The following is a 57,671-nucleotide window of genomic DNA, read 5'->3' on the forward strand; positions in this document are numbered from 1 at the left end:
GAATTATCAGAGTGTTTGCTGTACCAAGGTCAATTGCTATATCCTCAGTCATGAAATCAAAAAATCCCATAAGTTTTTTAAGGGTTTAAATGTTTATAAATTTTTAACGGACAAAGTTAAACAAATTAATGTTTAAAATGACGTGTTCCTGTAAATACCATTGCAACTTTATTTTCATTGCAAAAAGTAATGCTCAATTCATCTTTTATCGAACCACCGGGTTGAATAACCGCCGTGATTCCTGCGTTGTGGGCAATCTCAACACAATCCGGAAAAGGGAAAAACGCATCACTCGCCATCACCGCTCCGTTCAAATCAAATCCAAAAGTAGTGGCTTTTTCAATAGCTTGTTTCAAAGCATCTACTCGTGAAGTCTGACCCGTTCCCGATGCCACTAATGTACTGTTTTTTGCAAATACAATGGTGTTTGATTTAGTATTTTTACAAATTTTTGAAGCAAATAATAAATCGTCTATTTCTTGTGCCGTTGGCGCGGTGTTGGTCACCACTTTTAAGTCTTCTTTCGCGTCCGTAATAGTGTTTCTGTCCTGAACTAAAAGTCCGTTTAAGCAGGTTCTCACCTGACGGTTTGGCAATTCCACATCGTGTTGTACCAATATAATTCTGTTTTTCTTTTCGGATAAAACGGCAATGGCTTCGTCATCATAACTTGGTGCAATGACTACTTCACAGAATAAGCTGTTGATTTCATTGGCTGTAGCCAAATCTATGTTGCCATTGGCAATCAAAACCCCGCCAAACGCCGAAGTTGGGTCACCAGCCAGCGCCGCTAAATAAGCTTCCTTCATGTTGCTTCTTGTCGCCAATCCGCAGGCATTGTTGTGTTTTAAAATAGCAAATGTCGGTTCGTTTTCTTTGAATTCTAATATCAAATTCACAGCGGCATCAACGTCTAGCAAGTTGTTATACGACAATTCTTTGCCGTGTAATTTGGTAAACATCTTTTCAAATTCGCCAAAGAAAAAACCTTTTTGGTGTGGGTTTTCTCCATATCTTAAAATCTGTCCGTTGTCGATGCTGGTTTTGAAATACGTTTCTTCGGTATTAAAATAATTGAAAATAGCCGTGTCGTAATGCGAGGAAACGTGAAATGCTTTGGTAGCCAACAATTTTCTTTGTTCCAAAGTGGTCGCTCCGTTTTGAGTCGAAATCAAATCGAGTAACAACGAATACTCATTTACTGAAGCCACGATTACGGTGTCTTTGAAATTTTTGGCAGCAGCTCGGATTAGCGAAATCCCACCAATGTCAATTTTTTCAATAATATCAGCTTCGCTTGCTCCGGAAGCCACGGTTTTTTCAAACGGATATAAATCGACTATCACCAAATCCAGTTGCGGAATTTCAAATTCCTTCATTTGCTCGATGTCGGTGACATTGTCCTGACGGTTTAGTATGCCGCCGAAAATTTTCGGGTGTAATGTTTTTACTCTTCCGCCAAGGATAGAAGGATACGAAGTCACTTCTTCGACAGGAACTACAGGAATCCCTAAATTGTTGATGAATTCTTCGGTTCCGCCAGTAGAATAAAGAGTTACGTTTTGTTCGTGTAGTTGACGAACTATCGGCTCCAGACCGTCTTTGGAAAAGACCGAAATCAAGGCCGATTTGATGGTTTTTGTAGTGTTCATTGTGTAGTTGTGTTTAAGCCAACAAAAGTAGTTTTTTTAGTGGCAAAATTCAAGTCGGAATTGTAACAATATTTTATTTTTTGACACCAATAAGACATTGAATAAAATTGTAGTGATTTCCATTATTTTTATAGAAATTTACAATTCCGTAAACCAACCATAAATGCTACTGTACTTCCGACTGCTTAAAGAAAGTTTTGCTTTTGCCATGAACGCTTTGCGCAATAATAAATTGCGAACCATGCTTTCCTTGCTGGGAGTAACCATTGGGATTTTTTCCATCATAGCGGTTTTAGCTGCGGTAGATTCTTTAGACCGAAAAATCAAAGCCGATTTGAGTACCTTAGATAAGAATACTATTTATTTAACCAGTCAGTCTTTTGGTCCAACCGAAGTGCCACGTTGGAAAAGAGAGCAATTTCCCAATGTAAATTACGAGGAATACCAATATTTAAAAGGCTCTTTGAACAATGTAGAGAATACGTGTTTCCAATATTTTACTTCCAACCAAAGCATCAAACAGGAATCGAAAACGGTTTCGGATGTTAATATGGTGCCGGTAACTGCTGAATTTGTGGATATACAACGAATGGAGTTTTCGGAAGGGCGATTTTTTAACGAATCCGAATCTTATGCCGGGAAACAAGTAGTGGTTTTGGGCTACGATATTGCCAAAAGTCTGTTTGACGATTTTGATCCGATTGGCAAAACCGTTCGCATGTACGGACAGCAATTTACGGTTATTGGTGTGACCAAAAAGAAAGGTGAATCCGGAATTGAAATGGGGGGTGGCGATGATACCTCGGCTTTTTTCCCGTCCACTTTTTTGAGAAGAATTTATGGAGATAACAATCCGAAAGTTCTACCGGTTATTATCATCAAGCCCGAAAAAGGAATTGATATTGAAGCGTTGAAAGGCGAGATTGCTCAAAAACTCCGCAACTTCAGAGGAGTTAAACAAGGCGATATAGACAATTTCTTTATTAATATTTTGTCCGGTTTTACCGATTTGATTGACGGCATTATCAGTAATTTAAAGATAGGAGGATGGATTATCAGTTTGTTCTCGCTGTTAGTGGGTGGTTTCGGGATTGCCAATATTATGTTTGTTTCGGTAAAAGAAAGAACCAACTTGATCGGAATTCAAAAATCATTGGGTGCCAAAAATAAATTCATTCTTTTCCAATTCTTGTTTGAAGCGATTATTCTTTGTGTAATTGGCGGATTGATTGGATTGCTTTTGGTTTGGATTATCGCCATGATATTAACGCAAGTCTTAGACTTTGAATTCATACTTGGTTTCGGGAACATAATCTTAGGGACTAGTTTAGCGGCTATTATAGGATTGATTTCCGGTATTCTTCCGGCTATTTCCGCTTCGCGCTTAGATCCTGTGGAAGCGATTAGAAGTGGGATGTAATCAAAAGCGAATTGATACAAATAAAAAAACACAAAGCGTAAACTTTGTGTTTTTTCTATAATGAAGTTGAGACTAACTTATCTCACATCCTGATTCAAAATCAAGTCAATGTATAAGTTGATTTTGTCTTTCAGTTCTTTTCTTGGCGCAATAAAATCAAGGAAACCGTGGTCTAATACGAACTCAGCCGTTTGGAAACCTTCCGGCAAATCTTTTCCTGTGGTGTCACGCACTACACGCGGACCGGCAAAACCAATCAAAGCTCCTGGCTCTGAAATGTTGATATCGCCAAGCATAGCGTAAGAAGCGGTAGTTCCACCCGTAGTTGGGTCGGTACATAAAGAGATGTATGGGATTTTGGCTTCAGCCAATTGGGCTAATTTTGCGGACGTTTTAGCCAACTGCATCAAAGAGTAAGCCGCTTCCATCATACGAGCACCACCTGATTTGGAAATCATCACAAAAGGCGTTTTGTGTTTGATAGCATAATCGATACCGCGGGCAATTTTTTCACCTACTACAGCACCCATGGAACCACCAATAAAAGCAAAATCCATACAGCAAACAACCAAGTCATTCCCTTTTGATTTTCCAACACCCGTTCTCACAGCGTCTTTTAATCCTGTTTTATCGATAGCATCTTTCAAACGATCTGAATACTTTTTAGTATCTACAAAGTTCAAAGGATCTTTAGAAGTCATTTTGGCATCCAACTCCTTGAATTCATTGTTGTCAAACAAGATTTCAAAGTATTCTTTACTGCCGATTCTAACGTGAAAATCATCCTCAGGACTTACCCAAAGATTTCTGGCCAATTCATCCTGGTCAATAATTTTTCCGGTTGGTGATTTGTACCAAAGTCCTTTTGGAACGTCTTTCTTGTCTTCGGTTGCGGTGGTAATCCCTTTTTCTGTTCTTTTAAACCAAGCCATAGTTAAGTTTATTTGTTTATGATTTGTTGTTTGCGGTGGGTTTAATTTAAAACGATAAACTACAAACGAACAAACTTAATTTTCAATATTATAAAGTATTAACGTTATTCAAGTCGGCGAAAGCCTGTTCTAATCTTTTGTTGAAAGTAGCTTCTCCTTCGCGGATCCATTTTCTTGGATCGTAGTGTTTTTTGTTAGGCGAATCGGCTCCGTCCGGACTTCCGATTTGTGTTCTTAAGTAGTCGATGTTGTTGACCATATAATCACGGATGCCTTCGGTGAAAGCAAATTGTAAATCGGTATCGATATTCATTTTGATAACACCATAAGAAATGGCTTCTCTGATTTCTTCTAAAGTGGAACCCGAGCCGCCGTGGAAAACAAAGTCAACCGGATTGTGTCCGGTGTTGAATTTATTCTGCACATAATCCTGAGAGTTTTTCAAAATTTTAGGAGTCAGTTTTACATTCCCCGGTTTGTAAACGCCGTGTACGTTTCCGAAAGAAGCAGCGATAGTGAATTTAGGAGAAATTTTTAATAATTCTTCGTAAGCATATGATACTTCAGAAGGTTGGGTGTATAATTTTGAACTATCCACATCTGAATTGTCCACGCCATCTTCTTCACCACCGGTAATTCCTAATTCGATTTCTAAGGTCATGCCCATTTTGCTCATTCGGGCCAAATAGGTTTTGCAAATTTCAATATTTTCTTCGATAGGCTCTTCCGATAAGTCAATCATATGGGAAGAAAATAAAGGTTTGCCAGTTTCGGCAAAATGTTTTTCAGAAGCATCTAATAAACCGTCAATCCAAGGCAATAATTTTTTGGCACAATGGTCAGTATGTAAAATTACGGTAGCACCATAAGCTTCCGCCAAAGTATGGATGTGTTTGGCACCTGCAACGCCACCGGCAATAGCTGCTTTTTCGCCTGCATTTGACAAACCTTTACCGGCATTAAACTGAGCACCACCATTCGAAAACTGAATGATAACCGGAGCCTTTAATTTGGCAGCCGTTTCCAAAACGCCGTTGATAGTACTGGAACCAATTACATTAACTGCAGGAAGCGCAAATCCTTTTTCTTTAGCATAGTTGAAGATTGCCTGAACTTCGTCGCCGGTTGCCACTCCTGGTTTTATATTGTGAGCCATTGTTTTGTGTTGTTTTTGAGTTAAGGGTACAAAAATAATAATTTCTAATTTTAGAAAGGATAATTTATTCCAATATTTAAAACGGATTTGTCAAAGCGCAATTCTTTGAACCATTTATCTTCCAGAAGCGCCGGATTATAGGTTTTGAATCCCATATCCAAACGCACTACGAAGAAATTAAAATCATAGCGAAAACCAAATCCGGTACCGACCGCTAAATTTTCTAACGATTTGATGCCGCTGAAAATGGAAGGCTCGTAAGTCGTATTGTCTAAGACATTCCAAATATTGCCCACATCGGTAAAAAGTGCCCCGTTCAGTTTTTGGAAAATATTAAAACGCAGCTCCGTACTGAAAGCCAGTTTCATATTGGCTTCATTAAAATCCAAAAAGCTACCGCTGGCACCCGGCCCCAAACTATAGGATTGCCAGGCTCTGTTGTCATTGGAACCACCGGCAAAATAACTTCGGGAGAAAGGGACGCTGTTAGAATTTCCGTAAGGAATGGCAATGCCAACAAAAGCTCGGGTGGCCAATACTTTTTTACGTCGCAAATCCCAATGTTTAATGTATTCGAATTCTGATTTGATGTATTGTGAATACTCCACGTCAAAAATGGTGTTGGCGCCGTTTTGATTTTTCAGCTGTTTAGCGGCTCTGGCCAATATGGATAACATGTTTCCTGCCGATTCCAGTTTGGTTTTGATGGCAAAAAAATCGTTGTCAAATAAATCTCTTTGTGAGGTTTTAGAAAAAGAGATGCTGGAAGCAAAAATCAAATTGTTTTCGGTCAATCGCACTCTTCGTTCTACGATGCTCAAAATGGATTTACTGTCAGCAGCCGTTACACCCAAACTCGAATCGGTAAGCGCATCATTGGCAAACCCTAAAACGCCGCTCTCAATTTTTAAATTTCCGTTTTCATCTAAATAATCCGGATTGACTGTATAGTTTTGGGCAATCTCGTTTATGGTATTGTATGACGATTTGTAAATGTTGAAATAATTGGTCGGATTCAGGTTTTTAACAAACTGGATGTTGAACAACTCAAACTTGAAGTTGGTATTTTTTCTCGGTGTCCAATTGTACGTAAGTGAACTGGTAAAGTTTTGTTTGTCTAGTCCAATGTTGGTTTGCTTGGCATAACCGACACTCAGTTTAGTGTACGGAATCATCGTTTTCGGGATGATTTTATCGGTTTTGAATGGTAAAAATAATCTCGGGAAATTTAAGTTGGCATCCACTCCAATCTCGGAAATGTTGAAGAAGTTGTTGTTCGGATTGGCTAAGTCTTTTGAAGAACCAATATTGCCCCGGAAACCAATGTCAAAAGTTTCGGCACCGTTAAATACATTTCGGATGCCTAAAAAGGTATTCCCCGAAATCCCAAAATCCTGAATATTGGAATGCGAAAAATCAGTAGAGAAACCAAAAGTATATTTCTTTCTCGGCGTCAGATAAATGTTGGCAATCAAACCATTTTTCTGTGTTTTATCTTCCACATATTGAATCAGCGGATAGTTGAACACTTTAAGATTACTCAAATATTTAGAAGTAAGCGTGGTTTTATTGTCTGAAAAATAATTGCCTTTGATAACAAAGACGCCGTCTGTAATTGCTTTTGGGCGGTATTTTAATTTGCTGGAACTGTATAAAGTGAAATCTTTAAAAGTGGTGCTGTCGGTTATTTTGGCATTCGGATTTGTCGGACTGTGATCCGTAAAGATGTTTACTTTGCTTATTTTGTAGAGTTCAAAAGGCGCGGTTTTAATGCTGTCTTCTATTCTAATGGATTCGTTTTCGATGACTAAATCCACATTGGCTTTGTGCGTTTTAACCAGCGTATCAATGTCATACGTCACATAATTTTGTTGAAAACGAAAAGCGCCATTATTTCTGAAATCGGCAGTTATGCGACTTCTTTCTTCATCGAAATCACTGGTTTCAAATCGCTTGCCGGTTTTAATCAATGAATTTTTCTTTCGCAATTGATAAATGGAATCCAAAGGATGACTGGAGATATAAGTGTCAATACTGTCAATGATATAGGGAGTTCCCATCGCAATATCATATTTTAGCTTGACTTTTTTAGGCGCTATGCTGTCAATTTTATATTTGGTGGTGACATCAAAATAGCCTTTGTTAAAGTAGTACGATTTCAAACGGCGCAATGATTTTCGGGTGCTGCTGGTATCTAAAATTACCGGAGCTTCCCCGGTTTTTCTAAGGAAATTATGAATGCCCGAGTACCAAAACGATTCGCCCAACCGCTTCACTTGTTTTCTGGAAAGCCATTTGGCTTTTCGGTAGTATTTTTTCGGATTGTTGATAAACTTGGCTTTGTAAATCGAATCGGTTTTGAGCTTGGCCAAATTGTAAATGTTCAATCGAAGACGATAGCCTAAAATGGAAGTATTCTGTTTTTGATACAACTGATTGAAAACATCTTCAATGTTGTTCTTTTTGTTGTCAACATAAATGTCGTTTTTGGTCAGGAGGCTTTTCCCGTTAGGAACTCTTTTTGTAGTGTTGCAACCAAAGATAATTAGTCCAATTAGAATAAATAATGATATTTTTGTGATACTATTTTTCAAGCGTTGCGAAATATTTAATTCAAAAGTACAGTATTTTATGGTTAGTAAAAACCAAATAAAACTAATTACGAGTCTTCAGCATAAAAAATATCGAAATGAGCATCAATTGTTCCTTGCCGAAGGCGTAAAAGTAATACAGGAATTGTTACTATCAAATTTTGTGCTAGATCATTTGTTCGTTACCGAAGCCATTTTCCAGAATGTTTCCGATTCCCAAAAAACAAGCATCAAAGAACAGGATATGAATCGAATTACAGCATTGAATACGCCAAGTTCCTGCTTAGCTATTTTTAAAATGCCCAAGGAAACAAAAATCGAAACCAAAGGATTGATTGTAGCACTTGACGACATTCGCGATCCTGGCAATTTAGGAACCATTATCCGCCTATGCGATTGGTTTGGTGTCAAACAATTGTTGTGTTCTCCGGAAACGGTTGATGTGTATAATCCCAAAGTAATCCAGGCCACGATGGGTTCTATTACCAGAGTAAAGATAAGTTATGTAGATGTGAACGAATTTATTTTGCAAAGCCCGCTTCCCGTTTTTGGTACTTTTATGGATGGGAAAAATGTTTACGAAGAAAAGCTGCCAGCAGAAGGGATTTTGGTTTTGGGCAATGAAGCCAATGGCATTTCAGCGGCTGTTGAAAAAAGCATCAAAAACAGAATTGCTATTCCGAGATTTGGTGACAGGCAACAAACCGAAAGTTTAAATGTAGCCACCGCCACCGCTATTTTTTTAAGCGAATTTAGAAGAAATTCTAGTGGAAAGTAAAATTGATCACCACAGCACGGGTTTTCAAAGATTGGATGTTGCCCGTCCAAGGACTGTTGGGATCATTATCCCGAATTAGTTCATCATTCAACCCAAAAACACCTCTGATGGAAGGGGAGAATTTGAAATATTCAAAATATAAATCAATACCAAATCCCAACACATAATTCTGTGTCCACGGCTTTACTCTGAATTTTTGTTCTAAGTTGTCGTCTTTTGATTTGGAATTGCTCGAAAGATTTAATGTAGTTGATAAACCCCCCAACAAATAGGGACGAACATTTCCGGTTCGTAAGGCAGAAAATTTTAAAAGCAAAGGGAAATCAATGTAAGTCGCTTTTACTTCTCTGATTCGGTCCCGGTCATTGGTAAATCCGGGATAAGTCAACGTTCTGCTGGCGTAATACAAGCCTGGCTCAAAACGCAATTCCACATATTCTTGTAGTTTGAGACTTCCAACAAGGCCAACGTTAAATCCGGTGTGTCCTTTTACATCAATATCGTTTCCGACCGTTTTATAATCCGTCTTAAAATCGAAACTGCTGAATCCTAAAAAATAGCCCCAATATACTCTTTGTTTGTCAAAATTTTCCAAGTTGATAATCGGATCTTTGGTAAACATGCTTTTACCCAGCTGTGCTTGGGACTGAAGGGAAAGTAAAAGGAATAGAACAAATATTTTTTTCATAGCTGCACTGAAAAACTCAGTTTCATTTTTTTGTTGCTGTATAAATTGTGGCAACGCCAAAGGTTTGCGGCATCGCTTTACAATCTATAAACGAAATTTCCCGTAAAATATTGTTTAAGGCTTCGCCAAAAGGAAAATTTGCTGCCGATTCTGATAAGTATCCGTAGGCGCTGTTGTCTTTGGAAAACAGTTTTCCGATAAGCGGAAGCATGTATTTGGTGTAAAAACCATACCCTTGTTTGTATGGGAATTTTGTTGGAACGGAAGTTTCTAAAATAACAAAGAGACCATTTGGTTTTAAAACGCGGTAAATTTCGGCTAATCCTTTTTCTAATGTTTCAAAATTTCGAATACCGAATGAAACTGTGATAGCGTCAAAATGATTGTCAGGGAAAGGAATGTTTTCACTGTCGCCCAGTACCATTTCTATTTTATCGGATAGTTTTTGAGCATTGATTTTTTGCTGTCCAACTTCGAGCATTCCGGCTGAAAGATCAAGCCCAATGATTTTTTTTGCGGATGTTTTGGACATCAAAATGGCCAAGTCTCCGGTTCCGGTAGCGATATCTAAAATGGTTTCGGGATTTTTGGCAGCCACCAAAGCCACTACTTTTTTTCTCCATTTGACATCAATTCCCATCGAAATGACTCGGTTTAATCCATCGTAGTTTCCGGAAATGTTGTCAAACATTTGGGTGACTTGCTCTTTCTTTCCTAACGATGAGTTTTTATATGGAGTTATGGTCTTTGGCATGCTTATTTTTTTGACAAATATAAACCAATATTTTGATTCGTTGAATGTTTTTGAAAAGGACCCGATTTTAAGCAAGATGATTTTTTATAAGAATAATGCTTAATAATTATGATAAAAAATCCCTATTTGTAGGGATTTTTATTTGAAATATATTTTGAAACTTTGCGAAACAAAAACAACAACACAGTTAACGTATGAAATCAAAAGTTATAGTGTCAGAATACAGATGGCTATTTATATCACTTTTTATTGCAGTGATTCTGGTGTTTGTTTTAAAAAATTACGTTAAAGTCGTAGATGATAATTTAATCTCTTTTCAGAGTTTTTTCGGATTAAGTAATTTCCCGGAAATTTTAATTTATTTCACCTTTAGTACTTTTGTGGTATTTGGTATCAAAGGTTTTTTAGAAAGATATTCTCAAAAAACATCTAATCTAATTATTATTGTATCAGGACTCTTATTAATCTTAATGCTTTGTATACTCAGTTATCAAATATTATTTGAAATATAAGTATTGGTTTTTATTTTCTGATATAAGTTTGAAAAGTGAAATCAAAAGTGTGTTTTTCATCTTTTGGATGGAATTCTTCGAAAGCTAATTGCCATTGCCCCAAATCTATTTCTGGAAAAAATGTATCAGCATCAAAACTGTGATGCACTTTGGTGATGTCTATTTTATCAGCCATTTCAATAGATTGTTTATAAATTTCTCCACCACCAATAACGAAAACTTCCTCGTCCATTGGACAAACCGTTATGGCTTCCTGCAATGAATTAACCACAATACAATCAGCCGGAGCATAGTCTTGTTGGCGGGTTATAATCACATGGGTTCTGTTAGGTAGCGGTTTTGGAAAGCTTTCAAAAGTTTTTCTTCCCATTATAATGTAATGTCCGGTAGTTAACTTTTTAAATCGTTTGAAATCTTCAGGCAAATGCCAAAGTAACTGGTTGTCTTTCCCAAGCGCATTGTTCTCTGCCACGGCAGCGATAAGTGTTATCATTGTAGGTCAGATTTAGTATTTTCTAAATCATTTTTCAACTGTTCCTTTTTTTTAACTTGCTGCATCATCAATTTGTCAATTTGAGTTCGCTCCCAGTTTTTATTCATAAAGCTGTCTATGATAAAAACTTTGATGCCGTGGAGTAAAAACAGAAAAATCCAGATGGTAACCGCCCATGTCCACCAAGTTCTGTCAGGATAGAATGACAACCATTTATTGGCAATAAATAAAAACAAGCTGCCTATTATAAGAACCATAAAATGAAAGTACAAGCGTTTTTTTTGCTTGATTCTGTCTCTCGCGTATTCATATAATTCGTGTTGTTCGGTTTCCATAAGGCATATTTTGTGCCTTAAAGGTAAAATTTATTTTTAAATAGCTAAAATTTCATTTTGAGATACTGTAGTAAGAAAACGTTTTCTTAATCACAGATACAAAAATTAAAGCCCATTAAATTGTTAATCTTCTTTAAAATTGGCTTACTTTTTAACAATATCCTAAAAATGACAGTGCGTGTAAAACGTAAAAAAAAATGCCTTTACTTTGTCTCAGTAATCTATAAATGAATTAGTTATGGCTATCAAGAAACAATTTATAAAAACAAAACCGGTTGTTAAAGTAACCTTTTCAATCGAGGCAAAAGAAGCTAATTCAGCTTCAGTGGTTGGTGATTTCAACAATTGGAATCCATCAGAAGGAGAATTATCAAAGTTAAAAACAGGAACGTTCAAAGCTACTTTTGATTTGCCAAAAGACAATTCTTTTGAGTTCAAATATTTAGTGGATGGAGCTTATGTGAACGATCCGGAAGCAGATAGTTATGCTTATAACGAATTTGCCGGTGCAGAAAATAGTGTGTTAGCACTATAGGTTTTAGTTTATTGGTTAGAAATTGAAAATCCGCTGTAAAGCGGATTTTTTTATATGTTTTAGTGTATCTAAATTGCCACAGCTCCTTTAATATGCGGATGCGGATCATAATCGACCAAAGTGAAATCTTCAAACTGAAAATCAAAAATATTTTTCACTTCGGGATTCAAAATCATTTTAGGTAATGGTTTTGGTTCACGCGATAACTGCAATTCTACTTGCTCAAAATGATTGTTGTAAATGTGAGCATCGCCAAAAGTGTGGATGAATTCTCCAACCTGTAACTCGCAAACCTGAGCAATCATCATAGTAAACAACGCATAAGAAGCAATGTTAAACGGTACACCCAAGAAAATATCAGCGCTTCTTTGGTACAACTGACAAGACAATTTTCCATCCGCTACATAAAACTGAAAGAACGCGTGACACGGAGGTAAAGCGGCTTTTCCATTCGCCACATTTTCGGCAAAAGATTTAGAAGTATCCGGCAAAACCGATGGATTCCAGGCAGAAACCAACATGCGTCGGCTGTTTGGATTCTTTTTTAACGTATCGATTAATTCGGTGATTTGGTCAATTTCTTCGCTGTTCCAGTTGCGCCATTGATGGCCGTATACCGGACCCAAATCGCCATTTTCATCCGCCCATTCATCCCAGATTTTAACGCCGTTTTCTTTTAAGTACTCAATATTAGTATCGCCTTTTAAGAACCAAAGCAATTCATAAATAATTGATTTTAAATGCAATTTTTTGGTAGTCACCATTGGGAAACCCTCATTTAAATCAAAGCGCATTTGGTAGCCAAAAACACTTTTGGTTCCCGTTCCGGTTCTGTCTCCTTTTTGGCAACCGTTTTCCAAAACGTGTCGCACTAAATCATGATACTGTTTCATTATGATTCTCTTTTCGAAATTTCGTCTCTAATCTTAGCTGCTTTCTCGTAATCTTCGTCTTGTACGGCTTTTTCCAACGCTTCGTGCAATTCGGATAAACTCATGCTTACATATACATCGCCTGCTTTGCCTTCGTTGTCTAATCCAAAAGTTTCAGGGGTTGATAAAACGCCTTCTTCCTCTATGTTTTGGTTTTCGGTTTCTGTTGGATTATTCAGGTAGATTCCGGCTTTGTCTAAGATGTTTTTATAAGTGAAAATCGGAGCGGCAAAGCGCAAAGCTAAAGCAATCGCATCCGAAGTTCGGGCGTCAATGATTTCTTCGATTTTGTCTCTTTCGCAAATGATGCTCGAGTAAAAAACGCCATCTACCAGTTTGTGAATAATGACTTGTTTGACTACAATATCAAAGCGGTCGGCAAAACTTTTGAATAAATCGTGTGTTAACGGACGTGGGGGTTTGATTTCTTTTTCTAAAGCAATGGCGATGGATTGTGCTTCGAAAGCACCAATGACAATCGGTAGTTTTCTTTCGCCATCTACTTCGTTTAAAATCAAAGCGTACGCACCGTTTTGCGTTTGGCTATAAGAAATTCCTTTTATGGTTAGTTTTACTAAACTCATTATGATTTTTAGCTATCAGATTTCAGACTAATGATGGCTGAAATGCTATGGTTTAAATTTAGCCCTGATGACAGTGGAAATCCTTTTGAAAAAAGATTGTAACATACAGCAGGAAAATGGACTGCAAAGTAACAAAAACTTTTCGCTTCTTAAAATGGAAAGTATAAAAAAAGAGCCGTCATAAAATTAATTTCCTGACAGCTCTTACTATGAAATACCAAAGGGGTTTAGGCGTTTTGCGCTTTGAACTCTTTTAGTTTTTGGGTTAATCTCGGAAGAATTTCCAAAGCATCTCCAACGATTCCGTAGTCAGCCACTTTGAAGAAAGGTGCGTCAGCATCGGTGTTGATTACCACTTTTACTTTGGAAGAGTTGATTCCGGCGATATGTTGAATTGCTCCGGAGATTCCAATGGCGATGTATAAATTGGCGGCTACCGGTTTTCCGGTTTGTCCTACGTGCTCGCTGTGAGGTCTCCATCCTAAATCAGAAACCGGTTTGGAACATGCTGTTGCAGCACCAAGAACGGTAGCTAAATCTTCTAACAAATGCCAGTTTTCCGGACCTTTTAAGCCACGTCCACCCGATACTACGATGTCAGCATCGGCAATAGTTACTTTTCCTGAAGTTTTTTCGACAGCCGCCACTTTTACATTGAAATCGGCTTCGTTCAAACTTGGATTGAAATCTTCTTCCGAAGCAGCCGAAGCATTTTCGAAGACACCATAAGAGTTTTTGGCTAAGCTCAATACTTTAACATCAGTTGCAATTTCGGTGATGTTAAAAGCCTTGTTGGAAAAAGCATTTCTTTTTACTTGGAAAGGCGAAGTGCTTAATGGTAATCCTACTACATTCGAAGCAAATCCGGCATCTAAACCAACGGCTACCAACGGCGCCATGTATAAACTATCGGTAGTGGAGGAAAGTAAAATTACTTTGGCTCCTTCTTTTTGAGCAGCTTGTTTAACGATGTCGGCGTAAGCTTTGGCGTTGAAGTTGGCTAGTTTGTCGTTAGTTACTTTCAATACTTTATCTACTCCGTATTTGGATAAATCGGAAACATTTCCGGCATTAACCGTTACTGCGGTTACCGTTGTTCCTAATGATTCGGCTACTTTTTTGGCATAGGAAGCTAATTCAAAAGCTACTTTTTTAAATTTTCCGTCTGCCGATTCTGCGTATATTAATAATGACATGTTGTGTGTTTTTAAATTAGATAACTTTTGCTTCGTTGTGTAAGGCATTTACTAATCCGTCCAAATCATCTGCAGCAAACAATTTTACGGCTGATTTTGGAGCTGGTTTTTCAAATTTTACTGCTTTGGTATTTACGTTAGCGGCAACCGGTTCAAGCACTGTTAAAACTTTAGTTCGGGCTGTCATGATACCTCTCATGTTTGGGATGCGTAAATCTTTTTCTTCTACCAATCCTTTTTGTCCACCGATTACCAATGGCAAGGATGCTGCAATGGTTTCTTTTCCGCCGTCAATTTCTCTGGCTGCTTTGGCAGTAGTTCCGTCAACAGTTAATTCGATACAAGAATTTACAAAGTTGTAATCTAATAAGGATGCCAACATACCTGGTACCATCCCGCCATTATAATCTAATGATTCTTTCCCGCAGATTACTAAATCGTAACCGCCGGATTTTACCACTTCGGCTAATTGTTTGGCTACAAAAAAGCCATCAGTTGGAGTAGCATTAACGCGAATCGCTTCGTTAGCTCCGATGGCTAATGCTTTTCTAAGGGTTGCTTCAGCATCGGCACCACCTACATTAACAACAGTAACATTGGCGCCTTGTTGTTCTTGAAACCAAATGGCTCTGGTTAAACCAAATTCATCATTAGGATTGATGACAAACTGTACGCCATTGGTGTCAAATTCGGTATCACCATTAACAAAATTGATTTTGGAAGTAGTATCAGGCACGTGACTGATGCAAACTAATATTTTCATAAGTATTAAGTATTTGTTGTGAAATTCGAGGCACAAAATTAGCATATTATTTTGAATAATGTACTATGCGCGCATAATATTTTTTCAAATTTCAATCGATTTCGTAAGCGATGAAAAACGGGCTAGGTTTTATTTCAAATCGCAGTCTTGCCAAAACGCTATTAATTAAGGCCAATAAATGTTTTTTAATCATTTTTAATTTTTATTTTTGCCATTCAAAATTATAGAAAGTAACATAATCATATATGAGAACGATACAATTTAGAGAAGCGATTGCCGAAGCGATGAGTGAAGAAATGCGTCGCGACGAATCTGTCTATTTGATGGGGGAAGAAGTAGCGGAGTACAATGGAGCCTACAAAGCTTCCAAAGGAATGTTGGATGAATTCGGACCGAAAAGAGTTATTGATACTCCGATTGCGGAGCTTGGTTTTGCCGGAATTGCAGTAGGTTCAGCGATGAACGGTTGTCGTCCGATTGTGGAATATATGACGTTCAACTTTTCGCTAGTCGGAATTGACCAAATCATCAATAACGCTGCTAAAATGCGTCAAATGTCGGCGGGACAATTCCCAATGCCGATGGTTTTCCGTGGGCCAACCGCTTCTGCCGGACAATTAGGAGCCACACACTCACAGGCTTTTGAAAACTGGTTTGCTAACACTCCGGGATTGAAAGTAGTCGTTCCGTCAACGGTTTATGATGCTAAAGGGTTATTGAAATCTGCTATTCGCGATAACGATCCGGTGATTTTCATGGAATCTGAACAAATGTATGGCGACAAAGGCGAAGTGCCGGAAGGAGAATACACCATTCCACTAGGTGTTGCCGATATCAAAAGAGAAGGAACGGATGTAACGATTGTTTCTTTTGGTAAAATTATCAAAGAAGCTTTCATCGCTGCGGATGCATTAGCCAAAGAAGGAATCTCTTGTGAAATCATCGATTTGAGAACTGTGCGTCCGATGGATTATGATGCCATTATCACTTCGGTTAAAAAAACAAACAGATTGGTTGTTCTTGAAGAGGCTTGGCCATTTGCCAGTGTGGCTTCTGAAATTACCTATATGGTTCAGGAAAGAGCTTTCGATTATTTGGATGCTCCAATCCAAAGAATCACTACCGCTGACACCCCGGCGCCTTATTCGCCAACACTATTAAAAGAATGGTTGCCGAATGCTGAAGATGTTATCAAAGCCGTAAAAAAAGTAACATACAAATAATAGAATTTTACCTATATTTGAAACTTCATCAATCCTTTTTTGATGAAGTTTTTTTTTGTCTATGAGAAAGCTATTTTTAAGTCTATTTTTAGTTGTATTTGCCCATATCGTTTCCGCGCAAACCAAAGTCAGCGGTGTTATACTTGATAATTCCAAGCAGCCCATTCCTTACGCCAATGTGGTTTTTAAAGGTTCTACTACCGGAGTAGTCTCTAATGAAGACGGTCGTTTTTATATAGAATCACCCGATAATTACACCGAGTTGGTAGTATCATTTGTAGGCTTTCCCGATAAAGTAGTGAAACTGCCAAAGCAGGTAAATTATGATTTCAAAGTAATCCTGACCGAAGGGAATACTTTGAAAGAGGTGAAAATTTATGCCGGAAAGACTTCCAAAAAGAACAATCCGGCGCTGGATATTTTGAGAAAAATATGGGAACGCCGAAGAAAGAACGGATTGAAAATGTTCAAGCAATACCAGTACGATAAATATGAAAAAGTAGAGTTTGACATGAACACCATTGACAGTGCCTTTATGCGAAGTAAAATCTTCAAAGGGATGGAGTTTGTTTTCAAAAACGTAGATACTTCCAGAGTTACCGGGAAAACCTATTTGCCCATCTTTATAAACGAATCGCTGTCGCAGGTGTATGGCGATAATCAAACCAAGAAAACCAAAGAAATTCTAACCGCTAATAAAAATTCAGGCCTAGGAAATGGGGATGGCGTGAATATGTTTATCAAAGATTTGTACAATGATTTCGATATTTACGACAACTATTTGTACTTCTTTGACAAAAGCTTTACCAGCCCATTATCCCGAACCGGAATCGATGTGTATAATTATGTTTTGGCTGATACGGCGGTTATCGATAATAAGCTTTGTTATAATATTGTGTTCTATCCGAGACGTAAAAACGAATTGACTTTCAAAGGCGATTTTTGGGTGAATGACACCACATTTGCCATCAAAAAAATCAACATGGCCATCACCAAAAGTGCCAACATCAACTGGGTAAAAGATATTTATTTGGAACAGGAATTTGATGTTTTGAATGATTCGATTTTCCTGCCAACCCGAGATTATATGATGTCGGATTTTGCCTTGAGAAAGAAAGAAGAATCCAAAGGAGTTTACGGAAAACGAACCACACTCTACAAGAATTTCAAGTTTGACGAAAAGAAACCGGATAAGTTTTATAAAGACGAAGTCAATTTTATAGACAATGCGGTGTATAGCCGCTCAGATGATTATTGGCAGGAAAACCGCTTTGAGAAACTCAACAAAGACGAACAAAAAATCTATAAAATGATTGACACGCTCAAAACGGTCAAGCGATTCAAGCAGATTTATAATTTGGTTTCCATTTTGGGAAGCGGGTATATTCAGTACGGTCATTTTGATTACGGACCGATTTTCTCCACCATTGGCTATAATGAAGTCGAAGGACTTCGCTTAAGAGCAGGAGGCCGAACTTATTTTGGACCCAATGATACTTGGCGTTTGCAAGGCTATACCGCTTACGGATTTGACGATAACAAATTCAAATACGGAGCTTCCGGAAAATGGATGGTGGATAAGAAAAACAGAATCATTCTTTCGGGAGGGAATAGGCGCGATGTAGAACAGATTGGAGCTAGTTTAACCACTACTAATGATGTGTTGGGGAGAAGTTATGCTTCGTCGGGATTGTTCACTACGGGCTCTAATGGTAAGTTGACCAATATTAATCTGACAAGCTTAGCTGCCGAAATTGAACCGGTCAAAAACCTAACGTTCCAGCTCGGGTTTACGTATCGGACTTTAGAATCGGCATCGCCCACTTTCAAACTGGATTATTTTACCGATGATACGTTCACCACTACCAAGAGTGAGGTAAAACAATCGGAATTGAATTTTCAAATTGAGTTTACGCCAAAGAAAAAAACCATTGGATACGGTGTAGAAAGACGTGATATCGATGCGCCATTCAGTCGCTTTTTTGTGAACTATAGTCAAGGGATTAAAGGATTTATCAATAGTGATTTTGACTACCAAAAAATACAATTGTATTACAAACAGCCGATTATTATTGGAGCTCTTGGACGTTCCAATTTCACTATGGAGCTAGGAAAAACATTTGGTCAGATTCCGTTAGGATTGATGAGTGTAGTGCCCGGGAATCAAACGTATTTCATTATCGACAATACTTTCAGCAATTTAAATTTCTACGAATTTGTTGCCGATCAATATGCGACTTTCCAATGGGAGCACAATTTCAATGGTAAAATATTTGCCAGAATCCCAGGCTTAAGAAAATTAAATCTTCGTGAAATCGTAGGCATAAAAGGCGTTTACGGAACGGTTACCGACGAAAACAGAGCCATCAATGCTTCAGGCTTACTTTATAAAGCACCCGAAAAACCATACTGGGAATACAACGCCGGAATAGGGAATATTTTCAAAGTATTCCGCATCGATTTTGCGTGGCGTGGGAATTACCGAGATTTGCCGGATACCAATAATTTCACCATCAAAGGTTCGTTCGGATTTTACTTCTAAGATGCAGGAAGCCATTCTTTTTTTATCTGAAAAAGACAAGACACTACAGTTTATAGTCGAAAATTTTGGCCATCCCATCATCCAAAAAAGAGACGAAGGCTTTGCGGCTTTGTGTCATATTATATTGGAGCAACAGGTTTCTATTGCTTCGGCCAAGGCTTGTTATGAAAAACTGCAGCAGTATTTTGGTGAAATAGTTCCGGAGAAAATGGTTAATGCTACTGATGAAGAACTACGCCGTTTTGGAGTTTCGCGCCAAAAGAGTATTTATTTAAAACATTTAGCCGAAAAAGTCCTCAGTAAAGAGCTTGTTTTCGAGAGTTTTGCTTCCAAATCTGAAGCACAAATTCGCGAAGAACTTTTAAAACTGAAAGGAGTAGGGAATTGGACCATAGAAGTTTATCTCATGTTTTGCCTACAGGCTCCCGATATTATTCCGCTGGGCGACATTGCCATCAAAAATACAATCAAAGAATTATACGACATTCACACTTTGGAAGAAATGGAATTGTTAGCCGATAATTGGAAGCCTCACCGAACCTTAGCCTCCTATATCTTATGGCATTATTACCTCAAAAAAAGAAATAAAATTTAAGGATCGCTGCTAAATTATCCGATTTGTTTTTTATAAACGGATACAACTTGTATTAGTTCTTAAAATTTTGTTATTTTTGCCCCCGATAAAATTTATAACGAAAATTATATTTATGGAATCAATGATGATTTACGTGCCGATAGTAATGGCAATAATTGGACTGCTATTTATGGCTGTCAAAAGAGCTTGGGTTTTAAAACAAGATGCCGGTGACGGTAAGATGAAAGAGATTTCAGATTACATCTACGAAGGTGCCTTGGCTTTCCTAAAAGCAGAATACAGATTGTTAGCCGTGTTTGTACTTATTGCAAGTGCTGTGTTAGCAGGTATTACTTTTTTACCGGGTGTTAAAACACATTTATTAATAGTTATTGCCTTCATTTTCGGAGCTTTCTTTTCGGCTTTAGCTGGAAACATGGGGATGAAAATTGCCACTAAAACAAACGTTAGAACAACACAAGCGGCTCGTACGAGTTTGCCACAAGCGTTGAAAGTTTCTTTTGGCGGTGGAACCGTAATGGGACTTGGTGTTGCCGGTTTAGCGGTTTTAGGGTTAACCACATTCTTTATATTTTTCTTCCACTTCTTTATGGGTGGAGTTTGGGGAGCAGACGGAACAGAAAAAATGACCGTTGTTTTGGAAACTTTAGCTGGTTTCTCTTTAGGAGCTGAGTCTATTGCTTTGTTCGCCAGAGTTGGTGGTGGTATTTATACCAAAGCTGCTGACGTTGGTGCTGACTTAGTAGGTAAAGTAGAAGCTGGTATTCCTGAGGATGATCCAAGAAATCCTGCTACAATTGCTGATAACGTAGGTGATAACGTAGGTGACGTTGCCGGTATGGGTGCCGATTTATTCGGTTCTTATGTAGCAACTGTATTGGCTGCTATGGTTTTGGGTAACTATGTTATCAAAGATATGGGCGGAAAAATCGAAGACGCTTTCGGTGGTATTGGTCCAATTTTATTGCCAATGGCGATTGCCGGTTTCGGAATCTTATTCTCTATCATCGGAACCATGTTAGTAAAAATTACTAGCGATGATGCTAAAGAAGCTCAAGTACAAAAAGCCTTAAACATTGGAAACTGGGTTTCTATTGTATTGACTGCTGTGGCTTGTTTCTTCCTGGTACAACATATGTTACCGGAAACAATGAAAATGACTTTCTTTGGAGAAGGACTACAAGACATTTCGTCAATGCGTGTTTTCTACGCTACTTTAATTGGATTATTTGTTGGTGGAGCTATTTCATCAGTAACAGAATATTACACAGGATTAGGTACTAGTCCGGTTTTGAAAATTGTACAAAAATCATCAACTGGTGCAGGAACTAACGTAATTGCTGGTTTAGCTACCGGTATGATTTCAACATTCCCAACCGTATTATTGTTTGCCGGTGCTATCTGGTCAACGTATGCTTTGGCTGGTTTCTACGGAGTTGCTTTAGCAGCTTCTGCAATGATGGCTACCACAGCAATGCAGTTAGCAATCGACGCTTTCGGACCAATCTCTGATAACGCGGGTGGTATTGCTGAAATGAGTGAATTACCAAAAGAAGTTCGTACAAGAACAGACATCTTGGATTCAGTTGGTAACACAACTGCTGCAACAGGAAAAGGTTTTGCTATCGCTTCTGCGGCTTTAACTTCGTTAGCTTTATTTGCTGCGTATGTAACGTTCACAGGAATTGACGGGATTAACATCTTCAAAGCTCCGGTATTAGCGATGCTATTCGTAGGAGGTATGATTCCGGTAGTGTTCTCTGCTTTGGCAATGAACTCGGTTGGAAAAGCGGCTATGGACATGGTATACGAAGTACGTCGTCAGTTCAAGGAAATTCCAGGAATCATGGAAGGAACGGGTAAACCGGAATATGGTAAATGTGTGGAGATTTCTACTAAAGCTGCCTTAAGAGAAATGATGTTGCCAGGAGTATTGACTATCGGTTTCCCAATTGCCATTGTGCTTTTAGGTAAATTAGTTTATGCTGATAACAACCAATTAATCGCTGAAATGTTAGGTGGTTATATGGCCGGAGTTACCGTTTCAGGTGTGCTTTGGGCGGTATTCCAAAATAACGCTGGTGGTGCTTGGGATAATGCTAAAAAATCATTCGAAGCGGGTGTTGAAATCAACGGAGAAATGACATACAAAGGTTCTGATGCTCACAAAGCGGCTGTAACCGGAGATACTGTTGGAGATCCATTTAAAGATACATCTGGTCCTTCGATGAACATCTTAATCAAATTGACTTGTTTGATTGGATTGGTAATTGCTCCAATCTTAGGAAACGGTGTTAAAGGTGGTGAGATGAAGAATATGAAATGCACAATGGATGTAAAAATGGAGTGCAAAGGTGATATGATGGGCAAATGCGATATGAGCAAATGTGCTACCATGACCAAAGAAGAATGTGCTGCAATGTGCGATTCTTTGAAATGTACTCCTGAGCAAAAAGAAGCTTGTTTGTCACACTATGGTGCTGATGGAAAATTCATTGCTCCAAAAGAGTGTAAAGAAGGAGAAGGAAAAGCTTGTTGTGCTGATAAAGCAAAAGCTGCCAAAGGAGCTACAATGGAAGAATTGGAAAGTGGTGACAATCATGTAAAAGCTACCATTACCAAAACGGTAAATGGGAAGACGGTTACTGAAACGATTGAAGGTACTTACAATGAAGTAAAAGCTAAAATAGCTGCTTCAAAATAATAAAACTTCGATTTTCTATAGACTAAAAAGTCCCGCAATTGCGGGACTTTTTTTATTTAGTACTTTATTGATGTGTTTTTCATATAATTTTTTCATTATATTTGAAATACCAAGTATCTTATAATCAAGCAATTTATTAACCAAAAACCAAGACCAATGAAAATCAAATCTATTTTAGTAACACTTTTAGCATTAGTCTTCCTGACTGTGAGTTGCAGTAAGGATGATAGTTCAACACCAGCTCAAGATACCGGAACTATAACCGGAAAACTTTTGGTAAAAAATGGTTCCAAACCCGTTGGAGGCGCTTTAGTTTTTGTCTTTGATGACAATAATAAAATATACCATACCTATACGCAGGCCAATGGAGATTTTTCGTTAGAGGCTCCTGTCGGACAAAGAAAATTGCAAATGCAAACCGGTGGTGGAACCAACTTTAGAACTTCACTGCAAGTTACGGTAGTAAAAGATCAAACATTAACCATTGACCCTTCTGTATCAAGATTAGATCAGGTAGCCAATATGGCTTATGTGGCGGGGTCTTATGACGAAATACAAGATATAGTTACCGGTTTGGGGTATACGATAACGCAAATCACCAATACTGACTTAGCCGATTATAATGTAGTATCTCAATACGATATCATCTTTTTAAATTGTGGCGCGAAGCAAGGTTATGTTAATGCAGCGATGGATACAAACCTGGCCAATTTTGTGACCAATGGAGGTAGTTTGTATGCTTCTGATTGGGCTGTTGCCTATTTAACCGGAGGCTCATCAAATTCACACAATTGTGGTGAAGCCGGCGGATTTATTCCGGATGATAAGCTGTGTTCTAAAAACATAGGAGCCAGCACAACAATTTCAGGAGCACAAGTTAGTGATACTAATTTAGCAACTGCCTTAGGATTTTCATCACTAGATATTGAATACAACCTTGGTTCTTGGCAGAATGTATTCAGCTATGATGCTACTTATTGGGATGTATTGGTTACTGATCCTGCTTCGAATCAGCCTTTAATGATAAAAACCACCAATTTCAGTTCCGGAACGGTTTCAGAACCAGTAGGAAATGGTGCTGACGGAAATTGGATTACCATTTGTCATACCGATGATTCTGGAACTCCGATTACCATCACAATAGATGCTGCCGATTGGCCTGCTCATGAGGCTCATGGTGATTCTCTGGGGTCATGTACAAGCACTACTAATAGCGGCACTATTTATTACACCACATTCCATAACCATGCTACCGGAAACATTGGTAACGCCGGTTTAATTTTAGAATATGTGATTTTGAACTTATAATTCTGATATAAAACAGTAAACAAAAGCCTCGCGATTGCGAGGCTTTTTTATTTAAATCAGCTAGGAGCGTCTTCAGTTTTTGCCTCCCGAATTAATGGAATTTAAATCATTATTCAAATCATTAATAAGCACGGCAATTATAATGATTCCAAAAGTAAGTACGATGGAGCCGATGGTTAAAAATGTCGAAGCTGCCTGATCTTTTACTCTTATTTTTTTGATGTCTTTTTCATTTAATGGAATCTTAACCTCCTCACTTTTTACCGTTTTTATGCCATAATAAATGCTGTCTGTTTTTTCAATTCTCTTGAGGCGTATTTTTTTGTCTGAACCGGTAACCATTAAAACTCTTTTATGGGTTTGCGGAGCTTCCGATATAGATACAGGTGCCCTTTTGTATACAGTGCAGCTTTGAAAAATAATGCTAATAAGTAAGAACCAGCAAACCGCTTTGTTTTTGAGGATTTTTAACTTCATGATTTCGTGAATTAAGTTAGGATTCCGTGATCATGGCAAAAAGCAAGCTGCAGATTTTGAGTGTTATAAAGATAAAGAAAAAGTCCCAGCAATTGGGACTTTATATTAAAACAAACCGTTTATCTCGGCGTCAATTCGGTTGATGATCATTCCTAAATCTTCGGGGTTGTTGACGAAATCTACATTGTCAACATCAATGATTAATAGCTTTCCTTTGTCATAAGTCGTAATCCACGCTTCGTAACGTTCGTTCAATCGGCTCAAATAATCAATCGAAATGGTGTTTTCATAATCACGACCACGTTTGTGAATTTGCGAAACCAGGTTGGGAATCGAGCTTCTCAAATAAATCAGCAAATCGGGTGAACCTACCAAGCCTTCCATCAATTCAAAAAGATCAGTATAGTTTTGGAAATCACGATTGGTCATCAATCCCATGGCGTGTAAGTTCGGAGCAAAGATGTGCGCGTCTTCATAAATCGTTCGGTCCTGAATGATGTTTTTACCACTTTCGCGAATTTGCAACACTTGGCGGAAACGTGAGTTTAGGAAATAGATTTGCAGGTTGAACGACCAACGTTCCATTTGATGGTAAAAATCATCCAAATACGGATTGTCAACCACGTCCTCAAAATGAGGTTCCCATTTGAAATGTTTGGCCAAAAATCTTGTCAAAGTTGTCTTTCCTGCTCCGATGTTTCCTGCTACCGCTATGTGCATTATGGTAATTTTAATTTAAAATTGGTAATTTGTTGATTGGTAAAAATAGCTAAAATTTGGTCTTTGTAATAAAAATTTTGGAACGATTTCTCAACAATTTCTATTTCGTAAATCACTTTGGATTTGTTATTCAGACAGTACAGAACATTGTCATACGAAAACAACAGTTTGTCATTATCAATAATCTGGATTTTTTCCCATGGCGGAATGTTAGCCAGTAAAGTTACTTTGCCAAAAATATCGGTGGAATACCAATTGTTATTTTCGTCAATCCAATAAAAATTATTGAAATCAGACTGAGTGTATTTGATGCTTTCCGCTATAGGATTCCCAACTGTGGAGGAAGTGTTATTCGAATAATTGAACAACAAAATTTGCTGTGTCAAGGCATTGTAAATCCAAAATTGATTCTGTGAAGCCATGCCAATTTTAGAGGCAAAAATAGTGTTGTCAATGTCAAAAAGATTCAGTTTTTGAATTTCATTCAGCTGATTGTCGAGCGTTATGATGGTGTTGAAATCTTCATAAAAAACCACAATTTGCAACGGATTGATATAATCCACCGAAGTGATTTTGCCCAAAGCTACATTTTTATATTCCCATTTTTGTTTGTCGTCTTGCTTGATGAAGACATTGTTTTTGATGTAATAATTATTGCCCAAACCATCAAAACCCACATAAGTTTTGTTCTCCATTTCTTCAGAACTGATGGAGGTTGTTTTTAGTTTTGGCTTTTGACTAAAACACAGGGAACAAGTCAATACTAAAAGGAAATAAATAGCTTTTTTCATCATACTGCTAATTTACAGTAAACCGAATTAATTTCAGCATCTCCAAAATACTATTTTAACAAAATATTGGTAACACAATTCGGGTTGATTCGTCATATTTGTTCTATCAAATTGAAAAACAATGAATAAAATAGTTTACACTACCCTATTGCTGTTGGCATTTTTTACATCTACTGCCCAAAAAGATTTTCAAGGCATGGCGGTTTACGAATCCAAAACCAGCACTTCCGATTTCAAAACCCGAATGGAAGGCAATAAAGAAATCACGCCCGAAATGCAGAAGATGATTGAAGAACGCATGAAAAAAATGTTTGAAAAAACATTCATTCTCAATTTTGACAAATCAGCTTCCATCTACAAAGAAGAGGAAAAGCTAGATGCGCCGGGAAGTGGACAACAAGGAGGTTTCAAAATGATGACTTCCATCATGGGCGGTGGCGGAACCTATTACAAAAATGTAAAAGAGAAGAGCTATACGGTTGATAAAGAATTTATGGGAAAAGAGTTTTTGGTCAAAGATTCGTTGCCAAAATTAAACTGGAAAATGGAATCTGAAACCAAGGTTATTGGAGGTTATACCTGTTTCAAAGCGACCGCCGTTCGTCCGGTAAGCCAATCGGATTTTAGAAATTTCAGACCTAAAAAAGAAGATGATAAGAAAGTAGATACAGCCACCAAAACCGAAGACAAAGACAAGAAAACCAACTTCATGGATGACTTTGATATGCCGAAAGAAATCACCATCACGGCTTGGTATGCGCCTGAAATCCCTGTGAATCAAGGACCGGAAAGTTATTGGGGATTGCCGGGTTTGATTTTAGAAGTGAATGATGGCAAAACCGTGATTCTATGTTCCAAAATTGTTTTGAATGCTAAAGACAAAGCCGAAATCAAAGCACCCACCAATGGCAAAGTCATTTCACAAAAAGAATATGATGAAACGGTGATTAAAAAAATGGAAGAAATGCGCCAAATGTACGATGGTAAAGACGGCAACAGAATGCAAATCAGAATGGGACACTAAGCAGCACCGACGATTGTATGAAAAAAATCTATTTTCTTCTCCCTTTATTTTTTACGCTGCTTTCCTTTTCCCAAAACATTCGCTTTGAGGGAATCATTCAGGATACTAATAAAGCCCCGCTTGAAATGGCCAATATTATGGCAATGAATCAAGCCACAAAAGCTATGGACGCTTACGCCATTACCAATGACAAAGGAAAGTTTATACTGAATTTAAAACCCAACACCACCTATACGATTAAGTTGAGTTATCTCGGTATGAAAAATAAAGAGATAACCCTCACCACTCAAACGGAAAACATCACGCAAAACATCACCATGGAATCGGGCGGTATTGAACTGGATGATGTTGAAATTGTACGCGAAATGCCGGTTTCGATCAAAGGCGATACGATTGTTTACAATGCCGATTCGTTCAAAACCGGCACTGAGAAAAAACTGGAAGACGTCCTCAAAAAACTTCCCGGAGTTGAAGTCAATGCCGATGGGGAAGTAGAAGTAGAAGGCAAAAAAGTGTCCAAACTAATGGTGGAAGGCAAAGACTTTTTTGACGGTGACACCAAGTTGGGCGTGAAAAACATTCCGGCCGATGCTGTAGATAAAGTGCAAGTGCTTAGAAATTACAACGAAAATTCGATACTGAAAGGCGTAGAAAACAATCAGGATAATATTGCTATGAACATCAAACTGAAGGAAGGCAAAAAGAACTTTTGGTTTGGCGATTTAACCGCCGGCATTGGTGTTGGGCATGAAGAAGACCGGCATTTAATCAATCCGAAAGTGTTTTATTATAATCCGAAGTACAGTCTTAATGTCATTTCCAATTTCAATAATATTGGCGAATTGCCGTTGACGATTCAGGATTATTTTAAAATGACGGGTGGTTTCAAAAGCATGATGGCCAAAGGCGGCAGCAGTTTCAATGTGTCGTCTAATGATTTGGGAATTTCATTGCTGAGAAACAACAGAGCCAAAGATATTGACACCAAATTTGGCGCAGCCAATTTTTCATACAATCCGACAAAGACTTGGAATTTGAGTGGTTTCGGAATTTTTTCCGCTTCCAAAACAGCAATTGAAACCCAATCACAGACGACTATTTTGTCGAATAATGTGCAGCAAAATAATGCCGAAAACGCCAATCAGAAAAGCAATTTCGGATTGTTCAAATTGAGTTCCAGTTATAAACCAAGCACTAGCCTGCAGTTTGATTATGATATTTTAACCAAGTTGTCGAAGCAGGATGAATTGTCCGATTTGTCCAGAGAAACCATCACCAATTTTGGCACAAACACCGAAAATATTTTTACCAATAAAAAGCAAAGTCCTACGTCGGTGAATCAAAATATAGCTTTGTATTTTACCAAAAATGATAAAAACGTTTTTGCTTTTGAAGCCCAGCATTTGTACCAAAATGACGACCCGTTTTACAACGCCAATTTAGAAACACAACCGTTCAATCTTTCGGATTATATTAGTGGTCAAAACCGCAATGACATCAATCAAAACCGCATGGTGAAAACCAATAAAATTGACGCCAAGTTTGATTATTACTATATGATTACGCCAAAAAGCAACATCAATGTAACGCTGGGAAATACGTATTCGCATCAAAATTTCAATTCGCACATTTTCCAAATTTTGGACAATGGCAACCAGAATGATTTGAATGCTGCTGAGAATAACAATGCGGTCAATTATAATTTTAACGATGCTTTCGTGGGATTGCATTACAAAATTTTGACCGGAAAATTCACGTTCACACCGGGTGTTAGCTTCCATTATTACGATATGAATAACCAGCAACTAGGGACTTCGGTAAAAAATAATTTCACAAAGGTGCTTCCCGATTTCTTTGCTTTATACCAAATCAAAAAAGCAGAAACACTGACATACAATTTTTCGTTAACCAATGATTTTACCGATATTAATAAACTGGCAGAAGGCTATGTATTGTCTAATTACAACAGCTTGTTCAGTGGCAACAGGTATTTAGAAAATGCCACTTCGCAGGTTCATTCGCTACGGTATTTCAAATACAACATGTTCAATTTCGAGAATATTTTTGCTTATGCTACTTACACCAGAAGCGTTAATGCGGTAAAATCGCAAGCGATTTTTAATACAGTGAATCAAATGGTAACCCCCTACAATTCCAACTTTGCCGATGAAACGTTATCCGGAATGGGGAATTATGGGCGTTCGTTTTTAAAACATTACAAAGCTTCGGTTAGTGCCAACCTGAGTTGGTCAAAATTCAATAACAGAATTGGGCTTCAGGACAGAAATACGGAAAGTTTTACGCAAAATTATACGCTGGAAGCATCAACGAATTTCAAAAATGCACCCAATCTGGAATTGGGCTACACTTACTCAATTAACGAATACAATCACACCAAATACACAACGGATAAGCCTTTTGCCCGCTTGGATTATTTCTTCCTAAAAAGTTTTTCCTGGGTAACTGAATATGAATTTTATCATTATTACAACAATAAAAAAACCGTGGATAACGAATATGATTTTCTTTCGTCAAGCCTTGTCTATCAAAAGAAAGACAGCAAATGGGAGTACAAAATTTCGGCTACCAATTTGTTAAACACCAAATCCTTAAACGATAACAGCTTCGATCAATTACGGATTTCGAACTCACAATATTTCGTGCAGCCGCGTTATGTTATTTTTAGTTTGAAATACAATTTGTAGGCTTTTTATAAAGTTTGAGGTTTTTATGATAATATTTTTCTTCTAAATACGTTAGTTGTTGGAAATATATTTATTTTTAAAAAATATTAAACCGCTAACTAACCCAGCCATCATGAGAACCATTTTTATTGTAGTCCTGTTATCAATCATTTCCGTTGGATATTCTCAAGCCCCCACTTTAGAGCCGGGCGTCTACAAATCAAATGTCAAAGGACAAAAAATCATGCTTAAGGTTCTTGAAGACAATAAATATGAAATGACATTTTTATACGGAAAATATTCGATTGAAAATGACACCATTAATTTTAGAAATCTTTCGCCAAACGAATCAAATTTTAAAATCAAAACCAACACAGAAGCTCCGTTTTCCAGTACGCTTAAAATAAAATTCGTGGCTGAATATGCCATGTATATGGGAAAAAACATTTACATAGGGACACAAAAAGATGAAAATGCCGTCATTGAATATAAGAGCCTGCTGGACTGTTTGAAAAAGAAGTCAAACCTAAATCATAATAACCAAAAGGAGTTTAAAATTGATGTTGAAAAAACCAAATACCTGTATTTTGTTGAAGCCAATCCGAAACAAAACCCTATTGTTTCTAAATTTCAAATCGATCCAAATGCCAATGAAATAGAGGTGGAATTCAACACCATGTCACTTTCGGGGTTCGAACTAAAAGGGACTATTGATCCGACTACCAAGAAATTATCCATCATGGAAGGAAAGAAAAACAAAGTTGTTTTTACGTTTGAGAAAGATGATAAAACAGAAGTTAAATCGGATGAAGTATCTCCGGTGGAAGTGGTATTGGATAAAGATTGGATTAAAAATAACGGATTTGTTCAGGAGAAAGATGATTCTGCTTATTTCGGAAGGAAAGAAAGTGCTCAATATAGTTTCAACCATACCGTCTTAAAAAGTTATCAGGAGGCTCTAAAAAGTATTGAAAAAACACCAACGAAGTTCTTGGTGGTGGCTGTGGATAACAGTAAGGAGGGCAGCGTAAAATTCAACCAATTTATAAAAACCAGTGAAGAGCATATCGGCATTTATATGCGCAGAAGATACGATGCCCGGAAAGATCATTTCAATTTTTATTTAGCTACCGAAAAAGACAAATCTCTTTTGGATAATTTTAAAATAAAGGACAAAACCGCCTTACTGTTCTTCAATCCTTCTGGCGAATTGGTTTACCACACAAAAGGAACTTTACAAGATAATGAGGACATTTTTGAGGAGTTTAGTTCTATTTATTATGAGTTGGAAAGAGCCAGCGCCAAATTAAAATTAGACAAATTAATCAGCAACAAAAAGACAACGTTGCCCGATATTAAAAATGGACTTTTAGCAATAGTAAAAACCAAAAAAGAACCGAATTCAGAGTCTTATGCTGACACAACCGCTGTAACAATAGAAAATGATTATGATGTTGAGACAATTGATACTACTGCCACTGTTTCCGATGAAGAAGATAACGATATGGAAGGAAATTATTTCCGCGTATCTGACAGGGAGAACTTGTATACTTTCAAAACAGCTAAAGAAATTATAGCCGAAAAATGGAAATTAATCGTCGATTCTTATACCAAAAACAATAGTTATGACCAAGACTTTGTTACCATCTGTAAAAATGAATTGAATGACTCTGGTTTTACTTTTAAACTGTACAAAGAGAAAAAATCAATAACGGATATCGACTTTAAAATTTTAGATTATTTATATAAAAACTATGCAGAAATAGTTCAAAATGAGAACAAACCCGTTTCGCAAGCGGTTGAGGATGTTGAAAATGTTATGTTTGACAATCCTATAATTGACAGGGATATTACCGCTTCGTTAAGTTTGTTTTTTCAGAAAAGATGCCAGGCCCTAAATTACGATTATGCTACTCACACTAAATTGATGCAGTATTACAAAACGTTTTTGAAACTCTCAGGATATCAACTTAACAATTTCGAAGAATATTTACAGAAAATTAAAGAAAAAAATCTCACCAATAATACAGTGTATTACACCGAGTATGAAACTTTCTTTCAGTCGGTTATGGCAAAAAATCCAAGTTTGATAGAGACTTTAGACGAAATGTATATGGCTCAAAAAGAGAATTATGCCGACTGGGAAGACTTCAAAGGGGATTTCTCCAGATTAGCCAATAACGTAGCCTGGAATGTTGTTGAGACCAAAAATAACGATGCCGCGACTATTCAAAAGGCCATTAACTGGAGTGAAACCAGCTTGAAAGTGGATAAAAAAAATTACTACTTTTTAGATACCTTGGGACAATTGTATTATAAAAATCACGAAAGAGATAAAGCCATACTAACAGAGCAAATGGCCATTGATAATATAGAAATCACCAACAAGGAAAAAATTCAGGAGTACACAGAAGTTCTTGAAAAGATGAAAAACGGAACGTATTAAAAACAAAAAATCCCGCTACTAAAGCGGGATTTTTTTATGATTATTTTGGATTTGAATTTTACAATCCGAAAGCCGCTTTTACTTTATCTACATAATCCAATTTTTCCCAGGTAAATAAATCTACCGTTACTGTTTTTGGAGCACCATTCGGCAATTGGAAAGTCTTAGTAACCGTTTCTGGTTTTCTTCCCATGTGTCCATAAGCAGCAGTTTCGCTGTAAATAGGATTTCTCAATTTTAAGCGTTGCTCAATAAAGTAAGGACGCATATCGAAAACATTTTCAACCACTTTGCTGATTTCTCCGTCAGTCAAATTCACTTTAGAAGTTCCATAAGTTACCACGTTGATAGAAGTTGGTTTTGCCACTCCAATAGCATAAGAAACCTGAACCAAAACTTCATCACACAATCCGGCAGCTACTAAGTTTTTAGCGATATGACGAGTTGCATAAGCAGCGGAACGATCCACTTTTGATGGGTCTTTTCCAGAGAAAGCGCCACCACCGTGAGCTCCTTTACCACCATAAGTATCTACAATGATTTTTCTTCCTGTCAAACCTGTATCTCCGTGTGGCCCACCAATTACGAATTTTCCGGTTGGATTAATATGGTAAGTGATTTGGTCGTTGAATAAATGAGCGTATTGTGGGTATTTTGCTTTAATTCTCGGAATCAAAATCCCCACTAAATCGGTTTTAATTTTAGCCAACATTTCTGCTTCAGCAGCAAAATCATCATGTTGGGTTGAAATTACGATAGCATCAATTCTAACAGGTTTGTTATCATCTGAATATTCTAAAGTAACTTGTGATTTTGCATCCGGACGCAAATAAGTGATTTCTTTATTTTCTCTTCTTAGATTAGCCAATTCGATTAATAAAGCATGAGACAAATCTAAAGCCAAAGGCATATAGTTTTCCGTTTCATTAGTGGCGTAACCAAACATCATTCCTTGGTCACCGGCACCTTGCTCTTCTTTGCTGGCTCTGTCAACTCCTTGATTAATATCGGCAGATTGCTCGTGTATAGCAGATAAAACACCACAAGAATCAGCTTCAAACATATACTCACTTTTAGTATATCCAATCTTTCTGATTACCTCTCTTGCAATGGATTGAACATCAAGATAAGTATTTGATTTTACTTCACCGGCCAAAATTACCTGACCTGTTGTAACCAAAGTTTCACAAGCTACTTTTGACTCAGGGTCAAAGGCTAAAAAGTTATCAATTAATGCATCAGAAATTTGATCTGCAACTTTGTCTGGATGTCCTTCGCTCACTGACTCCGACGTAAATAAATACCCCATAACTATATTTTAGTTTAATATTACTTTTAACGAAGAAAAGGCTGATTGCTGGAAAGCTAAAGAAGAATTCTGCTTTAGCATTTTTTAACGAGGTTGCAATCAGTTCAAATTTTTCCTCTCATTTTCGAGTGCAAATGTATAAAGACTATTTAGAATACAAAAAACTATTTTGCTTTTTTTATTTTTTTTATGATTTGGAAAAAAATCTAAATACGTAGTATTTAAATATATATAAACAAACTTCAAATGTTAAAGTTTCAAATTTTGTTTGGTCAATTAAAAAATAGTTCAGAAGTTTGCCTCAACAAAAACAACGAAAAATGTTATTTACAATTTGCCATATGTGTCGCATGATGTCGGAAACTTCCGCAGAGCACACTATTGCATAATTTTAAATTTTTAAAATATACAATCGAACCTCTGCCTAACCGCAGAGGTTTTTTTATTTCAAACCAATTCAGAACAGCTTAAAAAAATTAAAACAATGAACGCAACCCAAAAAAATATGATGATGATCCGCATGATGCACATGATGTGTTGTTGTACCGTCATACCCGGTTGCCAAATGCAGAAGACTTAATCGTAGTTATATCTATACTCTGAAAGTCCCTTTGGTAAGCCATCCAAAGGGACTTTTTTTATTTCAAAAATCTAATAATCTAAATAACTAATTAATCTAAAATCTAAGAACATGAGCACACAAAAATTCGCAACCAACGCATTGCACGCAGGACACGACGTTACTAAAAACGCAGGAACCAGAGCCGTTCCAATTTACCAAACGACTTCGTATGTATTCAACAACTCTGACCACGCCGCCAACCTGTTTGGTTTAGCCGAAGCCGGATTCATTTACACCCGACTGAACAATCCAACCAACGACATTCTCGAGCAACGCCTAGCCGCATTGGAAGGCGGAATCGGGGCAGTCGTAACCGCATCGGGCACTTCAGCCATTGCTACAACGCTACTGGTTTTGTTAAAAGCCGGTGATCACATCGTAGCATCCAACAGCTTGTATGGCGGAACGTACAACTTGCTGAAAGTGACTTTACCAAGATTGGGCATCACCACCACTTTCGTTGATCCTTCCAATCCGGAAAACTTTACCAAAGCCGCACAGGAAAACACCAGAGCCTTTTTCGTCGAAAGTTTAGGCAATCCCAAACTGGATGTATTGGATTTGAAAGCGATTTCCAAAGAAGCCAAAGCTTTCAAAGTACCGTTTATTGTAGATAATACCGTTGCAACTCCCTTTTTGCTAAACCCAATTCAATACGGTGCTGACATTGTCATTCACTCGTTAACCAAATACATCACCGGAAACGGAACTTCGCTGGGAGGTGTCATCATCGATGCCGGAAATTTTGACTGGAGCAACGGCAAATTCCCGGAATTCACAGAGCCATCGGCCGGTTACCATGGTTTGAAATACTATGAAGCTTTGGGCGCAGCGTCATTCATTGCCAAAGTAAGAATCGAAGGTTTGCGCGATTTTGGTGCGGCACTGAGTCCGTTCAATGCTTTTCAAACCATTCAGGGATTGGAAACTTTGGAAATCAGAATCAAAAAACACAGCGAAAATGCTTTGGCATTGGCCCAATGGCTGCAAGCACAGGAGCAAGTAGCTTGGGTAAATTATCCGGGATTAGCCACTTCCCAATACAAAGTGTTAGCCGATGAATATTTACCGGAAGGCAAAAGCGGCATCGTAACTTTTGGCTTAAAAGGAGGATTCGAAGCCGCCAAAAAAGTAGCCGACGGAACGAAATTATTCTCGCTATTGGCCAACATTGGTGACACCAAATCCTTAATCATCCATCCGGCCAGCACTACACATCAACAGTTGTCTGATGCCGAGCAGGAAACTACCGGAGTAACCAAAGATTTGATTCGCTTATCGGTTGGCTTAGAAAACATCGACGACCTGAAAGCCGATTTGAAAGCGGTCTTCGTAACCATTAAATCCCCACAATTAATTTAAAGAATCATGAGCACAAAAATTGTAAACGTATTAGGATACGGAAAAGAAGAAAATCAGTTTGTAGTCAAGACACAAAACTTTGATATACGAATCAGTAAAAATGAAAAATATGCCGAGTTGGATGCGCCAAGTCCGATAGAATATATCCTGGCAGGTTACGCCGGCTGCATTAATGCTGTTGGAAAATTGGTAGCCAAAGAACAAGGTATTACGCTAAAATCGCTTCAAGTGGAAATAACTGGAACCCTAAGTTTAGATAAATACCAGGGAAAAATCAGCAATGAAAGAGCGGGTTTCAGTTCCATTGAGGTGGTGGTGAAACCAACATCAGATGCCACTTTGGAGCAATTGAAAAATTGGCTAATCACTGTAGAAGACCGCTGTCCGGTTCAGGATAATTTAAGCAATCCCACTCCGGTTTCAGTGGTGTTATTCAAAGAATTTCAAGCCACCGAAGCAGCTTAAAAGCATAAAAAGAAAAACCATTGGTTAGGTTTTATTTGTTTGTTAAAGACTGTCTTCAAAGTTGAGGTTGGAGGCAGTCTTTTTAAAAAAGTATAGAAAAATAAAAGCAATGAAAGATTTAGAAAAAATAGACCTGTTTCATTTTGATTTAGAAAACGGAAAACAACGTCCCTACATTCCGTTGTTCTTTCAGACTTTTGGGCAGCCCATTGGCACTGCGCCGGTGGTGGTGGTCAATCACGCTCTGACCGGCAATTCCAATGTGACCGGAGAAAGCGGCTGGTGGAGCGATTTGATTGGTGAGGACAAAATTATTGACACGCATTATTTCACGGTTATTGCTTTCAATATTCCGGGGAATGGCTATGATGATAACTTTGGCAATCTGATTTCAGCTTATCAGGATTTTACGATTCGCGATGTGGCCCGAATCTTTTGGGAAGGCTTATCCTTTCTGAAAATAGAAACCATTTTTGCTGTCATTGGCGGAAGTCTTGGCGGTGCCGTGGCCTGGGAAATGGCAGTTTTGAAACCCAACGCTGTCGACAATTTAATTCCGATTGCGACCGATTGGAAAGCCACCGATTGGGTCATTGCCAATGTTTTGATTCAGGATCAGATTCTCAATAATTCCGATGATCCGATTGCCGATGCGCGTTTGCACGCCATGCTTTTGTACCGAACACCACAATCGATTAACCAACGTTTTCAAAGAAACAAACTCAACAATCTGTCCATTTTTCAAATCGAGAATTGGTTGATTAATCACGGCTTTAAACTTAAAAATCGCTTCCGATTGTCGGCCTATAAGTTGATGAATCATTTGCTAAAAACCAATGACATTACCAGAAACCGAAAAGATTTTTTGGCTTTAGCCCATGACATTCAAGCAACCATCCATGTGATTGCCGTAGATACCGATTACTTTTTCATTCCCGATGAAAATCGCGAAACGCATCAGCAACTGCAATCGGTAAAAGAAAATGCCTTTTATCACGAAATCAATTCCATTCACGGTCATGATGCTTTTTTAATCGAGTTCGAGCAATTGGCCCAAATTTTAGCCCCCATTTTTAACAAACAAAAACAACAAAACTATGTCAGCGCTTAGAGTAAATGTTATCCTTTTCGGCATCGGAAATGTCGGAAGCACTTTAATCAATCAGGTTATCGAAAGTCAACAGTTCTTTCTCGAGACCAGAAACATCGACCTGCGATTTCCCATTATCACCAATTCTACTTTGGCCTTTTTTGAAAAAGAAGGCGTCAAAAACAAATGGGAAGCCAACTTTGCCCAATCGGCTATTCCGTTCCGAATAGAAGATATCATCGAATATGTTCAGGAACAACAACTGGAAAACCTGATAGCGGTGGATGCCACTGCCAGTTCCGATATTATCAAAAATTACATTCCGTTACTCCAAAACGGATTCAACATAGTAGCCGCCAACAAAAAAGCCAACACGCTGCACACGGATTTCTACAAAGAGTTGAGAAGAAACCTCAAAAAATTCGATAAGACTTTCTTGTATGAAACCAATGTCGGCGCCGGATTGCCTGTGGTGCAAACCATCAACGATTTGTATTTTTCCGGAGAAGAAATCACCAAAATCCGTGGCGTTTTCTCGGGTTCGCTGAGTTATATTTTTAATCGATTTTCCAATGAAGATATTCCGTTTTCCACCATTTTGGCGGAGGCCGAAAAAATTGGGTTAACCGAACCGGATTCCCGTGAAGATTTATCCGGAAACGATGTGGGCCGAAAACTACTCATTCTGGCACGTGAAATCGGGCAGAATTTTGAGTTTGCAGATATCAATATTGCATCCCTTTTGCTTCCCAATTTAAATGAAAACCATTCCAAAGCCGATTATTCTGTAAACAAACAATTGTTTGACAAACCATTTCAGATTGCCAAAATCACCCAAGCCGACAATCACGTCCTGCGCTATGTGGGCGAATTGAATGTGGCCACCAAACAATTGGAAGTCAAATTGATTTCGGTGCCCAAAAGTTCCGCGCTGGGCCAACTCAAAGGAGCCGACAACCTGATTGAGATTTATACCAAATCCTATGGCGAAATCCCAATCGTCATTCAGGGTGCCGGTGCCGGAAGACAAGTCACCGCGCGTGGCGTTTTAACCGATATTCTCAAAGTCGCCGAGCAACTCAAAATCAAAGAAGCGGTTTGGTTGTAAGGCAACTTAGCCCAACCGCTTTTACTAATAACAAACAAAAAATAACCAATGAAATTAGATTTTATCGCCTTAGCCATTCCGTTTTTTGTCTTTTTTATGGTGTTGGAATATTATGTCAGCAAGAAAAAAAACAAAGACATCCACCAATTTAATGAAACAGTAGCCAATGTCAATGTGGGCATCGTCGAGCGGGTTTCCGATTTGCTGACGACCGGTTCGTTCTTCTTTATTTTTACCTGGCTCAACCAAAACTTTTCCATTTTCACCATTGAGAACAATTGGCTGACTTGGATTTTATTGTTCCTTGCTACCGATTTGGTTTGGTACTGGTATCATCGGTTTGGCCACGAAATCAATCTCTTTTGGGCCGCTCACATAGTGCATCACCAAAGCGATGATTTCAATTATACGGCTGCTGCCCGAATTACGGTAATTCAGGCGGTGGCTCGTGGTTTGTTTTGGAGCATTTTACCAATAATCGGTTTTCCGGCTGAGATGATTACCGTATTGTTACTAATTCACGGAACCTATCCTTTTTTTACGCACACCCAACTCATTGGAAAACTCGGCTGGTTGGAATATATTATCGTAACACCTTCGCATCACCGGGTGCATCACAGCAGCAATCCGCAGTATTTGGATAAAAACTATGGCGACATGCTTATCATTTGGGACAAAATCTTCGGCACTTTTGTTGCAGAAACCGAAGAACCAAAATACGGTTTGACCAAATCGTTGGGCAGTCACAGTTTCCTTTGGCAGCATTTTCATTATTTTCTGGAACTCGGCGTGGCTTTTCGATTGGCTAAAGGATTCCAACAAAAAAACAAAGTCATTTTTGGAAGCCCGAATGACCACGACCCAAGAATCCGAACGCTGTTAGAACGCAAACTGTCGCAGAAAGTACATCACATTCAGTATTCCACAAAATTAATCCGTGCCATCCAAGTCAAAACAGTCACTACTGTTGTGGTTTTGTTTCTCACCATTTTGTTTTCCAAAAATATTCCGCAAACCAATCTTTTTTTATTGGCGGCTTTCATAGTGTTGAGCGTCATCGTAACCGGCGCCATGCTCGAACAAAAGCGCTGGATTTTTCACCTCGAGTTCATTCGCTTCAGTATTCTCTGTCTCGTTTTTAATGCAACCGTCACTACTTTATATGTAACCGGTTTGACACTCACTTTGTTTTGCCTGGCCGTTTTGTTTTACAATTCTATTAATACCAGTTACCAACGGTTTTTATTTTCTAACTAACCTTAAAACCGCGAAAACCTACAGCACTCTAACGTTGTAGGTTTTTATTTTTTCAAATCGTTTGCAAATTCCAATTCTATGGCGTTACTTTGCAGCGTTCATAAACTTATTGTTCGTTATCACGAAAGCTGGAGGGAATAGACCCGTTGAAAGCTTAGCAACCCTTTGCCAAAAGAAGGTGCTACATTCTATCTCCATTTACGGAGAGCAGATAACCCCGAGAATTCTTCTCACTTTCACGATAACTTATTATAATTTTTACGAGCGATTGGCTTGCGCTGTTGCAGTAATCCATATTCCCGCTGTCCGCACTACACGGTAGTTGCTGCCATCGGGGCTAATTAGTTATCCATTTTTGTAAAGAAGAAGTAAATGTCAAAAATTCAAGACGCTATAAAAGAAAGAATCCTAGTCCTCGACGGAGCGATGGGCACTATGCTGCAACGCAACAATTTCTCCGAAGAAGATTTTCGCGGAGAGCGGTTCAAGGATTTTCCACATCCGCTGAAAGGCAACAACGATTTGCTTTCCATCACCCAACCCGAGGCTGTAAAACAGGTTCACCGCCTGTATTTCCAAGCCGGTGCTGATATAGTAGAAACCAATACGTTCTCAGGAACAACCATCGGGATGGCCGATTACCACTTAGAAGAGTTGGTTTACGAACTCAACTACGAATCGGCAAAAATCGCCCGTGAAGTCGCTGACGAATTCACCGACCGACCACGTTTTGTAGCCGGTTCTATAGGGCCAACGAACCGAACAGCAAGCATGAGTCCGGATGTAAATGACCCGGGATTCCGTGCCGTAACTTTTGACGATTTGCGCATTGCCTACAAACAACAGGTTGAAGCGTTGATTGACGGTGGTTGTGATGTGCTTTTGGTAGAAACCATTTTCGATACCCTAAACGCCAAAGCCGCCTTATTCGCCATAGAAGAAGTAAAGGAAGAACGCAATTTAGATATTCCAGTAATGGTTTCCGGTACTATTACCGATGCTTCCGGAAGAACACTTTCAGGGCAAACTGTGGAAGCGTTTTTGATTTCCATTGCGCACATTCCGTTGTTATCTATTGGGTTTAATTGCGCGCTCGGAGCTGATCAATTGAAACCTTATTTAAAAAGATTAGCACACAATACTACCTTAAACATTTCTGCACATCCGAATGCCGGTTTGCCTAATGCTTTCGGGCAATACGATCAAACACCAGCCGAAATGCAAGCGTTAATCAAAGAATATTTACAAGACAATTTAGTCAACATCATTGGCGGTTGTTGTGGCACCACGCCGGAACATATCAAAGCCATTGCCGATGTGGCCAAAGAATTCCAACCAAGACAAATTTTAGAAACGATATAATGGCGGAAGCAACGAATAAATATTTAAAACTATCCGGATTAGAACCTTTGATCGTTACCCCGGAATCTAATTTCATCAACGTAGGAGAACGCACCAATGTAACCGGTTCGCGTAAATTTTTGCGTTTAATCAAAGAAGAAAAATACAACGAAGCGCTTTCGGTAGCCCGTGACCAAGTAGAAGGCGGTGCCCAAATCATCGACGTCAATATGGACGAAGGAATGCTGGATGGGGTGTATGCCATGACCAAATTCTTAAATCTAATCGCTGCCGAACCGGATATTGCCCGGGTTCCGGTCATGATTGACAGTTCGAAATGGGAAATCATCGAAGCTGGTTTGAAAGTCGTGCAAGGAAAAGGGGTCGTGAATTCGATTTCCTTGAAAGAAGGAAAGGAAGCGTTCATCCATCACGCCAAGCTGATTAAAAGATACGGAGCTGCGGTAATCGTCATGGCGTTTGACGAAGAAGGTCAGGCCGATAATTACGACAGACGAATTGAAATCTGCAAAAGAAGTTATGATATCTTGGTAAATGAAGTTCATTTTCCGGCAGAAGACATCATCTTTGATCCGAATATTTTCCCGGTAGCTACCGGAATGGAAGAGCACAAATTAAACGCATTAGATTTCTTCAGAGCCACCAAATGGATTCGTGAAAACTTGCCCTATGCCGGAGTTTCCGGTGGTGTGAGTAATGTTTCGTTTTCGTTCCGTGGGAATGATAAAGTGCGGGAAGCGATGCATTCGGCGTTCTTATACCATGCTATTAAAAACGGCATGACGATGGGAATCGTAAATCCGGAAATGCTGGAGATTTATGATGAAATTGATCCAATTCTTTTGGAACATGTTGAAGATGTTTTACTAAACCGAAGAGAAGACGCTACTGAAAGATTATTGGATTTAGCCGAAAGTTTCAAAGGCGATTTTAAAGCCAATGAAAAAGCGGTTCAGGAATGGCGAAGCGGTTCAGTACAAGACCGATTAACACATTCCTTAGTAAAAGGAATTGACGAATTCATAGAAATTGATGTAGAAGAAGCCCGATTATTAGCTTCAAAACCCATTGAAGTCATCGAAATCAATTTGATGGCCGGAATGAATGTGGTGGGCGATTTGTTCGGAAGCGGAAAAATGTTTTTGCCCCAAGTGGTAAAATCGGCCCGCGTGATGAAGAAAGCCGTGGCTTATTTGTTACCTTATATAGAAGCTTCCAAAGACGGAAAATCATCTAGTGCCGGAAAAGTATTGATGGCCACCGTAAAAGGCGATGTACACGATATTGGTAAAAATATTGTAGCCGTAGTATTGGCTTGCAACAATTTCGAGATTATAGATTTAGGCGTAATGGTACCGCCCGAAAAAATTATTGAAGCAGCAGTTCGTGAGAATGTAGATATCATCGGTTTGAGCGGGTTGATTACACCGTCGTTGGATGAGATGGTTTATCTCGCCAAAGAAATGGACAAACTTAACATCAAAATACCGGTGATGATTGGAGGTGCTACAACTTCCCGTGCTCATACTGCCGTGAAAATTGCCCCGGAATATAAAGAAACTGTGGTTCACGTTAACGATGCTTCGCGTGCGGTAACGGTGGCCAGTAATTTGTTGCAGGCAGAAACCAAAGTTGATTATGCTCAAACCGTTCGTGCCGAATATGACAAACTCCGTGAAGGGTATTTGAATAGAAGTCGGGACAAAAATTACTTGTCGATTGAAGAGGCCAGAAAAAATAAACTGCAATTGGACTGGAACAATTTTACTCCGGTCAAACCCAACTTTATCGGAACCAAAACCGTTGAAGTGGAATTGTCTCAATTGGTTGATTTTATTGACTGGACACCCTTCTTTAGTTCGTGGGAATTGTACGGAAAATATCCGGCAATTTTGACTGATGAGGTGGTTGGGGAACAAGCGACCAGTTTGTTTGCCGATGCGCAAAAAATGCTAAACCAAATCGTTTCCGAAAAATGGTTGACCGCTAAAGGAATTCTCGGCATTTATCCGGCGAACCAAGTCAATGATGACGATATTCAGGTTTCGGATGAGAGTGGAAAAGAGTTGGTGAAGTTTTTAACCTTGCGTCAACAATCGCAAAAAACGGCAGGTGCTCCTAATATTGCATTGGCTGATTTTGTAGCGCCAAAAGATGCTGCTAAACAAGATTATATAGGTTGTTTTTGTGTAACGACTGGTTTTGGTGTAGATGAAAAAGCCGCCGAATTTGAAAAGCAATTAGACGATTACAATTCGATTTTGGTGAAAGCGCTTGGCGACAGATTGGCCGAAGCTTTTGCTGAATATTTGCACTTGCAGGTCAGAAAAGAACTTTGGGGTTATGCTTCTGAGGAAAGTCTGTCGAATCAGGATTTGATTGACGAAGAATACAAAGGGATTCGCCCGGCACCGGGGTATCCTGCCTGTCCGGATCATTTGGAAAAACCAACGATTTGGAAGCTTTTGAATGTAGAACAAGCCATAGGCGTGAAGCTAACCGAAAGCATGGCGATGTGGCCGGCTTCCTCGGTTTCCGGCTATTATTTTGGGAACCCGGAAAGTAAGTATTTTGGGCTCGGAAAAATAAAAAATGACCAGGTAGAAGATTACGCCAAAAGAAGAAATATCAGTATTGAAACAGCCACGAAATGGCTCAATCCAAACATAGCCGATTAACATGAAAGTAAACCAACATATAGAAAATGCCAAAGGAAAATCATTGTTTTCTTTTGAGATATTACCGCCTTTGAAAGGACAAAACATTCAGTCTATTTTTGATAGTATTGATCCGTTAATGGAATTCAATCCGCCGTTTATTGATGTGACCTATCACCGTGAGGAATACGAATACAAAGAATTGCCAAGCGGTTTGCTGCAAAAGAAAGTTGTGAAGAAACGCCCGGGAACAGTTGGGATTTGTGCCGGGATTCAGAATAAATATAATGTAGATGCGATTCCACATATTTTGTGTGGTGGGTTTACTAAAGAAGATACGGAGAACTTATTGATTGATTTAGATTTCTTAGGGATTGATAATGTGGTAGCGTTAAGAGGTGATGCTTTGAAAACGGAAACCTATTTCCATCCGGAGAAAGAAGGCAATGAATATGCGACGGATTTAGTGCTTCAGATTAGTAATTTGAATAATGGAATTTATTTGGATGAAGATTTGAAAAACTCGGCTCAAACTAATTTTTGCATTGGTGTGGCGGGCTATCCTGAGAAACACATGGAAGCACCGAGCCTGGACAGTGACATCCATTTCTTAAAACAGAAAATAAAAAACGGTGCCGATTATATTATTACCCAGATGTTTTTTGACAATCAGAAGTTTTTTGATTTTGTGGAGAAATGCAGAGCTGCCGGAATTACCGTTCCTATTATTCCGGGGCTGAAACCCATTGCTACTAAGAAACAGTTGAATTTAATTCCGCACCGCTTTAGCATTGAGTTGCCGGATGATTTAATCATGGAAGTGGTGAAAGCCAAAGACAACGATCATGTAAAACAAATCGGGATTGAATGGTGTATTAAGCAAAGCAAGGAGTTAGTGGCTGCCGGAATTCCGGTGTTGCATTACTACTCGATGGGGAAAGCAGAGAACATTAAGGCAATTGCTTCCACTATTTTTTAATAAAAGGATGTGTTCAGCATCTAGACGGAACTCGTTGTGATATTATTGAGATTAGGAAGTAGGAAAGACTCTGTAGGGACTTTGTTATAGTCTTTAGGGGCTTTGATAGCCTTTGTAGTTGCTTAGTCAGACGACTCAGATGAGATGATAGCTGCTGTAGTTAGTTTGAGAGCCGATTTAGGTGCTCTGCCAGATGGCCTAGGTGCTTTGCCAGACGATGTAGATGGTTTGTCAGACGACGTTAGTTGAAAAACAGCTGGTTTTTGTATTTTATTACTTACTTTTTTTTAAGAGATTGCTGCTCATTTTTTGTGGATAGTTAATTACAGCTTGATGAAACCCGCGGACTGTGCTGAGGTGACAAAAGACCATTCCAATTTAGCCCCGATGGGAGTGGCTACCGTGTAGCGCGGACAGCGGGAAAAGGGATCACAAAAATGCCCGAACGCTTCGCTCCTTAAGATATTCGATTATATTTGTGCGATTTTAACTTTTAGGATGAGGCGTTTAGTTTACTTTATTGTATTGGTTTCGGGGACGATTTTTGCCCAACAAAAAGCAACGTATTCGTTTGAGGTTTCGGATTTGCGTGGGAATACTTTGCCGCACAAAGAAGATATGTATCATTTGATTAACGGGCATCCGGAAGGGGTGATGCTTAGTTTTTTGGTGCGCACTCATGGTGAAAAAGAATGGCAAAAGGCCTATAACTTTCCCGATTATGGTGCGTTTTTCTTGTACCAGGATTTTAACAGTCAGCCACTGGGACAATGTTATTCGGTGGGTGGATTTTACAATTTTTATTTTCTGAACAGACATTTGCAGTTCCGATTGGCGCAGGGGTTGGCGCTTACTACCAATCCGTATGACAAGGTGGATAACAGTAAGAATAAGGCTTTTGGGACCAAGATTTTGGACAATACCAATATTGGTTTAAGTTATGACAATCAGACGTTGTTTAAAAATATTGGGTTTCATGCCGGACTTTTGTTTACGCATTATTCTAACGGAAGAGTGAAATCGCCGAATAGCGGGATTAATACTTATATGCTGAATGTTGGTTTGAATTATAATTTTGATGCCGAAAAGACGATTGTCAACGACACGGCTATGGTTCAGAAAAACTACCGCGAACCGATTCACTATAACTTTGTTTTCAGAAGCGGAATTAATGAAAGCCCGATAATCAGAAGCGGTCAGCGTCCTTTTTACCACATTGGTTTTTATGTGGATAAACGCTTTAACCGAAAATCGGCCTTGCAATTGGGAACGGAATTGTTCCTGACAGAATCGTTTAAGGATTATATCAAATATTACTCAGTGGCGTATCCGGACAAGCATATTGATGCTACTACGGATTATAAGCGAGTGGGCGTTTTTGTGGGACATGAGTTGTTTATCAACCGAATTTCACTGGAAGCGCAGGTTGGGTATTATGTGTACCGACCGTTTAAGAAAGACATTTCGATTTATGATCGGGTGGGGATGAAATATTATTTTACGGATAAAATTTTTGGTGGGTTTACCATTAAAACGCATTTGTTTTTGGCGGAAGCCTTAGAGTTTGGAATCGGAGTCAGATTATAAAAGGAGAGAGATGAAAAAGATAGTTTTGTTTATAGCGTTTGTTTTTGTTTTGAATTCGTGTGAAAAGCCAAGCGATTGTGTGGAGAGCACCGGAGCTACAACCACCAAGGATGTTGAGGTGCTGCCATTTAAAAGAATTAAAGTGTACCAAGGTATAGAAGTTGTTATTACCAAAGGGACAGCCTATAAGGTTCAGATTCAGGCGGGTGAGAATTTCATTGACAATATAGAAGTGCAGCAAAATGGTGATCAGCTTATTTTTAAAGATGATGTGAGCTGCAATTGGGTTAGAGCCTACGGTACTACGAAGATTTTGGTAACCACTCCAACCTTGGAAGAAATTTATTCAAAAACCGATAGGAATATCAGTTCCAATGGTGTGCTGGCGTTTCCAAAGTTAAAAGTATATTCCTTAGATAAGGATGGTGATGGTGAAAAAGGAGCCGGGACAGGTGACTTTATACTAAATATTACGAATTGCGATTCTTTGCATGTTGAGAGTAATAATGTTTCTCGTTTTTATCTTTCGGGAGATGCTACTTATGCCAAATTGTTTTTTTCATTTGGAGATGGCCGAATTGAAGCTGAAAATCTACTAGCTCAGAAAATTGAAGTGTATCATCGCGGGTCTAACGATATGATAGTGCATCCGGTGCAGAGTATTGTAGGCGTAATGAACAGCACGGGCAATATTATTCTGAAAAATGTGCCCCCGATAGACAATGTGCAACAACTGTTCACCGGACACGAGGTTTATCCATAAAAAAATCCCGAAGCTTCGGGATTTTATGTTTATTTCTTTTTGGTTTTTTCTCTGAAAATCTGCTCCAGATTTTTGCTTTTCGAATTGATATGGAGTGTTCTTAAACCATTGACATTGGCAAAATCAAATACGGCCGGTCGCATATCGTCTTCGGTCGTGAAGGTCAGTAGCCAAATGTTATCACTGGTGTTTTTATAGGTTTTGATGTTGGGTAGATTCGCCAATAACACTTCTTCAATTGCTTTATCAAATTCTACTTCGATGATTTGTTCTTTTTCTTCCGTAACGAGTTTGTCCAGTTTTTTATCGGTTACGATTTTGCCGTTATCGATGATGATGACGCGGTCGCAAATGGCTTCTACTTCCTGCATAATATGCGTGGAAAGAAAAACTGTTTTGTCTTTGCCCACATTTTTAATCACATTTCTGATTTCGACTAATTGGTTTGGGTCTAATCCTGTGGTGGGTTCATCCAAAATCAAAACATCAGGATTGTGTAAAAGTGCTGTGGCTAAACCAACTCTCTGACGATAGCCTTTCGATAATTGTCCAATTTTTTTATGACTTTCAGGCGATAAACCCGTAAGTTGAATTACTTCTTCAATGCGGGATTTGGCGACTTTATACACATCAGCATTGAAAGCCAAATACTCGCGAACGTATAAATCCAAGTACAACGGATTGTGTTCGGGCAGATAACCAACCGATTGCTGTACTTTCAATTGGGCTTCATTCACATCATTCCCATTGACGGTGGCTGTTCCTGCATCGGCATTGATAAAAGTGGTCAAAATTTTCATCAAAGTCGATTTTCCGGCACCATTCGGACCCAGGAAACCAACGATTTCTCCTTTTTTGATGGAAAAGGAAACATTATCTAATGCTTTTTGAGCACCGTAACTTTTGGAAATATTTTGAACTTCTATCGACATGATAATTTATTTGAAGCAAATGTACTAATTAATCAAAGCATAACGAAGAAATCCGATGGGATGATTTTACGAAAACGTTGGCGTAAATTTTTTATTTTATTTATGTAAAACCTACACTTTATTTTTTTACTTTAGCCAAACAACGAAACACAGTTATGTTACAAAACGCTACTTATTATAACAATTCTTTTTATTTCTTCTGGGAAAGAAACGGGATTGTCGTGTAGTTATTTTAAAAAGAAATCATTTAACTAAAGATACAATCCCGATGCCAATCGGGATTTTTTTTTTGACTTATGGAGATGAAAATTGCAATACAGGGAATCAAAGGCTCGTTCCACCATCAGGTGGCGCAGGAATATTTTGCCTCCGAATTTGATTTAGACGAATGCATGTCGTTTCCCGAATTGGTAAAGAGTTTGCTGGGCAACCAAGCCCATAAAGGCGTAATGGCATTAGAGAATTCGATTGCCGGTTCTATCATTCCGAATTATGCTTTGATTGACCACAACAATCTGCACATTATTGGCGAACATTATTTGGATATTCACCTGAATTTAATGGCGTTGAAAGGACAGCAAATTGATGACATCAAGGAAGTGCATTCACATCCGATGGCGTTGTTGCAATGCGCTCCTTTTTTTAGTCAGTATCCGCATATCAAGCTGGTCGAAAGTGGCGATACTGCTGAAACGGCGCGTCGAATTCAGGAGCAAAAACTGATTGGAATTGCCGCGGTAGCCGCTCCGATTGCCGCCAAACTATATGATTTGGAAATTATTTCCGCCGGAATCCATACGATTCAAAGCAACAAAACCCGCTTTGTAATTGTGAAAACGCAAAACAAAGAATGGCCCAAAGAAGAAATCAACAAAGCGTCTATCAAATTTGAATTGGACGATACGCCGGGAAGTTTGGCGACGATTCTCAATGTGATGAACAACTCTAAGTTGAATCTGACCAAAATCCAATCGATGCCGATTATTGAAACACCCTTTCAGTATTCGTTTTTTGTGGATGTGGTTTTCGAAAAATACAAGCATTATGAAAAAGCCAAAAAGATTTTGGAACTAATGACAACCCATTTTAAAGTATTAGGAGAATATAAAAAAGGAGTACAATGATAACAACCGCCAACAGATTAGAAAGCGTTCAGGAATATTACTTTTCGCGAAAGCTGCGCGAAGTGCGCCAAATGCTGGCCGAAGGAAAACCGGTAATCAATATGGGTATCGGTAGTCCTGATTTGGCTCCGGATGCCTCAGTCATAGAAGCGATGCATAAAGCCATGTTTGACGACAAAGCCCACGAATACCAAAGCTATCAGGGTTTGCCTGAGTTGCGAAAAGGCATGGCGGATTTTTATCAGAATCATTTCGGAGTGAGTTTGGATTCCAATACCGAAATCCTGCCGCTGATGGGTTCCAAAGAAGGCATCATGCACATTTCTCTGGCTTTTTTAAACGAAGGGGACGAAGTGTTGATTCCGAATCCGGGGTATCCTACTTATGCTTCGGTAACCGAATTGGTACAGGCCAAAGCGGTGTTTTATGATTTGGTTGCAGACAACAATTGGCAACCCGATTTTGAAAAACTGGAGCAACAGGATTTGTCAAAAGTGAAACTGATGTGGGTTTCCTATCCGCACATGCCGACGGGAGCTAACGGAACTTTAGAATTGTTTGAAAAGCTGGTTGCTTTTGGTAGAAAACATCATATTTTAATTGTGAATGACAATCCGTATAGTTTTGTGTTGAACAAAAATCCATTGTCGATTTTGCAGGTGGATGGCGCTAAAGAAGTGGCTTTAGAATTGAATTCGCTGTCTAAAACCTATAACATGGCCGGCTGGCGCGTGGGCATGGTCATGGGTAATCCAAGGTTGATTGACGCCGTGCTAAAAGTAAAAAGCAATATGGACAGCGGAATGTTTTACGGCATCCAAAAAGGAGCGATTGAAGCGTTGAAACTCGGAACTGATTGGTTTGAAAAGCAAAATGAAATCTATACTAAAAGAAGAAATCTGATTTTTCAATTGGCCGAAAAACTGAAATGTACTTTTGATAAAAACAGTGTGGGTTTATTTGTTTGGGCCAAACTTCCGGAAGGAATCGCTTCTTCGGAGGCGTTTATTGACAATGTGTTACTTGAAAAAAATATTTTCATCACGCCAGGCACTATTTTCGGCAGTAATGGCGAAGGTTACATTCGGTTTTCGCTTTGTGTTACGGAAGCCAAAATAGAAGAGGCGATTGCAAGATTTTAAATAAGAACGAATGACAAAAATATACGTAATAGGAATAGGATTAATTGGTGGTTCGATGGCATTGGACATCCAATCACACTATGAAAAGGCAACCGTTTTTGGAATTGATGCCAACGACAATCATTTGCAAGAAGCTATCCGATTGGGAATTATTCAGGATAAAGCTTCGATAGAAGATTTAGTTAATGCTGATTTGGTCATTGTTTCGGTTCCTGTGGATATTGGTTTGGTGCTTTTGCCAAAAGTGCTGGATGCCATTGGGGAAGAAACCTTAGTCATTGATGTAGGTTCGACTAAATTACCGGTTTGCGAAGCGATTGAAAACCATGCCAAAAGAAGAAATTTTATGGCCACGCATCCTATTGCCGGAACCGAGTTTTCGGGACCTTCGGCAGCGATTAAAGGATTGTTTCAGGATAAAACGAACATCATTTGTGAAGTCGAAAAAACGACTTTCAAGTTGCAGGAAAGAGGAATGGAGTTGTTTAAAAAGCTGGGCATGCGGATTCGGTATATGGATCCGAAATCGCATGATAAACACATTGCGTATGTATCGCATTTGTCGCATATCAGTTCGTTTATGTTGGGAAAAACCGTGGTCGAAAAAGAAAAAGACGAGCGCGATATCTTTGACATGGCGGGCAGCGGATTTGAAAGCACCGTGCGTTTGGCCAAAAGTTCTCCGGCCATGTGGACACCAATTTTCAAACAAAACAAAAAACATGTCGTTAAAAGCTTGGAAGAATACATTTCCAATCTGACTCACTTTAAAAAATTACTGGAAGACGAAAACTATGACGAAGTCTTTAACGAAATGCAAAACACGAACAGAATCAAAGAAATATTAAACGGAAAAAAATAAAGCTATGGATATTACAGTAGATAACAAAAAATGGTTGGATGATTTTAAATTAACGCATCCTTTAGTAATCGCAGGGCCTTGCAGCGCCGAGACCGAAGACCAAGTGTTGAAAATTGCACACGAATTAAAAAACTCCGATGTGAGTATTTTTAGAGCCGGAATATGGAAACCGCGAACGCGTCCGGGAGGATTTGAAGGCGTGGGTGCCATCGGGCTGAAATGGTTGCAAAAAGCCAAAGCCGAAACGGGTCTGCTAATGGCCACCGAAGTAGCGAATGCAGCTCATGTAAAATTAGCTTTGGAACACGATATTGATGTGTTGTGGATTGGCGCGCGTACTACGGTCAATCCGTTTGCGGTTCAGGAAATTGCCGATGCATTGGCCGGAACCGACAAAATAGTATTGGTTAAAAATCCGGTGAACCCTGATTTGGCTTTGTGGATTGGCGGCGTGGAGCGTTTGTACAATGCCGGAATCAAAAAACTGGGTGTGATTCACAGAGGATTTTCGACTTATGAAAAAACCAAGTACAGAAACATTCCCGAGTGGCAATTGGCGATTGAACTGCAAAGTCGTTTTCCGGAGTTGCCGCTGATTTGTGATCCGTCACACATTACCGGTAACCGAAATATGATTCAGGAAGTGTCGCAGCAGGCTTTGGATTTGAATTATGACGGATTGATTATCGAAACGCATATTGATCCGGATAATGCCTGGAGTGATGCCGCACAGCAAGTAACGCCAACGGTTTTGAAACAAATTTTCGAGAATTTGAAAGTCAAAAAAATGACGACCGAAGAAGACGATTACAATACGGAAATGATAAAACTGCGAGCTAATATTGATATAGCCGATGGAAAATTGTTAGAGATTTTAGGCAACCGAATGAAAGTAGCCGAACAAATCGGAGCACTGAAAAAAGCGAAAAATATTGCCGTTTTGCAGAACAAACGATGGAATGAAATCTTAGGCAAAATGATCTTGGAAGGCGAAGAAAAAGGACTCAGTGAAGAATTCATTTTGAAACTGTTCAAAGCCATACACCAGGAAAGCATTAGCCACCAGGAAAAGATAATAAACGGATAATTTGGGAGAATATCGGTTAAATGCTGTGGCGATAGTTGTTTTTTTTATATTTGTTCGACACTTATAAAACAGTCTATTAATACTAAAAAATAAAAGATATGAAAAAAATAATTTTACTATTCACATTGGTTTTTGGTTTTAACTTGGTTAGCGCTCAGTCAGATGTTATTACAAAACAAATTGGCGAAGTGCTTAAAGGGACAATAGTAAAAGTTGACGAAAACACCATAGTGTTTACTTATGAAGGTCAGGATAAAGAATATACTATTGCCAAGAATGCTGTGGAAAAAATTGTTTACGGTAAAACGGGTAAAACAGTAAAAACTTCTAACAAATTGGTGGTTGCCGGAGAAGCGGATTGGACTAAAGTGATTATCGTTGAAAACTTAGATTACACCGCCGGTTTGGAAAAAGGAAATGAAATCGGTACTATTGAGGAACTGATGGCTTATCAAACAGGTAGTGCCGGAGATAAAACCGCTAACAAAGCCTTGAAAATAAAAGCCGCTAAATTGGGTTACCCATTCATTTTAGTGACGACTGATGGGGCATCCAACAGAAAAGCAATCGTTTATAAATATTAATTTTAGTTGCCTATACTTTAAAAAAGTTGTCAGGAATGGCAACTTTTTTTTTACCATAAATCTAAAATCTAAAATGGTATCTTTGTGGCATGACAGGACTAGTTTATAAATCTACCGGTAGTTCTTATACCGTGAAAACCGAAGATCATCAGGTTTTTGAATGCCGTATCAAAGGAAAGTTCCGAATGAAAGGCATCAAAAGTACCAACCCGATTGCCGTTGGCGATGTGGTAGATTTCGAATTAGACACTACAACGGATGAGGTTATCGGACAGATTCACAACATTCATGACCGAAAAAATTACATTGTCCGAAAGTCGGTAAACCTGTCTAAGCAAACGCATATTATTGCTTCTAATATTGATGTTGTTTTTCTTTTGATTACCATTAATAATCCGCCAACGACGACGAGTTTTATTGATCGGTTTTTGGTTACTGCCGAGGCTTATGGCATTGAAGCCGTTTTGGTTTTTAATAAGATTGATACTTTTGATGAAGCGATGTTGGAAGAGCAACTGTACCTGCAATACATCTATACTGAAATTGGATACAAATGCCTGCGAGTGTCTGCTGTTGAGAAAAAAGGAATTGATGAATTGAAAGCGATGATGACCGGGAAAGTGAGCATGTTTTCCGGACATTCCGGTGTGGGGAAATCAACCTTGGTCAACGCTTTGGAACCGGAACTGAATTTGAAAACCAAACACATATCCGAGCAAAGCAAACAAGGACAGCACACCACCACTTTTGCCGAAATGTATGATTTGTCATTTGATGCGAAAATCATTGACACGCCGGGTATCAAAGGCTTCGGAATTGTGGATATGGAACCTGCTGAAATCAGTGGTTTTTTTCCGGAGTTTTTTAAGCTGCAAGACCAATGTAAATTCAATAATTGCCTGCACAAAGAAGAACCACATTGCGCCATAAAAGCCGCTTTGGAAGAAGATAAAATTGCCTGGTCACGCTACAACAGTTACCTCAAAATACTGGAAGGCGATGACGAACATTACCGTTCCGATACTTATGGTGATGATAGAATTGCCAGTGACGAAACCCGAAAATCCTAATCCGCAATGAAAGCCGTTATTCAACGTGTTGCTGAGGCTTCAGTGACTATTGAGGGAACCAGAGTTGCCGACATTCAGAAAGGATTATTGGTTTTAATTGGCATTGAAGAAGCTGATAACAAAGAAGATATTGTTTGGCTGACCGCCAAAATTGCCAACCTCAGAATTTTTGGTGATGAAAATGATGTGATGAATTTATCGCTGAAAGATGTTGGTGGCGATATCATTATTGTAAGTCAGTTTACATTGCAAGCTTCGACCAAAAAAGGCAACCGCCCTTCCTACTTAAAAGCCGCCAAACCCGAACTGGCCATTCCAATATATGAAGCTTTTATAAAACAAATGGAAGTAGAATTAGGTAAAAAAGTGCCAACCGGACAATTTGGTGCCGATATGAAAGTGGCGCTCTTAAATGACGGACCGGTGACTATACTAATCGACACAAAAAATAAGGAATAAGATATGGATTTAAAACACTCCCAACTCGAAGTAGACAATTGGATTAAAAATCATGGCGTTCGTTATTTTAACGAATTGACCAATATGGCACAACTCACCGAAGAAGTAGGCGAAGTAGCCCGAATCATCGCCCGTCGCTATGGCGAACAATCCGAAAAAGAAAGCGATAAAAACAAAGATCTGGGTGAAGAATTAGCCGATGTGGTTTTTGTAGTTTTGTGTCTGGCCAATCAAACCGGTATCGATTTGCAAGCTGCTTTTGATAAAAAAATGGATTTAAAAACCAACCGCGACCACGACCGCCATCACAATAATGAAAAGTTGAAATAATAGTGAACTTCCATCTCAAATCTTCCATCGTTACTCCTAAATCGGCAATCTCAATCACAGGAAGCAAATCGGAAACCAACCGATTGCTATTGCTGCAAGCGTTATATCCAAATCTTACCTTGGAAAATGCTTCCAATTCAGATGATTCTGAAGTGATGGAAAAAGCATTGGTTTCAAACGATGAAGTTATTGACATCCACCATGCCGGAACCGCCATGCGATTTCTCACGGCGTATTTTTCCATGCAGGAAAATAGAGAAGTAGTGTTAACCGGTTCCACCCGAATGAAAGAAAGACCGATTAAAATTCTGGTCGAAGCGTTGCGACAATTAGGTGCCGAAATCAGCTATGAAGCAAACGAAGGTTTCCCCCCCATAAGAATCAAAGGCAAAAAACTAACGCAAAATAAAGTAGCACTTCCGGCCAATGTCAGCAGTCAGTATATTTCGGCTTTGCTGCTTATCGCTCCAAAATTGGAAAACGGCATTGAACTTACTTTGGAAGGCGAGATTACGTCAGTTCCTTATATTAAAATGACTTTGGCTTTGCTGAATGAAATTGGCGTAGAAACATCCTTTATCGAAAATAAAATTTCAGTAAAACCCCAATCCATAATCCACAAGTCACAATTTACTATTGAATCGGATTGGTCTTCGGCATCTTACTTTTATTCGATAGTTGCGTTGTCAAAAATCGGAACCGAAATCACTTTATCCAGTTACAAAAAAGACAGCCTGCAAGGCGATAGTACTTTGTCAGAAATTTTTAAAGAGTTTGGTGTTGCAACCGTTTTTCAAAACAACACTATTCTTTTGCGCAAATCAAATAACCCACAACCCACAACCCATAACTTACAACTAAACAACGCTCCCGATATCGCTCAAACCATAGCTGTAGCGTGTTTTGGATTGGGAATCGGCTGTTATTTGACGGGGTTGCATACGCTGAAAATCAAAGAAACCGACCGATTAGAAGCCTTGAAAACAGAACTCACCAAACTGGGCGCCAAAGTTTCAGTAACCGGAGAGAGTTTGACTTTAGAACCATCAGCCAAAATCAATCCGGATATTTCCATAAAAACCTATCAGGATCACCGAATGGCAATGGCTTTTGCACCTCTGGGATTGAAAACTTCCCTCTTTATTGAAGAAGCCGAGGTGGTTTCTAAATCCTATCCCACTTTTTGGAACGATTTAAAAAGCATCGGATTTGAAATTTCGGAAATTTAAAGAACTCAGACACTAAGGAACTCAATACCTCAGAACCTTTTATAAAAATAAACCGCTTTTTACTTGACAACGCCTATCTGACAATAGTATATTTGCAGCCTTTACCTTCAGATGTACTAAATCTGAAATCTAATATTTAATATCAGAAATTTACATGAAATTATCTCATTTCCAGTTTAATCTTCCTGCCGAATTATTAGCTGAATTTCCTGCCGAAAATCGTGACGAAGCCAGATTAATGGTCGTTAACCGAAAAGAAAAAACCATTGAACACAAATTATTCAGAGACATTATCGATTATTTTGACGATGGCGATGTAATGATTTTGAACAATACCAAAGTTTTTCCGGCGCGTATGTACGGAAACAAAGAAAAAACCGGAGCCCGTATCGAAGTTTTCTTGTTAAGAGAATTAAATGCTGAGCAACGTCTTTGGGATGTGTTGGTTGATCCGGCCCGTAAAATCAGAATTGGTAACAAATTGTACTTTGGTGATGACGATTCGTTAGTAGCTGAGGTAATAGACAATACAACCTCTCGTGGGAGAACGTTACGTTTCCTATATGACGGTTCGTACACCGAGTTCCGTAAAAAATTGACCGAATTGGGAGAAACCCCTATTCCAAAATACATCAACCGCGAAGTAACCGAAGAAGATGCCGAGCGTTACCAAACCATTTATGCCAAAGAAGAAGGAGCTGTAGCTGCTCCAACCGCTGGTTTGCACTTTTCGAAACACTTGTTGAAAAGATTGGAAATCAAAGGAGTGAACTTTGCCGAAGTAACATTACACGTTGGTTTAGGAACTTTCAATCCGGTAGAAGTGGAAGATTTATCCAAACACAAAATGGATTCGGAGGAATTAATCATTTCTCAGGAAGCTTGCGACATCGTTAATAACGCCAAAGAGAAAAAGAGAAAAATATGCTGCATCGGAACTACTTCCATGCGTGCTATCGAAAGTTCGGTTTCCTCGGCAAGAACGTTAAATCCTTATGTGGGCTGGACGAATAAATTTATTTTCCCGCCTTACGATTTCAGCATCGCTGATTGTATGGTGACCAATTTCCACACTCCAAAATCAACCTTGTTGATGATGGTTTCGGCATTTTGCGGTCACGATTTGATGAAAAAAGCTTACGAAGAAGCCATCAAAGAAAAATACCGTTTCTACTCTTATGGAGACGCCATGTTAATCATCTAATCTGAATTCTTTCCGTTTTAAATACCAAATCCCAGCAGTCCTGTTGGGATTTTTTTATTAGCCAATCGCTTGCGCATAGCAATAATCCATGTTCCTGCTGTCCGCTCTACTTCGGTGCCGCTCCCATCAGGGCTAAATACAATCTTTAGGAATTGAAACTTTGTAACTCTGTTACTTTTCAATACTTTTACGCCACAAACTAGACCACAATGACATTTCAAAACACACGCGAATTTGCGCAGCAACTCGACGCTCAGGACGAATTAAAATCGTATAGAGAAGAATTCTTATTTCCGCAACACAACGGCAAAAATGTAATTTACTTTACCGGAAACTCTCTGGGATTACAACCCAAACGTACCAAACAATATGTAGATGAAGTGATGACCGACTGGGCCAACCTAGCCGTAGAGGGCCACTTTTATGCCGAAAAACCCTGGTGGGATTATCACGAGAGATTTGCCAATCCGCTAAGTCAGTTGGTGGGAGCCAAACCTTCCGAAATCACCGTAATGAATACACTGACCGTAAATTTACATTTGCTGATGGTGTCTTTTTACCGACCAACCCCAACCCGTTATAAAATCATCTGCGAGGAAAAGGCTTTCCCATCGGATCAATACATGTTTCAAAGTCAGGTGCATTTCCATGGGTATAAAGCTGAAGATGCTATTGTGGAAATCAAACGAAGAGATGGCGAACACAACATTCGCTTGGAAGATGTTTTGGCCAAAATTGCCGAAGTAGGCGATGAGCTGGCCTTGGTTTTGATAGGTGGAGTGAATTATTACACCGGACAGGTTTTTGACATGCAAACCATCACCGAAGCCGGGCATAAAGCCGGAGCGATAGTTGGTTTTGATTTGGCACATGCTGCCGGCAACATCGAATTGAAATTACACGAATGGAATATTGACTTTGCTGCTTGGTGCAGTTACAAATACATGAATTCCGGTCCGGGAAATGCCTCGGGTTGTTTTATTCACGAAAAGCATCATGCCAATAAAGAACTGGCTCGTTTTGGCGGTTGGTGGGCGCAGAACAAAGAACGTCGTTTTAAAATGGAACCGACTTTCGATCCCATTATTGGTGCCGATGGCTGGCAAGTGAGCAATTTACCGGTTTTGTCTTTGGCTCCGTATCTGGCTTCCGTTGAATTATTCGCGGAAGTGGGGATGGAAAAATTAATCCAAAAGAGAAATCGCATCACCGCTTATTTAGAATTCATTTTGCACGAAATTGACAAAGACAT

The 57,671-nt window shown here is 38.9% G+C and carries 51 protein-coding genes and 1 riboswitch (1 of these 52 running past the window's edge); of the genes, 33 read left to right on the forward strand and 18 right to left on the reverse strand.

The features are described 5' to 3' along the window. Window positions 1-125: 125 nt before the first annotated feature. Window positions 126-1,652, reverse strand: coding sequence for a bifunctional phosphoribosylaminoimidazolecarboxamide formyltransferase/IMP cyclohydrolase (gene purH, locus V7D82_RS04550; protein ID WP_333599787.1), 1,527 nt, complete (start codon window positions 1,650-1,652; stop codon window positions 126-128). Window positions 1,653-1,815: 163 nt separating this feature from the next. On the opposite strand from purH, the gene V7D82_RS04555 reads away from it, so the two are divergent. After that, window positions 1,816-3,072 carry an ABC transporter permease gene (locus tag V7D82_RS04555; protein WP_333599788.1) on the forward strand — a complete coding sequence of 419 codons (1,257 nt, stop codon included), beginning with the start codon at window positions 1,816-1,818 and terminating at the stop codon, window positions 3,070-3,072. A gap of 77 nt (window positions 3,073-3,149) precedes the next feature. Here the strand turns inward: V7D82_RS04555 and accD are convergent, their stop codons facing one another. The 3 genes from accD to tamL all read right to left on the reverse strand — a co-directional run bounded on the left by accD (window position 3,150) and on the right by tamL (window position 7,754). After that, window positions 3,150-4,004 carry an acetyl-CoA carboxylase, carboxyltransferase subunit beta gene (gene accD / locus V7D82_RS04560; RefSeq protein ID WP_333599789.1) on the reverse strand — a complete coding sequence of 285 codons (855 nt, stop codon included), beginning with the start codon at window positions 4,002-4,004 and terminating at the stop codon, window positions 3,150-3,152. Window positions 4,005-4,092: 88 nt separating this feature from the next. Beyond that, entirely contained in the window at window positions 4,093-5,160 is a 1,068-nt protein-coding gene (gene fbaA / locus V7D82_RS04565) for a class II fructose-bisphosphate aldolase (protein WP_333599790.1), read from the reverse strand. A 50-nt stretch (window positions 5,161-5,210) separates the two neighbouring features. Then, window positions 5,211-7,754: a translocation and assembly module lipoprotein TamL gene (gene tamL, locus V7D82_RS04570; RefSeq protein ID WP_333599791.1), complete on the reverse strand. Its 2,544-nt coding sequence runs from the start codon at window positions 7,752-7,754 to the stop codon at window positions 5,211-5,213. A 37-nt stretch (window positions 7,755-7,791) separates the two neighbouring features. Here tamL and V7D82_RS04575 point away from each other — a divergent pair, with 37 nt between their 5' ends. Beyond that, window positions 7,792-8,529 (forward strand): RNA methyltransferase, encoded by a 738-nt coding sequence (locus V7D82_RS04575; RefSeq protein ID WP_333599792.1) that lies wholly within the window; start codon window positions 7,792-7,794, stop codon window positions 8,527-8,529. Here V7D82_RS04575 and porT read toward each other — a convergent pair. Together porT and ubiE are read right to left on the reverse strand one after the other, a co-directional pair. Beyond that, on the reverse strand, window positions 8,516-9,217 hold the full coding sequence (gene porT / locus V7D82_RS04580; protein ID WP_333599793.1) for a type IX secretion/gliding motility protein PorT/SprT: 702 nt from the start codon (window positions 9,215-9,217) through the stop codon (window positions 8,516-8,518). The two genes, V7D82_RS04575 and porT, sit on opposite strands and share 14 nt — an antisense overlap. A gap of 22 nt (window positions 9,218-9,239) precedes the next feature. Further along, window positions 9,240-9,971 carry a bifunctional demethylmenaquinone methyltransferase/2-methoxy-6-polyprenyl-1,4-benzoquinol methylase UbiE gene (gene ubiE / locus V7D82_RS04585; RefSeq protein ID WP_333599794.1) on the reverse strand — a complete coding sequence of 244 codons (732 nt, stop codon included), beginning with the start codon at window positions 9,969-9,971 and terminating at the stop codon, window positions 9,240-9,242. A gap of 194 nt (window positions 9,972-10,165) precedes the next feature. On the opposite strand from ubiE, the gene V7D82_RS04590 reads away from it, so the two are divergent. Further along, entirely contained in the window at window positions 10,166-10,483 is a 318-nt protein-coding gene (locus V7D82_RS04590; protein WP_333599795.1) for a hypothetical protein, read from the forward strand. 10 nt (window positions 10,484-10,493) lie between these two features. On the opposite strand, the gene V7D82_RS04595 is transcribed toward V7D82_RS04590, so the two are convergent. Both V7D82_RS04595 and V7D82_RS04600 read right to left on the reverse strand, forming a co-directional pair. Next, the gene (locus V7D82_RS04595) at window positions 10,494-10,976 is read right to left on the reverse strand and encodes a dihydrofolate reductase (protein ID WP_333599796.1); all 483 of its coding nucleotides are present in this window, start codon (window positions 10,974-10,976) and stop codon (window positions 10,494-10,496) included. Beyond that, entirely contained in the window at window positions 10,973-11,311 is a 339-nt protein-coding gene (locus V7D82_RS04600; RefSeq protein WP_333599797.1) for a 2TM domain-containing protein, read from the reverse strand. Before V7D82_RS04600 ends, V7D82_RS04595 begins: the two co-directional genes overlap by 4 nt. Window positions 11,312-11,549: 238 nt before the next feature. Between V7D82_RS04600 and V7D82_RS04605 the strand changes: the two genes are divergently transcribed. Then, the gene (locus V7D82_RS04605) at window positions 11,550-11,846 is read left to right on the forward strand and encodes an isoamylase early set domain-containing protein (protein ID WP_333599798.1); all 297 of its coding nucleotides are present in this window, start codon (window positions 11,550-11,552) and stop codon (window positions 11,844-11,846) included. 68 nt (window positions 11,847-11,914) lie between these two features. Here V7D82_RS04605 and V7D82_RS04610 read toward each other — a convergent pair whose 3' ends face one another. From V7D82_RS04610 to V7D82_RS04625, 4 genes are all read right to left on the reverse strand, one after another. After that, window positions 11,915-12,739 (reverse strand): thymidylate synthase, encoded by an 825-nt coding sequence (locus V7D82_RS04610; RefSeq protein WP_333599799.1) that lies wholly within the window; start codon window positions 12,737-12,739, stop codon window positions 11,915-11,917. Continuing rightward, a complete protein-coding gene (locus tag V7D82_RS04615) occupies window positions 12,739-13,362 on the reverse strand; it encodes a bifunctional nuclease family protein (protein WP_333599800.1) in 624 nt (207 codons plus the stop codon). Before V7D82_RS04615 ends, V7D82_RS04610 begins: the two co-directional genes overlap by 1 nt. A gap of 227 nt (window positions 13,363-13,589) precedes the next feature. Next, window positions 13,590-14,558, reverse strand: coding sequence for an electron transfer flavoprotein subunit alpha/FixB family protein (locus V7D82_RS04620; protein WP_333599801.1), 969 nt, complete (start codon window positions 14,556-14,558; stop codon window positions 13,590-13,592). A 16-nt stretch (window positions 14,559-14,574) separates the two neighbouring features. After that, window positions 14,575-15,321, reverse strand: coding sequence for an electron transfer flavoprotein subunit beta/FixA family protein (locus tag V7D82_RS04625; protein WP_333599802.1), 747 nt, complete (start codon window positions 15,319-15,321; stop codon window positions 14,575-14,577). Between the two features lie 245 nt (window positions 15,322-15,566). Between V7D82_RS04625 and V7D82_RS04630 the strand changes: the two genes are divergently transcribed. From V7D82_RS04630 to V7D82_RS04650, 5 genes are all read left to right on the forward strand, one after another. Further along, window positions 15,567-16,544 carry a pyruvate dehydrogenase complex E1 component subunit beta gene (locus tag V7D82_RS04630; RefSeq protein WP_333599803.1) on the forward strand — a complete coding sequence of 326 codons (978 nt, stop codon included), beginning with the start codon at window positions 15,567-15,569 and terminating at the stop codon, window positions 16,542-16,544. A gap of 61 nt (window positions 16,545-16,605) precedes the next feature. After that, the gene (locus tag V7D82_RS04635; protein WP_333599804.1) at window positions 16,606-19,086 is read left to right on the forward strand and encodes a DUF5686 and carboxypeptidase-like regulatory domain-containing protein; all 2,481 of its coding nucleotides are present in this window, start codon (window positions 16,606-16,608) and stop codon (window positions 19,084-19,086) included. Window position 19,087: 1 nt separating this feature from the next. Beyond that, entirely contained in the window at window positions 19,088-19,681 is a 594-nt protein-coding gene (locus tag V7D82_RS04640; protein ID WP_333599805.1) for a DNA-3-methyladenine glycosylase family protein, read from the forward strand. Between the two features lie 112 nt (window positions 19,682-19,793). After that, a complete protein-coding gene (locus tag V7D82_RS04645) occupies window positions 19,794-22,385 on the forward strand; it encodes a sodium-translocating pyrophosphatase (protein ID WP_333599806.1) in 2,592 nt (863 codons plus the stop codon). Between the two features lie 156 nt (window positions 22,386-22,541). Further along, the gene (locus tag V7D82_RS04650; protein WP_333599807.1) at window positions 22,542-23,693 is read left to right on the forward strand and encodes a carboxypeptidase-like regulatory domain-containing protein; all 1,152 of its coding nucleotides are present in this window, start codon (window positions 22,542-22,544) and stop codon (window positions 23,691-23,693) included. Between the two features lie 72 nt (window positions 23,694-23,765). Here the strand turns inward: V7D82_RS04650 and V7D82_RS04655 are convergent, their stop codons facing one another. The 3 genes from V7D82_RS04655 to V7D82_RS04665 form a co-directional block, all read right to left on the reverse strand. Then, entirely contained in the window at window positions 23,766-24,170 is a 405-nt protein-coding gene (locus V7D82_RS04655; protein WP_333599808.1) for a hypothetical protein, read from the reverse strand. A 105-nt stretch (window positions 24,171-24,275) separates the two neighbouring features. Then, window positions 24,276-24,890, reverse strand: coding sequence for a deoxynucleoside kinase (locus tag V7D82_RS04660; protein ID WP_121312655.1), 615 nt, complete (start codon window positions 24,888-24,890; stop codon window positions 24,276-24,278). Continuing rightward, window positions 24,890-25,684 (reverse strand): hypothetical protein, encoded by a 795-nt coding sequence (locus tag V7D82_RS04665; RefSeq protein WP_333599809.1) that lies wholly within the window; start codon window positions 25,682-25,684, stop codon window positions 24,890-24,892. Before V7D82_RS04665 ends, V7D82_RS04660 begins: the two co-directional genes overlap by 1 nt. 118 nt (window positions 25,685-25,802) lie before the next feature. On the opposite strand from V7D82_RS04665, the gene V7D82_RS04670 reads away from it, so the two are divergent. From V7D82_RS04670 to V7D82_RS04680, 3 genes are all read left to right on the forward strand, one after another. After that, complete coding sequence (locus tag V7D82_RS04670; RefSeq protein WP_333599810.1) at window positions 25,803-26,705, forward strand: GLPGLI family protein; 903 nt, start codon at window positions 25,803-25,805, stop codon at window positions 26,703-26,705. A 17-nt stretch (window positions 26,706-26,722) separates the two neighbouring features. Beyond that, the gene (locus tag V7D82_RS04675) at window positions 26,723-29,410 is read left to right on the forward strand and encodes a carboxypeptidase-like regulatory domain-containing protein (RefSeq protein ID WP_333599811.1); all 2,688 of its coding nucleotides are present in this window, start codon (window positions 26,723-26,725) and stop codon (window positions 29,408-29,410) included. A 112-nt stretch (window positions 29,411-29,522) separates the two neighbouring features. Beyond that, window positions 29,523-31,835: a hypothetical protein gene (locus V7D82_RS04680; protein ID WP_333599812.1), complete on the forward strand. Its 2,313-nt coding sequence runs from the start codon at window positions 29,523-29,525 to the stop codon at window positions 31,833-31,835. Between the two features lie 58 nt (window positions 31,836-31,893). Here V7D82_RS04680 and metK read toward each other — a convergent pair whose 3' ends face one another. Next, window positions 31,894-33,144: a methionine adenosyltransferase gene (metK, locus tag V7D82_RS04685; protein ID WP_333599813.1), complete on the reverse strand. Its 1,251-nt coding sequence runs from the start codon at window positions 33,142-33,144 to the stop codon at window positions 31,894-31,896. 691 nt (window positions 33,145-33,835) lie between these two features. Between metK and V7D82_RS04690 the strand changes: the two genes are divergently transcribed. From V7D82_RS04690 to V7D82_RS04735, 10 genes are all read left to right on the forward strand, one after another. Further along, on the forward strand, window positions 33,836-35,128 hold the full coding sequence (locus V7D82_RS04690; protein WP_333599814.1) for an O-acetylhomoserine aminocarboxypropyltransferase/cysteine synthase family protein: 1,293 nt from the start codon (window positions 33,836-33,838) through the stop codon (window positions 35,126-35,128). Window positions 35,129-35,134: 6 nt separating this feature from the next. Beyond that, the gene (locus V7D82_RS04695) at window positions 35,135-35,593 is read left to right on the forward strand and encodes an OsmC family protein (protein ID WP_333599815.1); all 459 of its coding nucleotides are present in this window, start codon (window positions 35,135-35,137) and stop codon (window positions 35,591-35,593) included. A gap of 109 nt (window positions 35,594-35,702) precedes the next feature. After that, window positions 35,703-36,704, forward strand: coding sequence for an alpha/beta fold hydrolase (locus V7D82_RS04700; RefSeq protein ID WP_333599816.1), 1,002 nt, complete (start codon window positions 35,703-35,705; stop codon window positions 36,702-36,704). Beyond that, window positions 36,691-37,791: an aspartate kinase gene (locus V7D82_RS04705; RefSeq protein ID WP_333599817.1), complete on the forward strand. Its 1,101-nt coding sequence runs from the start codon at window positions 36,691-36,693 to the stop codon at window positions 37,789-37,791. Before V7D82_RS04700 ends, V7D82_RS04705 begins: the two co-directional genes overlap by 14 nt. Before the next feature lie 48 nt (window positions 37,792-37,839). Next, complete coding sequence (locus tag V7D82_RS04710) at window positions 37,840-39,048, forward strand: sterol desaturase family protein (protein ID WP_333599818.1); 1,209 nt, start codon at window positions 37,840-37,842, stop codon at window positions 39,046-39,048. 113 nt (window positions 39,049-39,161) lie between these two features. Next, window positions 39,162-39,266: riboswitch (SAM riboswitch) on the forward strand. 154 nt (window positions 39,267-39,420) lie between these two features. After that, complete coding sequence (locus V7D82_RS04715) at window positions 39,421-40,410, forward strand: homocysteine S-methyltransferase family protein (protein WP_333599819.1); 990 nt, start codon at window positions 39,421-39,423, stop codon at window positions 40,408-40,410. Continuing rightward, window positions 40,410-43,088 carry a methionine synthase gene (gene metH, locus V7D82_RS04720; protein ID WP_333599820.1) on the forward strand — a complete coding sequence of 893 codons (2,679 nt, stop codon included), beginning with the start codon at window positions 40,410-40,412 and terminating at the stop codon, window positions 43,086-43,088. Before V7D82_RS04715 ends, metH begins: the two co-directional genes overlap by 1 nt. Before the next feature lies 1 nt (window position 43,089). Beyond that, a complete protein-coding gene (gene metF, locus V7D82_RS04725) occupies window positions 43,090-44,046 on the forward strand; it encodes a methylenetetrahydrofolate reductase [NAD(P)H] (protein WP_333599821.1) in 957 nt (318 codons plus the stop codon). A 498-nt stretch (window positions 44,047-44,544) separates the two neighbouring features. Further along, window positions 44,545-45,633: an acyloxyacyl hydrolase gene (locus V7D82_RS04730; protein ID WP_333599822.1), complete on the forward strand. Its 1,089-nt coding sequence runs from the start codon at window positions 44,545-44,547 to the stop codon at window positions 45,631-45,633. Window positions 45,634-45,643: 10 nt separating this feature from the next. Beyond that, entirely contained in the window at window positions 45,644-46,396 is a 753-nt protein-coding gene (locus V7D82_RS04735; RefSeq protein WP_333599823.1) for a head GIN domain-containing protein, read from the forward strand. A gap of 29 nt (window positions 46,397-46,425) precedes the next feature. Here V7D82_RS04735 and gldA read toward each other — a convergent pair whose 3' ends face one another. Further along, the gene (gldA, locus tag V7D82_RS04740; RefSeq protein WP_333599824.1) at window positions 46,426-47,328 is read right to left on the reverse strand and encodes a gliding motility-associated ABC transporter ATP-binding subunit GldA; all 903 of its coding nucleotides are present in this window, start codon (window positions 47,326-47,328) and stop codon (window positions 46,426-46,428) included. 296 nt (window positions 47,329-47,624) lie between these two features. Here gldA and V7D82_RS04745 point away from each other — a divergent pair, with 296 nt between their 5' ends. The 10 genes from V7D82_RS04745 to queA all read left to right on the forward strand — a co-directional run bounded on the left by V7D82_RS04745 (window position 47,625) and on the right by queA (window position 56,419). Beyond that, window positions 47,625-48,452, forward strand: a complete 828-nt coding sequence (locus tag V7D82_RS04745) for a prephenate dehydratase (RefSeq protein WP_333599825.1) — start codon at window positions 47,625-47,627, stop codon at window positions 48,450-48,452. After that, window positions 48,449-49,594 carry a pyridoxal phosphate-dependent aminotransferase gene (locus tag V7D82_RS04750; RefSeq protein WP_333599826.1) on the forward strand — a complete coding sequence of 382 codons (1,146 nt, stop codon included), beginning with the start codon at window positions 48,449-48,451 and terminating at the stop codon, window positions 49,592-49,594. The genes V7D82_RS04745 and V7D82_RS04750 overlap by 4 nt, the downstream gene beginning before the upstream one ends. A gap of 10 nt (window positions 49,595-49,604) precedes the next feature. Then, window positions 49,605-50,456 carry a prephenate dehydrogenase gene (locus V7D82_RS04755; RefSeq protein ID WP_333599827.1) on the forward strand — a complete coding sequence of 284 codons (852 nt, stop codon included), beginning with the start codon at window positions 49,605-49,607 and terminating at the stop codon, window positions 50,454-50,456. A gap of 4 nt (window positions 50,457-50,460) precedes the next feature. Then, window positions 50,461-51,543 (forward strand): bifunctional 3-deoxy-7-phosphoheptulonate synthase/chorismate mutase type II, encoded by a 1,083-nt coding sequence (locus V7D82_RS04760; RefSeq protein WP_333599828.1) that lies wholly within the window; start codon window positions 50,461-50,463, stop codon window positions 51,541-51,543. A 98-nt stretch (window positions 51,544-51,641) separates the two neighbouring features. Then, entirely contained in the window at window positions 51,642-52,127 is a 486-nt protein-coding gene (locus tag V7D82_RS04765; protein ID WP_333599829.1) for a hypothetical protein, read from the forward strand. Window positions 52,128-52,216: 89 nt separating this feature from the next. Next, window positions 52,217-53,197, forward strand: coding sequence for a ribosome small subunit-dependent GTPase A (gene rsgA / locus V7D82_RS04770; RefSeq protein WP_333599830.1), 981 nt, complete (start codon window positions 52,217-52,219; stop codon window positions 53,195-53,197). A 6-nt stretch (window positions 53,198-53,203) separates the two neighbouring features. Continuing rightward, window positions 53,204-53,656 carry a D-aminoacyl-tRNA deacylase gene (gene dtd / locus V7D82_RS04775; protein ID WP_333599831.1) on the forward strand — a complete coding sequence of 151 codons (453 nt, stop codon included), beginning with the start codon at window positions 53,204-53,206 and terminating at the stop codon, window positions 53,654-53,656. 3 nt (window positions 53,657-53,659) lie between these two features. Further along, window positions 53,660-53,986, forward strand: a complete 327-nt coding sequence (locus V7D82_RS04780) for a nucleotide pyrophosphohydrolase (protein ID WP_333599832.1) — start codon at window positions 53,660-53,662, stop codon at window positions 53,984-53,986. 2 nt (window positions 53,987-53,988) lie between these two features. Further along, on the forward strand, window positions 53,989-55,215 hold the full coding sequence (gene aroA, locus V7D82_RS04785; RefSeq protein WP_333599833.1) for a 3-phosphoshikimate 1-carboxyvinyltransferase: 1,227 nt from the start codon (window positions 53,989-53,991) through the stop codon (window positions 55,213-55,215). A gap of 154 nt (window positions 55,216-55,369) precedes the next feature. Beyond that, window positions 55,370-56,419 (forward strand): tRNA preQ1(34) S-adenosylmethionine ribosyltransferase-isomerase QueA, encoded by a 1,050-nt coding sequence (queA, locus tag V7D82_RS04790; RefSeq protein ID WP_333599834.1) that lies wholly within the window; start codon window positions 55,370-55,372, stop codon window positions 56,417-56,419. Between the two features lie 17 nt (window positions 56,420-56,436). On the opposite strand, the gene V7D82_RS04795 is transcribed toward queA, so the two are convergent. Next, the gene (locus tag V7D82_RS04795) at window positions 56,437-56,601 is read right to left on the reverse strand and encodes a hypothetical protein (RefSeq protein ID WP_333599835.1); all 165 of its coding nucleotides are present in this window, start codon (window positions 56,599-56,601) and stop codon (window positions 56,437-56,439) included. 27 nt (window positions 56,602-56,628) lie between these two features. Between V7D82_RS04795 and kynU the strand changes: the two genes are divergently transcribed. After that, window positions 56,629-57,671, forward strand: the 5' portion of a protein-coding gene (kynU, locus tag V7D82_RS04800; protein WP_333599836.1) for a kynureninase. It continues 235 nt past the right edge of the window; 1,043 of the gene's 1,278 nt are visible here — the first part of the coding sequence; it begins with the start codon at window positions 56,629-56,631; the stop codon falls past the right edge of the window.

This window comes from Flavobacterium sp. (assembly GCF_036741995.1).
Classification (GTDB): Bacteria; Bacteroidota; Bacteroidia; order Flavobacteriales; family Flavobacteriaceae; genus Flavobacterium.

What these genes read in the sequence shown, in the direction of transcription:
- purH (WP_333599787.1), bottom strand. Translation starts at nt 1,652, where the DNA reads ATGAACACTACAAAAACCATCAAATCGGCCTTGATTTCGGTCTTTTCC.
- V7D82_RS04555 (WP_333599788.1), top strand. Translation starts at nt 1,816, where the DNA reads ATGCTACTGTACTTCCGACTGCTTAAAGAAAGTTTTGCTTTTGCCATG.
- accD (WP_333599789.1), bottom strand. Translation starts at nt 4,004, where the DNA reads ATGGCTTGGTTTAAAAGAACAGAAAAAGGGATTACCACCGCAACCGAA.
- fbaA (WP_333599790.1), bottom strand. Translation starts at nt 5,160, where the DNA reads ATGGCTCACAATATAAAACCAGGAGTGGCAACCGGCGACGAAGTTCAG.
- V7D82_RS04575 (WP_333599792.1), top strand. Translation starts at nt 7,792, where the DNA reads ATGGTTAGTAAAAACCAAATAAAACTAATTACGAGTCTTCAGCATAAA.
- porT (WP_333599793.1), bottom strand. Translation starts at nt 9,217, where the DNA reads ATGAAAAAAATATTTGTTCTATTCCTTTTACTTTCCCTTCAGTCCCAA.
- ubiE (WP_333599794.1), bottom strand. Translation starts at nt 9,971, where the DNA reads ATGCCAAAGACCATAACTCCATATAAAAACTCATCGTTAGGAAAGAAA.
- V7D82_RS04590 (WP_333599795.1), top strand. Translation starts at nt 10,166, where the DNA reads ATGAAATCAAAAGTTATAGTGTCAGAATACAGATGGCTATTTATATCA.
- V7D82_RS04595 (WP_333599796.1), bottom strand. Translation starts at nt 10,976, where the DNA reads ATGATAACACTTATCGCTGCCGTGGCAGAGAACAATGCGCTTGGGAAA.
- V7D82_RS04600 (WP_333599797.1), bottom strand. Translation starts at nt 11,311, where the DNA reads ATGGAAACCGAACAACACGAATTATATGAATACGCGAGAGACAGAATC.
- V7D82_RS04605 (WP_333599798.1), top strand. Translation starts at nt 11,550, where the DNA reads ATGGCTATCAAGAAACAATTTATAAAAACAAAACCGGTTGTTAAAGTA.
- V7D82_RS04610 (WP_333599799.1), bottom strand. Translation starts at nt 12,739, where the DNA reads ATGAAACAGTATCATGATTTAGTGCGACACGTTTTGGAAAACGGTTGC.
- V7D82_RS04615 (WP_333599800.1), bottom strand. Translation starts at nt 13,362, where the DNA reads ATGAGTTTAGTAAAACTAACCATAAAAGGAATTTCTTATAGCCAAACG.
- V7D82_RS04620 (WP_333599801.1), bottom strand. Translation starts at nt 14,558, where the DNA reads ATGTCATTATTAATATACGCAGAATCGGCAGACGGAAAATTTAAAAAA.
- V7D82_RS04625 (WP_333599802.1), bottom strand. Translation starts at nt 15,321, where the DNA reads ATGAAAATATTAGTTTGCATCAGTCACGTGCCTGATACTACTTCCAAA.
- V7D82_RS04630 (WP_333599803.1), top strand. Translation starts at nt 15,567, where the DNA reads ATGAGAACGATACAATTTAGAGAAGCGATTGCCGAAGCGATGAGTGAA.
- V7D82_RS04635 (WP_333599804.1), top strand. Translation starts at nt 16,606, where the DNA reads ATGAGAAAGCTATTTTTAAGTCTATTTTTAGTTGTATTTGCCCATATC.
- V7D82_RS04640 (WP_333599805.1), top strand. Translation starts at nt 19,088, where the DNA reads ATGCAGGAAGCCATTCTTTTTTTATCTGAAAAAGACAAGACACTACAG.
- V7D82_RS04645 (WP_333599806.1), top strand. Translation starts at nt 19,794, where the DNA reads ATGGAATCAATGATGATTTACGTGCCGATAGTAATGGCAATAATTGGA.
- V7D82_RS04650 (WP_333599807.1), top strand. Translation starts at nt 22,542, where the DNA reads ATGAAAATCAAATCTATTTTAGTAACACTTTTAGCATTAGTCTTCCTG.
- V7D82_RS04655 (WP_333599808.1), bottom strand. Translation starts at nt 24,170, where the DNA reads ATGAAGTTAAAAATCCTCAAAAACAAAGCGGTTTGCTGGTTCTTACTT.
- V7D82_RS04660 (WP_121312655.1), bottom strand. Translation starts at nt 24,890, where the DNA reads ATGCACATAGCGGTAGCAGGAAACATCGGAGCAGGAAAGACAACTTTG.
- V7D82_RS04665 (WP_333599809.1), bottom strand. Translation starts at nt 25,684, where the DNA reads ATGATGAAAAAAGCTATTTATTTCCTTTTAGTATTGACTTGTTCCCTG.
- V7D82_RS04670 (WP_333599810.1), top strand. Translation starts at nt 25,803, where the DNA reads ATGAATAAAATAGTTTACACTACCCTATTGCTGTTGGCATTTTTTACA.
- V7D82_RS04675 (WP_333599811.1), top strand. Translation starts at nt 26,723, where the DNA reads ATGAAAAAAATCTATTTTCTTCTCCCTTTATTTTTTACGCTGCTTTCC.
- V7D82_RS04680 (WP_333599812.1), top strand. Translation starts at nt 29,523, where the DNA reads ATGAGAACCATTTTTATTGTAGTCCTGTTATCAATCATTTCCGTTGGA.
- metK (WP_333599813.1), bottom strand. Translation starts at nt 33,144, where the DNA reads ATGGGGTATTTATTTACGTCGGAGTCAGTGAGCGAAGGACATCCAGAC.
- V7D82_RS04690 (WP_333599814.1), top strand. Translation starts at nt 33,836, where the DNA reads ATGAGCACACAAAAATTCGCAACCAACGCATTGCACGCAGGACACGAC.
- V7D82_RS04695 (WP_333599815.1), top strand. Translation starts at nt 35,135, where the DNA reads ATGAGCACAAAAATTGTAAACGTATTAGGATACGGAAAAGAAGAAAAT.
- V7D82_RS04700 (WP_333599816.1), top strand. Translation starts at nt 35,703, where the DNA reads ATGAAAGATTTAGAAAAAATAGACCTGTTTCATTTTGATTTAGAAAAC.
- V7D82_RS04705 (WP_333599817.1), top strand. Translation starts at nt 36,691, where the DNA reads ATGTCAGCGCTTAGAGTAAATGTTATCCTTTTCGGCATCGGAAATGTC.
- V7D82_RS04710 (WP_333599818.1), top strand. Translation starts at nt 37,840, where the DNA reads ATGAAATTAGATTTTATCGCCTTAGCCATTCCGTTTTTTGTCTTTTTT.
- V7D82_RS04715 (WP_333599819.1), top strand. Translation starts at nt 39,421, where the DNA reads ATGTCAAAAATTCAAGACGCTATAAAAGAAAGAATCCTAGTCCTCGAC.
- metH (WP_333599820.1), top strand. Translation starts at nt 40,410, where the DNA reads ATGGCGGAAGCAACGAATAAATATTTAAAACTATCCGGATTAGAACCT.
- metF (WP_333599821.1), top strand. Translation starts at nt 43,090, where the DNA reads ATGAAAGTAAACCAACATATAGAAAATGCCAAAGGAAAATCATTGTTT.
- V7D82_RS04730 (WP_333599822.1), top strand. Translation starts at nt 44,545, where the DNA reads ATGAGGCGTTTAGTTTACTTTATTGTATTGGTTTCGGGGACGATTTTT.
- V7D82_RS04735 (WP_333599823.1), top strand. Translation starts at nt 45,644, where the DNA reads ATGAAAAAGATAGTTTTGTTTATAGCGTTTGTTTTTGTTTTGAATTCG.
- gldA (WP_333599824.1), bottom strand. Translation starts at nt 47,328, where the DNA reads ATGTCGATAGAAGTTCAAAATATTTCCAAAAGTTACGGTGCTCAAAAA.
- V7D82_RS04745 (WP_333599825.1), top strand. Translation starts at nt 47,625, where the DNA reads ATGGAGATGAAAATTGCAATACAGGGAATCAAAGGCTCGTTCCACCAT.
- V7D82_RS04750 (WP_333599826.1), top strand. Translation starts at nt 48,449, where the DNA reads ATGATAACAACCGCCAACAGATTAGAAAGCGTTCAGGAATATTACTTT.
- V7D82_RS04755 (WP_333599827.1), top strand. Translation starts at nt 49,605, where the DNA reads ATGACAAAAATATACGTAATAGGAATAGGATTAATTGGTGGTTCGATG.
- V7D82_RS04760 (WP_333599828.1), top strand. Translation starts at nt 50,461, where the DNA reads ATGGATATTACAGTAGATAACAAAAAATGGTTGGATGATTTTAAATTA.
- V7D82_RS04765 (WP_333599829.1), top strand. Translation starts at nt 51,642, where the DNA reads ATGAAAAAAATAATTTTACTATTCACATTGGTTTTTGGTTTTAACTTG.
- rsgA (WP_333599830.1), top strand. Translation starts at nt 52,217, where the DNA reads ATGACAGGACTAGTTTATAAATCTACCGGTAGTTCTTATACCGTGAAA.
- dtd (WP_333599831.1), top strand. Translation starts at nt 53,204, where the DNA reads ATGAAAGCCGTTATTCAACGTGTTGCTGAGGCTTCAGTGACTATTGAG.
- V7D82_RS04780 (WP_333599832.1), top strand. Translation starts at nt 53,660, where the DNA reads ATGGATTTAAAACACTCCCAACTCGAAGTAGACAATTGGATTAAAAAT.
- queA (WP_333599834.1), top strand. Translation starts at nt 55,370, where the DNA reads ATGAAATTATCTCATTTCCAGTTTAATCTTCCTGCCGAATTATTAGCT.